We start from the raw sequence: 57,671 nt of genomic DNA, 5'->3' as shown, positions 1-57,671 counted from the left end.
TTGACAAGCCGCTCCCTGACGATCCGCTGAATTCCGGCATCCAACGGCTCGGCCCAGCGCGAATAATCCTCGTAGCGCACTTCATTCTCCCCCACGCGCACGACCATGCTCTTGGTATTCCTCAGGTACGCCGGCAGTTCAATCGATCGAATGGCCAGCGTCCCACCTGCCGCAATCGCAGGCAGGGTCGCGGCTTCGGGTCCATCCAGGACATAATAGCGGGTGGGATCCGCCGCCGCTTCGGGAATGATGGAGCAGCCCGCAACCGCAATCCCTCCAAGCACCAGAAGAATCAATCTTGCCTGGCGGGAAAAGGCGGCGCTTGCGGCGCGGACAAAATCCATGGCTGCCATTTGCGCAGGAGAGTTTCTCATTGGGGATGCTTCCTTCCGGTCAGGAGTGAATTTGGATTGCGCTCAAGAAAGTCCGTGAGCCTCTGGATCGAAGCCACGGCATCCGTGAACTGGGAGAGCGCCCGTCCGGCCTCTTCGCCAAGACCGCTTTGCGCATTGACAAACGTCTGAACCGTTGCAGCCGCGGAGGAGAACGATTCCAACGTGCCCCGGGCCTGAGCCAGGGTCTCCCCGAGCTGCTTCACGGTTGGCTCAATCGTGCCATCCAGCCGCGCAAGCGTCGCGCGGAACTCAACCAGCGCCGCGTTCAGGTTCTGAATGGCATCGGGCAGCTCCTTCGATGAGGCCAGCGCATCAAGCGACCGCCCCGCCTTGGTCCATTCCTGCGTGAGCACCGCAAGATCGAGGCCGTTGATCTGCCGCCGGGCATCGACCAGCAGTCCCTTGATCTCCTTCGCAAGTCCCGCGAAATCCACATGCCTCAGATCCACGAGTATCTCATCCAGATTCGCCTGAAACTCCTTGAGGGAGGAATCCATTGCCGGCATCACCACGTACCTGGCGTCACTGGAGGGAGTCGACGGCAGAGGATACTCCCTGGGATCGACAAAGTTCAGCTCCACGTACAACAGGCCGGTCGCAAGACCAAGAACCCCAAGCTGCGCACGCAGGCCATGGTCGATCAGCTTCTGCAACTCCTTCCGGCTCGATAGATCAATCAGGTCACCCTTTTCGTCCGTCAGCGAATTTCGGCTCAGCTCGCACACGACGGCGACAACCGAAAGGTTCTTCGGGGACGAATAGCGGATGTTGAGGTCCACCACCCTGCCGACACGCACGCCGCGGAGCTTCACCGGCGATCCGAGGTCGAGTCCTTGGATCGACTCATTGAAATAGACCATGAAGCGCTCGGGCTTGGCGAAAAGGTTGATGCCGCCAAATGAGAACAGCGCGATGAGCGCGAGCACGATGGCGCCCAGGACGAAGAAGCCAACGAGCGCGGGACTGACCTTGTTTTTCACTGGATTGGAATAGACAGGAGCTCTCGTCGAAATTCAACGCAGGGTTTGGGGTGATTTCATGTTGTTGCGCCGGGGCCCGCGCCAGAGTGAGCGGCGGCGGACTCCTGGCACCTGAGAAACCTTCTCACCCGGTCATCCGGACTGTTTGCGCACAATTCACCCGGAGCACCCGTGGCGATGATCCCCTTTGTCGCCTTGTCCAGCATGATGACCCGGTCGCCAATCCTGAAGATGCTGTCGAGTTCGTGCGACACGACAACACAGGTTGTTCCGCGCGTCGCCCTGATCTCCAGGATGAGATCGTCAATCTCCCGCGAGGTGACGGGATCCAGGCCCGCGGACGGTTCGTCAAAAAAGACAATCGCCGGGTCCAGTGCCAGCGCCCTGGCCAGGCCGGCCCTTTTCTTCATTCCTCCCGACAAGGCCACCGGATAAAAATCCTCATACCCGGTCAATCCAACCTGGGCGAGCTTCAGGCGGACAAGGTCATCAATCTCACGCGGCGAAAGCCGCGAGTATTCCTGGAGGGGAAGCGCGACATTTTCGCGCAAAGTGAGGGACGTCCACAGGGCCGCGCTCTGAAAGAGCACGCCAAAGGTTCTCAACAACTCGCGGCGCGCGGCGGCATCCGCGTCCAGAAACGGCTGCCCAAAGAACGAAACCTCTCCATGCATGGGCCGGACCAGTCCGATCATATTGCGCAGCAGCGTGCTCTTGCCGCAACCGGATCCTCCTATGATGAAAAAGATCTCGCCGCGCCCAACCGAGAACGTGATGTGCTCCAAAACCAAACGTCCACCGTATCCACAATCCAGATCCTTGACGTCGATCGCGGGTTGAGTGTCCACCATTGTGCTAGAGTCCAAGGATGTTAAAGACCACCGCGAACACGGCGTCAGCTACGATTACAAGAAGGATCGACGTGACCACCGCCGAGGTCGCCGCCCGCCCAACCCCCGCGGCGCTGCGGTCCGCCTCCAGGCCGCGCAGGCATCCGGAAAATCCAATTAGCAGGCCGAACACCACGGCCTTTATGATCCCGGTCGAGATGTCGGACAGGTCCACGATCGTCTGCATTTCCACCCAATAGGCGCTGGGCGGAATTTCCAGCACCGTCTTCGCCACGAACATGCCCCCCAGCACGCCCAGCAGGTTCGCATACATGGCCAGCAGCGGCATCATGATCCCGAGCGCGACAAGGCGGGGCATCACCAGAAAATCGATCGATACGATTCCAAGACTCTCCAGTGCGTCGATTTCCTCACCGGCCTTCATGTTGCCAAGGGTGGCGGCAAAGGCCGCGCCTGTGCGGCCCGCCATGATCACGGCCGCCATCATGGGTCCCATCTCCCTCACCACAGCCAGGCCGACAAGATCGGCGACATAGATGTCGGCGCCGAACTGGCGCAACTGCACCGCCGCCTGATACGCGAGGATCAGACCCACGAGCAGGCTGATGAGGCTCACGATCGGCAATGCCATCGCCCCGCACTGCTGCATCTCCGAAAGACAGTCCCTCCATCGAAAGCGCTGCGGCTGCCGAGCCAGCCGGAAGGCGCTCAGCACGCATTCGCCAACGAATGTGTACATGCTTCGCGAGCGCTTGGCGAGGTCATGGGTCGCCAGTCCAACTCGCGTCAGCACATCCTTCCGGGCCCTTCCACCCGCCCCTCCAGTCGAATCCGACGTCTGTTGCAGCTTGTCGACCATCGCCTGGATTTCGGCTGGAATGCGTGCCAGATCACAGCGCATCCCCCGATCATTCGCCCAAGTCCTGGCTTCATTCAAAAACAGGACGAGAGCGCTGTCCCACGACTGTACGGCGTCCATCTGAAGAACCACTTCCGCCGGCTTGTGGCCCCGGACCAGGTCCGCAAAATCCGGCCTTGCCTCCGCAATGCGCCACTGTCCGCCAAGCTCCACGATGAGGGAGTCATCGTGCGTGCTCACCTGGGCTCGCGCGGGATTTGTCGCGGGGGAAACCGGCATTGACGGAAAATCATCCAGTCCAGGCGACACGGCAAAGCCAAACTGCTTGCACCCGTGCTGAAGTTTTGGGGAGCTTTGACCCTCTCATGCCTCCGCGCACCGCATTCTTCGACCTCGATGGCACCCTGGTGGATCATTTTGCCGCCATCCATCGAAGCTATGTTCACACCCTGCCTCAGTTGGGCCTGCCCGCCCCCACGCTGGAACAGGTCCGCAGCGCTGTCGGCGGCGGCTTGGAGCGGGCGATGCTTCGATTTGTCACTCAGGCGCAGCTCGCCGACGCTCTGACAATCTACCGCGACTACTTCGATCGCACCATGCTCGATGATGTAATCCTGCTTCCGGGTGCCAAAGAATCCCTTGCGGCGTTCTCAGCACGGGGCTGCTCGTGCGCAGTCCTCACCAACAAACTGGGAACCGCATCCCGCCGCATCTGCGAACACCTGGGAATCACGCACTGGCTCAAGGGGGTTTTCGGAGCGCACGACACTCCCTGGCTCAAGCCGGACGTTCGTTTTCTCACCCATGCACTCGCCGAAATGAAGCTGCCCGCCGAGCGGCTGCTGATGATTGGTGACTCTCCGTTCGACGTGCAGACTGGCATCAATGCGCAGTGTCCCTGCTGGGCGGTCACGACCGGCACCCACGACACCGGCCAGCTTCTCGCCGCCGGTGCATCACGGGTGTTTCCCGATCTCACTTCGCTGACCGCCGCTCTTCTGGCAGAGCCTGCATCACGCTGATGACTCAAGGCGGTCCCGCATTCCACCCACCCGCAACGCCGCCGCCCGTGCTTCAAACGCAGCCCCGTCTTCGGCAATCCTGGACAATTGCCATTTCCCCTTTGAAGGATTCCAATACCGGCACGGTCTGAAATCGCCTTGGCTTCCCCGCCACACTCCTCCACCTCCGCCACAAGCATCACCGGTGTGCTCGAACGGATCCTCTTCCTTAACGAGGAAAACCACTACACCATCGCCGAATTCCGCCGGGATGAGTCCAGTGGCGCGAAGTCATCCGGCCAGGACAAAGTCACCATCGTGGGCACGCTGCCCGGCGTGCAATGCGGCGAAACGCTTTTTCTCGCCGGCGAATGGACGCGCCACAGCCAGCACGGCACGCAGTTCAAGATCGCCTCCTTTCGTTCGGAACTGCCCGCGGGCGTCTACGGGATCCGGAAGTTTCTCGGCAGCGGCCTGGTGCCCGGCATTGGAAAAACATACGCAGAGAAGATCGTCGACGCCTTCGGCACAGACACCCTGCGCGTGCTCAGTGAGGAGTCCGCGAAACTGCGTTCGGTGCCCGGCATCGGTCCAAAGCGCGCAAAGGCCATTCGCGCCGCGTGGGAGGAGCAGAAAACCTTCCGGGAGCTCTACATCTTTCTCCAGACCTACGGCGTCACCCCAAGTCAGTGCCTCAAGCTGGTGAAACAATTCGGCGGTGGCGCAAGAAACATCCTGATGACCGAGCCCTACCGCGTCGCCCGCGAGATCGACGGCATCGGGTTCAAGACCGCCGACCGCATCGCCATCAATCTCGGCTTTGCCAACGACGCGCCACCGCGGCTCGACGCCGGCCTGCTGTACGGACTTGAGTCCCTGCAGGACGAGGGCCACACCGCCATGCGCGAGGCCGACCTCAGGGACCATTGCGCCGCGCTGCTGGAGACGTCGGCCGCCCGCCTTGAGGAGCGTATTGAAAATCTGGTGACAACCTCCGCCATGGTCCGCCACCGCGCCGCGGGGGAGAATCCGCTCCCGGGTTCCGGCATCCTCCAACTGCCTCACAACGACCGGTGGGAGCAGCGCATCACCGACGTCATCGCCCGCCTGCGCAGCGCATCCAGCGCGCTGCCTCCGATCAAGATACCCGCCGCGCTGGAATGGGCGGGCCAAAAGGCCGGCTTCACCTTCGCGGACCAGCAGCGCATCGCCGTGCAGACCGCGCTCGCGCAGAAATTCTCGATCCTCACCGGCGGCCCCGGCACCGGAAAAACAACGATCATCCGCGCGCTGGTCGAGATCCTCAGGGCGAAGCGCGTGCGCGTCACCCTCGCCGCCCCGACTGGCCGCGCCGCCCAGAGGCTCTCGGAGACCACCGGCGGATTCGCTTCCACGATTCACCGCCTGCTCCGCTTCGATCCGGCGAAAGGCGGCTTCACCGTCAACGAATCGCATCCGCTGGCAACCGACTTCCTCATCGTCGACGAGGCGTCCATGCTCGACACCCGTCTCGCCGCCGCCCTCCTGCAAGCCGTTCCGGCGCGGGCGCACCTGCTGCTCGTGGGCGACACCGATCAACTGCCGAGCGTCGGCGCCGGCGTCGTCCTCAAGGACCTCATCGCCTCCGACCTCGCTCCCGTCACGCGACTCCAGGTCATCTACCGCCAGGAGGGGCGAAGCGACATCGTCTCTGTCGCACACGGCATCAACGCCGGCGACGCCTCAATTCCACCGGCAGTCAGGGATGTCGCCGGCATCCCCGCCTGGAGCGATCTCAGTTTCATTCTCGCCGACTCCCCCGAGGATGCGCTGGGCAAGGTCGTCCAGCTCTGCCGCGACTTCATTCCCGCCCACCATGACGGGCTGAACCCCGTGCAGGATGTCCAGGTTCTCGCGCCGATGCACAAGGGACTCGCCGGCGTGGGCAACCTGAACGCGCGGCTGCAGGCGGAGCTCAATCCCCATTCCCGCGGGATCAAGTGGGGCGGCGCTGAATACCGGCCCGGGGACAAGGTCATCCAGTTGAGAAACAACTACGACAAGGTTCTGTTCAACGGCGACATCGGAACGGTCAAGAGCGTCAACGCTGAGGAGGGAACACTCACGGCCAGTTTTGACGGCCAGACCCATGATTTCAGCCGCGGCGATCTCAGCGACCTCGCCCTGGCGTACGCGATCAGCATCCACAAGTCGCAGGGCAGCGAATTTCCGGTGGTCGTCATCCCCCTCCTCAAGGGCCACTTCATGATGCTGCAGCGGAACCTTCTCTACACCGCGATCACCCGTGGCAGGAAAAAGGTGTTCCTGGTCGGCGAACCCGCGGCCTATGGCATGGCGGTTCGCAACAATGAGGCCAGGCAGCGCATCACCCATCTCAGGGAAAAACTGGCCCGGATCGCACCGCCATCCGCAACCCGCCACTGATGCCGATCCGCGCTTGGCGCGGGAACTCGCATCGCTAGGGTGGTTCAAACTCTCCATGAAATTCAGATCCTGGCTGACCGCATCCCTGGCAGTATCGGCACTTGCGCTCCAAGCAGCTGTGCCCACGTCCGAACCTCCGGCGAAGGTTGCCGGCTTCAGCTACGTCCGCACCCTGGGCGGCATCCAGGAGTACTCCCTCGACAGAAACGGCCTGCAGGTGCTGCTCCTTCCAGACCACTCGACCCCCGTTCTCACCTTCATGGTGACGTATCGCGTCGGCTCCCGCAACGAGGTAACCGGCACGACCGGTGCGACCCACCTCCTGGAGCACCTCATGTTCAAGGGAACGCCCTCGCACAACCGTGAATCGGGCACGAGTCTCGACCAGTTCCTCGAAAGCGTCGGGGCCATTTCCAACGCCACCACCTGGCTGGACCGCACCAACTACTACGCCAATCTCGGCAGCGAGCATCTGGCGAAGATCGTCGAACTCGAGGCCGACCGCATGCGCAACCTGCGGTTGCGCGAGGAGGACCGCCGCCCCGAGATGACCGTCGTGCGCAATGAATTCGAGATCGGCGAAAACGATCCTCTCCGCGTGCTCGATCGGGAGATCACCGCGGCCGCGTACGTCGCGCACCCGTACCACCACTCCACCATTGGCTGGCGCAGCGACATCGAGAACGTGCCGATCGAGAAGCTGCGCGAATTCTACAACACCTTCTACTGGCCGGACAACGCTACCGTCACCGTCGTGGGCGACTTCGATCCTTCCTCTGCGCTCGCGCTCATCGAAGAATATTACGGCCCCTACCCGCGCGCACCAAAACCCATTCCCGTCGTTTACACGGTCGAACCCCCCCAGACCGGTCCGCGCCGCGTCGTCACCAAACTCGCCGGCCAGCTCGGCATCGTCGGCATCGCCTACAAGGTCCCCTCCGGGCGCGATCCCGACACCGCCGCCATCGCGGTGCTGAATGCCATACTCTCCTCCGGAAAGGGCAGCCGCTTCTACCGTGCGCTGACGGACAAGAACCTCACGACAAACGTGCAAAGCGACGCCGGCATGTTCCATGACCCCTCGCTGATCTCGATCTCCGCCTGGCTGGCACCCGGAGCCACTCACGATCAGGTGGAGAAGGTCATGATCTCAGAAATCGAGAGACTGAAAAAGGATGGCGTCACCGAGGGCGAGGTGAGCAGCGCGGTCAACCAGCTTCTCGCAGCGTCCGCCTTTGCCCGCGACGGCTCCTTCGCGATCGCCAGCGCGATCAACGAGTTCATCGCCACAGGCGACTGGACGCTGTTCGTCACGATCAACGATGCATTGAAAAAGGTGGCCGCCGGCGATGTCGCCCGCGTTGCGAACCGCTACCTGCTCGAGGACCAGAGCACGACCGGCTGGTTCGTTCCAACGAACGCCGAATCCACTGAGAAATGAGGCCATTGCTCCCAACTTCCATGAGTTTCATGTTCAATCCCTTCTCCTCTGCGGAAAACACCACTTCGCTGCCGCGCCAGGCGCGGCGATTCCTCGTTGCGGCCGCGGCCGGCTCACTCCTCGCGATAACCCTGCCCGTATCCGCCGGAGCTTCGTCGATGGCCGCTCATGCAATCCGTGCAAACGTCGCCGGGATCGATGTCATCGCCTACCCGACAGGCGTGAAGGAAGTCGTCACCCTCCGCGCATCGCTGCCGGCCGGTGACGTGCTCTCCCCCGGGTCAAATCCCGCCATCGCAACACTCGCCGGAGGCATGCTGGACAAGGGCACCCGGCGTCACGACAAGTTTGCCATAGCAGGCCTTCTGGAGGGAGTCGGCGCGTCGCTCGCGTTCAAGGTCGATGAAACCATGCTCACCATCAGCGGCAAATGCCTGCGCAGGGATCTGCCCTTGGTGGTGTCGCTGCTCGCGGAGCAACTGCGTTTTCCGGCGTTCTCGGAGGTGGAGTTCGAAAAGCTGAAGAAGCAGCTCGCCGGAAACCTTCAGCGCATGCTGGAGCGCACCGACTATCGCGCGAACGAGGTGTTCGTTCAGTCGGTCTATCCGGAAGGTCACCCCAACCACACGCCCGCCACCGCGGACTTCATTGCAGCCGTCAACGGGGCGACCCTGCAGCAGGTTCGCGACTTCCACGCCGCATTCTACGGTCCCGCCAGGTTCACGCTTGTTGTGGTTGGCGACGTCGATCCGTCCACGCTGCAAGCCGAGGTTGCGCATCATTTTGAAGGCTGGCGCGGGGGCCCCCCGCTGCCGGCCTTTGCCAGGGCCGGGGCATCGCGCAGCTTTCACCAAGAGACCGTCTTCATGGCCGACAAGACAAACGTGAGCGTGATTCTCGGCCAGGCGACACAACTTCAGTACACCGATCCCGACGCCCTCGCGATGCGCGTGGCGGGAGCCGTGCTTGGCCGCGGATTCACCGGCCGCCTGATGGCGACCGTGCGCGACAAGGAGGGCCTGACCTACAGCATCTGGGCTGCGGAGGGCAACGACACCTTTGCCGACGGCGATTTCCGGATCAGCGCGGAATTCAGTCCCGCACTGCTCGACAAGGGCATCGCCTCCACGGAGCGCGAGCTCCGCAAGTGGCATGACAACGGCATCACCGCCGCCGAACTCCAGCGCGTGAAGCAGGACCTGATCGGAACCTTCAAGGTCGGCATGGCGACAACCGACGGTCTCGCGGATTCCCTGCTCATCTCCATCCACCGCGGCTACGGAATCGACTGGCTGGACCGCTACCCGTCGATGATCGACGCTCTGACACTCGACCAGGTGAATGGCGCAATCCGAAGGCACGTGAACCCGGATCGGATGACCTTGATCAAGGCCGGCACCGTCGGAACCGCTCCCAAATCCTGACAGTCTTCACGCACGCCGCCTTGGGACATCCGTCACCACGGCGTGCGGGTGACTTTCGCCTCAAGGGCCGCGACGGACTGGGGATCAAGCTCACTCAGGAAATCAAGTCCGGTCATTTCCTCGATCCTGTCGATCGAAGTGCCATACGCCGCAAGCGACGCGCCGGCGGGGGCGTCCTGAGGCAGCACAAACGCCTGGCTGCGCAGCCGCCCCTCGACTTCGTCGAGGATGATCATGAAGAAGCGGTCCGGAATCGCCACGCGCCTCGACAGACGGCGCGGATTCTCGGGGAAGATGGGGCCACAAAACACCCACACCTCGCCGTAGCGCGCGGGATAGTTGCCGGCGATCCTTTGCTCGAGTTCCTTCCACAGACCGGCGTTGAGTTCGTGCGACTGCGGAACGATGTTGGACATCAGGAACGTCTCCCTTTGCGCGGCTTCGCCGAACCGTGTGGCGATCGCATGATTCGGCGCCAGGTGGCCGCGGTCGTAGTGGCTTTTTCGATACGCCTCCGGGGAAACCCTGGCCAGAGTCCGCATGTCGATCTCAAAGTGATCCGGACGGGGCGGCGCGGGCTCCAACCGGTCAAGATCCTGAATGCGATAGGCCGCCCACACCGGACCGCACAGTGTTTCGCTGTACCCGACGACGTAGGCCGAGTTCATCAGGACGCGGACCTTGCCGTGGTGAAAGGCGGTTGAATCCGGCAGCCCGCCGATCGCCAGACGCCGATCGGCGTTCAATCGAAGGGCGGCGGTGGAATCATCCCCGTAGTAGAGCTGCCAGATGTCCCAGACCACCTCGAAGGGCGAAACATGCTTTTCGGCGATGAAGGCATTGTGCACGAGCTGCGCCACCTCGCGCTGCCGGCCATCCGGTTGAAACAGATACCAGCCTCCAAACACACCCAGCGCGATGATGTTGAGCCACAGCAGGCGCCGTCCCAAGCGGAACAGTCTGGACACCCCCCGGATCGAAACCCCGCCCGCCCTCACGACCGCCCCGGCTTTCGAATGGCCTTTTCGAATTTCACCGGATCGCAGTCCAGCCGCTGCACCATCAGCGCCATCGAATCCGCTCTCGTGCTAAAAGCGAAACTTGACGTACCCCTCGAGCCGAAAGGGCAGTTCGGCAAACACGATCTGGCTGCCGGTGTAGGCATCGCCATTGTGAATCCAGTTTCTCTCATTTGTGACATTCAGCAGATCGAGATTGGCGGTCCATTTTCTTGTTTCAAACGACAGCGACAGATTGATCAGAAACTGATCGCGGATCATCCACTCCTTGTCGAGATTCCCCGGCTGCTCGCTCTGCCAGGCGATCGTGGCTCCCGCCCCAAACCCGTTCTCCCAGCGATAGCGGACGCTGCCGTTCAACAGTGTGTCTGAAAACCCCAGCAGCGGCCAGTCGCCTGGCGACACCTGGTTCGCGTATGGATCAAACTCAGCGCCGGCGGTTCCCTTTCCATAGGGCCCCCTGCCGGCGGCATAGGCGGCGTAGATCGACCTTCCGCCGAGCTGAAAGGGGCGGGATTGCAGGTAGCAGCCATTTTGAAAGGTCGCGTTCGCCGTCCATTGCAGCCGCGCATTCGGCTGGTACACCGCCTCAATTTCGATCCCGCTCACGCGGATGTCATTCCTGCGCCCACCGATTGAAACACGCGACCGTGTCTGCTCGAACGCCGTCGTCGCGGTGAAGAGCTGATTCTCCAGCCACGATGCCTTGGCGCCGATCTCCACCAGTTCTGAGAGATTGCGGAAGTCGTCCCGGTTGATCTGCCCATCCGGCACATTCAGGATCACGCCTCCTCCCGTGACATTCCCGAGCGCCGAGCGCATGCGGTTGTGGGTGGCATAGACGGAGATATTGGCCGCCGCGCGATAAACCAGGCTGTAGGCTTCGGAAAGGGCATCGACCGTTTCGGCGTCGCGAAAGGAAATTCCCGACGCATCCTCGAGGGGATCCCGCGCCCGAGCGAAAAACACGTCCTCGCGCCAGCCGATCGTGCCCGAAAGTTTCGGCGTGAACTGAATGTCCTGCTGCCAGAACAACGCGGGATTCCACGTCTCGCTGCGAACGGTTTCAGGACTGTCATAGCTGGCGGGAAAAAACTCGCGCCCGCCCGGTCCGATGAAGCCATGAAAATAGGAGGCGGGATACCGGTTCTTTTCGTCAAACACACGCGCGGGATTCGTGATGTCGAAGTTGTAGAAGTATTCGTTGAAATAGTTCGTGAAGCTCCGGCGTCCCTCGTAACGAACCGTCGCCCCCGCTATCACCCGCTGCGGCATGCCGGCGAGCGAAAAGCTCGCATGAGCCTCCGTTCGGTTCTCCGCCGTGTCCTGCGTCACGTATTCCGCGTACTCGAAGCTGTGCACCCGGCGCCGGTTCACATGCTCGACAAGGGTGCGGTTCACAAGCGTCAGGGCCGGTGAAATCATCCGGGTGAGCACGCCCTGACTGCGGAAGACATTGGCGTTTGAGAAATCCCCCTTCGAAAAGAGCGTCGCATCGCGGGGAAGAATGATGGAACCCGTCGCTGGAATCGGCCCGGGATAAGGGGACAGATCCGCCGAGTCCCCGGTGTAGTAGCGCGCGGAGTCGATCAGCTCCTGGCTGGGCCTGTTCACGCCGAGGATTTCCGGCGCCGCCTGCCAGAGGTACTGTGCCACAAACTCCACGCTGGTGCCTTCGGCGGGTTTCCAGGAAACGGCGGCGAAGGCGTCAATCCGATCATCCCGCACATGGTTCTTCCTGAAGTAGGTTTTCCCGCCCATGCCTTCCAGACTCAGGTGCCACGCCAGGCGGTCGCTGACGGGGGCGGTCGTGTCGATCTGCACGGAGCCGTTCAGAAAACTGGTGTCGCCCGGCGCCCAGGTTCCGACACGGGTGGTGATCACCGTTGACGGGTGCGAAAACTGCGGCCGCTTGGTCACATAGTTGACGTATCCCCCCTGGAAATAGCCGGCGCCGAAAACGGCCGAGCCCGGCCCGCGGACCATGTCGACGGCCTCGACGCCGTTGAACGACGGAAAGTACCCGTAGAGATTGTAGCTCAACCGCTGTCCATTGAGGTAGGTCTCCGCGGTGTCACCGCGCAGGTTGGGCACCGTCGTTTTTCCATAACTCGCCCCGGCGTAGCTGCCGGGTGAATACAGGAGGATCTCCCTGACGCCGTGAATCTGGCGCTCGTTGAACAGCGCGGTCGTCAGCGTGCTCACCGAGCGGGCCGTCTCGAGTGGATTTCGATCGTCCCCGAAGACGGATGAGATCGCACGCGTGAGCGGGTTGATCGATTTTTCCACCGGGAGGCCTGTCACCTGGAACTTTTCCAGGGCAACCACGTCATCGGCGGAGGTCTGCCCCGGGACGCTGGTTTCGGCCGCGAGACTGGCGAGGCCGATGAGAAGGATTCGTGTTGGGTGTCGCATGTTGAATGATGCCCGACCCAATTCGAACTCCCGGGAGACGGAAAAAGGACGCGTCCCGCGACGCGACCTCGCTTGTTTCCTTCGCCGGTATGATCCGTTTCAGGTTCAAAGGGTCGAGCGGCCGAGCGCACCGCAATCTCAGTCCTCCGCGGAGGACACCCCTACGAGCAGAAACGTGACAAACACCCATCCTCACCGTTTCGCAAGCCAAAAATTTCGACCGTCCGCCAATTTACCCTCCCTTCCGGCGTCGTTTCGCGATGCGCGTCCCCAGGTCACGACGGAGCGTGCCTCTCCACCCGATTTTCCCCTCGGCTGCTCGATCATGCGTCCCCCGCTCCGTTGGAGGTGACATGCAGTCATGCCCAGGTGATTGAGAACGACTGATCGGGCCCCATTGGACTGCCGCGTTCCAACGGCTGCGCCCACATGAAGCTCTTTAATCCTGAAGTTCATCCCCTGCTCACCCCATGCTGCTCCGTATCCGCGGGCCTTAACACTTTCTTAATGCTTTCGGCTCTGGTCTTAATTATGCGCCGACAATCCGGTGTGGCATGATGGGCGCATGATGAGCGACCTGATATTCAGCGGCACCACGGTGATCTTCTTCTGCCTCTGCCTGGCGTACGCACGCCTCTGCGAACGGCTTCGGTAGTGTCGCGGTCAACACAATCAACATCCGTCACATGCAGACCGCGCTGATCCTTCTCTTCGCCATGGCAACGCTGGCCTACCTGCTCGCCGCCGTGCTCTGGCCCGAAAAATTCTAGGCACTGCGATGAACAACACCAGCGACTGGCTTCAATTCGCCCTCTTCCTCGGGACACTCACGCTCCTGACAAAACCCCTCGGGCTGCACCTTGTCCGGGTTCTCGATGCGAACGGCAGAACCTGCCTCGATCGCGCCGTCAAGCCGATCGAGCGAATCACCTACCGGATCTGCGGCATTCGGCCGGAGGTTGAGCAGACCTGGATCAGTTACACGACCTCACTGCTCGCCTTCAGCCTCGTGGGCATGCTCTTCACCTATTTCATCCTTCGATACCAGCACCTGCTTCCCCTCAATCCACAGGGCCTGCCCGGCCTATCCGCACACCTTGCGTTCAACACCGCCGCCAGTTTCACGACAAACACCAACTGGCAAAGCTACAGCGGCGAGTCGACGCTGTCCTATTTTTCCCAAATGGTGGCGCTCACCATCCACAACTTCACCTCCGCGGCGGTCGGCATCGGCGTCGCCGCGGCGCTCACCCGCGGCATTGCCAGAAAGTCCGCCAGGAGCATCGGAAATTTCTGGACCGACATCGTGCGGGTCACCTGCTATGTGCTGCTCCCGATCTGCCTGGTCCTGGCCCTGGCGTTCGTTTCGCAGGGAATGATCCAGAATTTCAGGCCTTGCGTCTCCGCGAAGACCCTTGAGGCCATCACCCGGGAATCGCCGGCGGTGGACGCACAGGGCAAGGTCATCACCGGGACGGATGGAGCCCCGGTGATGACGTCGAAGACCGTCAATTCCCAGCTCATCCCCCAGGGCCCCGTGGCGTCGCAGATCGCCATCAAGCTCCTCGGCACGAATGGCGGCGGTTTCTTCGGGGCCAATGCGGCGCATCCCTACGAGAACCCCACTCCGCTTTCGAACTTTCTCCAGATGCTCGCCATCCTGGCCATCCCGAGCGCGCTCACCTACTACTTTGGCCGTGAGACACGGAACCAGAGGCATGGCTGGGCGCTCTGGACCGCGATGACGCTGCTGTTTGTCGCGGGTGCCTGCACGTCCTGGTGGGCCGAGGCTTCCGGCAATCCTGTTCATCAGGCGCTCGGTGTCGCGGCGGCGGACGGCAACATGGAGGGCAAGGAAACCCGCTTCGGCATTCCAGGCTCCACGCTCTTTGCGACCGTTACGACCGCTGCCTCCTGCGGCGCTGTCAACGCGATGCACGATTCGTTCACGCCTCTCGGCGGACTCGTCCCGTTGTTCAACATGCAGACCGGCGAGGTGATCTTCGGCGGCGTCGGCGCCGGGCTCTACGGAATCCTGATCTTTGCCCTGCTTTCCGTGTTCATCGCAGGCCTGATGGTCGGGCGCACGCCCGAATACCTGGGCAAGAAGATCGGGGCCTTCGACATGAAGATGTGCGTGCTGGTCCTGATGGCGCTGTCCACACCTCTGCTGGGATTCACGGCGTGGGCTTGCGCAAGCACCTGGGGACAGGCCGGGCTCAGCAACGCCGGACAGCATGGATTCACGGAAATCCTCTACGCCTACAGCTCCGCAATCGGCAACAACGGCAGCGCATTCGCCGGTCTCGTGGCCAATCCCGCCGATGGCGACCCCCGCTACAACGTGACACTTGGCATCGCCATGCTCATCGGGCGTTTCCTCATGATCGTGCCTGTCATGGCGATCGCCGGAAGCCTCGCCAACAAGCGTTGCGCGCCCGCAACCATGGGAACCCTCGACACCGGGGGCCCCACCTTCGTCCTGCTGCTGATAGGCACGATTCTTCTCGTGGGAGCCCTCTCCTACCTTCCGGCCCTCGCGATGGGACCCATCGTGGAGCATTTCCTGATGGCCGGTGGAGTCCTGTTCTGAGCCATCCGCACGTCTGTCTTCTCCAACCATGAGCACAAAATCAATCTCGCTCTTCGATCGCACGATTCTTCGTCAAGCGGCCGTCGATTCCATCCGAAGGCTCAATCCGTGGCTTCAGTTGAGGAACCCCGTGATGCTTGTGACCCTGACCGGATCCCTGCTCTGTTTCCTGCAGCTCTTCACCTCGAAGGAGCCGTTCACCTACGTCCTCCAAATCGCCCTGTGGCTTCTCTTCACCGTGCTCTTCGCCAACTTCGCCGAAGCCGTCGCCGAAGGGCGCGGCAAGGCGCAGGCGCGCGCGCTGCGGGCCACACGCCGGCAGATGAGCGCCCGACGGCGCAGCGCGGACGGATCATGGGAGACGATCGATGCCTCCACACTTGCCAGGGGCGATTTCGTCAAGGTCAATGCTGGCGAGCTGATACCGGGCGACGGCGAGGTCATCGAGGGAGCCGCATCCGTTGACGAATCCGCCATCACCGGAGAGTCCGCTCCCGTCATTCGCGAGGCGGGCGGAGATCGCAGCGCGGTCACTGGCGGAACCTCCCTGCTGTCGGACACGCTGCTGATCCGGATAACGGCGGGCTCGGGTGAGGGATTTCTCGACCACATGATCAGTCTCGTCGAGGGAGCCAGGCGCCAGAAGACCCCCAACGAAATCGCCCTCACGATTCTCCTGTCCGCGCTGACGTTCATCTTCCTGATCGTGGTGCTCACGTTGAAGCCCTTCGGGGAGCACGCAAACGCCACGTTCTCGATCGCGACCCTGATCGCGCTGCTGGTCTGTCTGATTCCGACGACGATCGGAGGCCTGCTCAGCGCCATTGGCATAGCGGGCATGGACCGGCTGCTGCGGCGCAATGTCCTCGCGGCCAGCGGGCGCGCGGTCGAGGCCGCAGGCGACATCGACATTCTCCTGCTCGACAAGACCGGAACCATCACCCTCGGCAACCGCCAGGCTGCTGAGTTCATCCCTGCCCCGGGAGTCGCGCGCGAGCGCCTGGCGGATGCGGCGCAGCTCGCCTCGCTCGCCGACGAAACACCCGAGGGCCGCAGCATCGTCATTCTCGCCAAGGAGCGGTTCAACCTGCGGGCACGCGACCTCGCGGCACCGCACGCAGTGTTCGTGCCCTTCACCGCGCAGACCCGCATGAGCGGCGTGGATCTGTCCGGCGAAGTCGGCCACGGTCCACGGCGGATCCGCAAGGGCGCGGCGGAAAACATCAGACAATGGGTTGAAGGCCAAGGCGGCGCCTATCCAGCGGCCATCACAAATTCGGTCGAGGATATCTCAAGGCAGGGCGGCACCCCGCTGGTTGTCGCGGATGGGCGCGAGGTTCTCGGTGTCATCGCCCTCAAGGACGTGGTCAAGGGAGGCATCAGGGAGCGCTTCGCCCAGCTTCGCGCCATGGGCATCCGCACGGTGATGATCACCGGCGACAACCCGCTGACGGCCGCGGCCATCGCCGCCGAGGCGGGAGTCGACGACTTTCTCGCGCAGGCCACACCGGAGATGAAGCTCGCAAGAATCCGCCGCGAACAGGAGGAGGGCCATCTGGTCGCCATGACGGGCGACGGCACCAACGATGCGCCCGCGCTCGCCCAGGCCGACGTCGGTGTCGCCATGAACACGGGAACCCAGGCCGCGCGGGAGGCCGGCAACATGGTCGACCTGGACTCGAATCCCACGAAGCTCCTGGAGATCGTTGAAATTGGAAAGCAGATGCTCATCACGCGCGGGGCGCTGACGACCTTCAGCATCGCCAATGACGTCGCCAAGTATTTCGCGATCATTCCCGCCATGCTCATCGTCGCGTTTCCCGCCATCGCGCCGCTCAATGTCATGCACCTGGGCTCCCCCCACAGCGCAATCCTGAGCGCGGTGATCTTCAACGCGCTAATCATCATCGCGCTCATCCCTCTCGCGCTCAGGGGAGTGTCATATCAACCCATCGGCGCCGCGGCTCTTCTTCGCCGCAATCTCCTTGTCTACGGCGTGGGCGGAATGCTGATCCCTTTCGCCGGCATCAAGCTGATCGATATCGCCATCAATGCATTGAATCTCGTCTAGACCTTTTCCCGCACCATGAAAACCTTCCTGTCCGCACTTGCCACTTCATCCCTGCTGACGCTCGTCATGGCCGTGCTGCTCTGCGCGCTCTATCCGCTTACCGTATGGGCCGGCGCTCAGGCGCTCTTTCCCCACAAGGCAAACGGCAGCCTGATCGTCGACGCCGATGGCACGATTCGAGGTTCCGAGTTGATCGCACAGCCCTTCCCGAGCGACCGCTATTTTCACCCCCGCCCCTCTGCGGCGGGCGCGGGCTATGACGCAACAGCCTCCTCCGGATCAAATCTCGGACCGACCAGCAGAAAACTCGCCGACCTCATCGCGGTCAATGTCAGCGCATATCGCTCGCGCAATGGACTGACGGCGATGACACCCGTGCCCGCCGACGCGGTCACAGCTTCCGGCAGCGGTCTGGATCCCGAGATCAGCGTCGTCAACGCGGACCTTCAGACAGCACGCGTCGCCATGGCCCGCGGTCTGCCTATTGACACGGTCCGCGCCCTGGTGATGGAGCACACAAAGGCTCGGGATCTCGGCGTCCTCGGCGCATCGCGTGTCAACGTTGTCCAGCTGAATCGCACGCTCGACGGATTGGCCAGGACGCACCCCGGAATCCATGGACACGAGACTCCCTGAACGTCCCTCACAGGCATGAGACAATATTCGACAAAGGAGTTGAAAAGGGCGGTTGTTCTGGCGGTGATCCTGACCGCGATTGCCACCATGGCCGTGCTCGATCCCTCCTGTCGCCAGACCATCACCGACAAGGGTCGATGGGCCCCTTTCCACACACCCGGACGGACCCCGTAAATCTGCGACTCCAAGTCGCCTTGCCGCGTGATTCCGTCCCCGTAGCATTCCGGCCGAGCCCATGACCGAGCGAAAACCCGACCCCGATGCACTGCTGGCCTCGTTGAAACGCGGAGAGGAGCGGGCTCGCCGCGGCATGCTCAAGGTTTTTTTCGGCATGTGCCCGGGAGTCGGAAAAACGTACGCCATGCTCCAGGCCGCCCACGACGAGCTGCGCGACCGCGTGGATGTCGTCGTGGGAATCGTCGAGACTCACCGCCGCGCGGAAACGGAGGCGCTGCTCGAGGGTCTGCCACAGGTGCCGAGGAAAAAGATCGCCTACAGGGACATTCATCTCGAGGAGATGGATCTTGAGGCCATTCTGGCCCGCAAGCCGCAGCTCGTGCTGGTGGACGAACTGGCGCACACAAACGCTCCGGGGTCGATTCACGCCAAACGCTACCAGGACGTTATTCAGCTTCTCGATGCAGGCATCGATGTCTTCACAACTCTCAACATCCAGCACGTGGAGTCCCGCGCGGACACAGTCCGTCAGATCACGGGCGTGACCGTCCACGAAACCGTTCCGGATTCACTCCTCGACCTGGCCGACCAGATCGAGCTGATCGATCTCACTCCCGAGGCTCTGCAGGAGCGCCTGTCCGCGGGGAAGGTCTACCTCGGTGAAAAGGCCGCGACGGCGGCGGAAAACTTTTTCAAGGACACCCATCTCACCGCATTGAGGGAGCTCGCCCTTCGATTCACCGCCGAACGCGTCGAGCGCCAGTTGCGCAGCCTGCGCTCGACCCAGGTGAAGAAGACCGTGTGGCGAAGCAGCGAACGCATGCTCGTCGCAGTAGGCTCAAGCCCGTTTTCAACGCAGCTCGTGCGCTGGACGAGGCGCCTGGCCGCCGCCCAGGGCGCACCCTGGATCGCCGCCCACATCGAATCGTCGCGCGCCCTTTCCCCCAATGAACAGGCCCTGCTCGACCGAAATCTTTCGCTCGCCCGTGAACTGGGCGCCGAAGTTGTCATCACCCACGACGAGGACGCTGCCGCAGCTTTGGTGCGCCTCGCCCTGCATCACAACGCGACGCAGATCGTAGTGGGAAAACCCAGGGGTTTCCGACCGCTCGATTGGATTCGGGGCAACCTGGTCGACCGGCTGTTTCGCCAGGGAGGAAACATCGACATCTATGTCGTGCCCGCCGAACCGCGCTCGCAGCGTCCCGTCTGGAGCGGCCTGGAGGCCATGGTTCGCCGCCCATCCGAGTATGGTTGGTCGGCTCTCGCCGTGGCCGCCGTCACGGCCCTCGGTCTGGCGCTTCCCGAGAAATACTACCTTGCCATCGGATTGATCTACCTGCTCGCAATCGTCTTCCTGCCGCTTCGCGTGGGCCGATGGCCGGTCCTCCTCGCGGCGATGCTCAGCGCCCTGACATGGAACTACCTGTTCATTCCTCCAAAATTCACCTTCCACATTGGCAACATCGAGAACGGCATCCTCTTCATCACGTATTTCATCGTCGCGCTCGTGGCGGGGCAGATGACATCGCGCATCCGCGCGCAGGCGCGCAACGAACGGAGGCGGGAGGAGCGGGCCGTCGCCCTCTTCACCCTCACGCGATCGCTCGCGGAGGCGGGAACGCTGGATGAGGCGGTGTTCGCCGCATTGCGTCAGCTTGACGGGCTTCTCGGCGCGCGGACCGCGCTGCTTCTCGCGCTCGACCGCGGCGCCGCGCCCGTGCTGCACTACGCCGGTTCCTACTCGCTCAACGAGAATGAAGCGGGCGTGGCAAACTGGGCTTTCCGCCACAGGCGGCCTGCGGGGCGGTTCACCGACACGCTTCCCGGCAGCTCCGGCTACTATGTTCCCATGACCCTGGAGAATCAGTCGCTCGGCGTGCTGGGTGTCATGGTTCCCTCGGGGGAGAAGCTCACGCTGGCCCAGCGCGACCTGCTCGACGCCTTTGCGCGGCAGCTCGCGCTGTCGGTCGAGCGCGAGCACCTCCGAGAGGCCGGCGAGCGCGAGAAGCTCCTCGCTGAGTCTGACAAGCTGCATCGCGTCCTCCTCGACAGCGTGTCGCACGAACTGAGAACCCCTCTCTCCGTCATCACCAGCGCATTTGACAGTCTGGCGGAGACTGGCGGTGCGGAATTGCGGGAAAGCCTGATGGCGGAGGGGCGGACCGCCTCCCGCCGCCTCAATCGTCTCGTCGGCAATCTGCTCGACCAGACGCGGCTCGAAAGCGGCGCGCTCAAACCCCGGCTCGACTGGTGCGACATGAACGACATGCTGAACGCGGCGCTGAATGAAGTGCGCGATGCCCTGGCAAATCATCCGGTCGACGTTTCGGTTCCGCCCGATCTGCCTCCCGTCCAGGCGGATTTTGCGCTCACGGAGCAGGCGCTTGCCAACCTGCTCCTCAATGCCGCCACGCACACGCCGCCGGGAACCACCGTGTTTCTGACCGCCGGCATGGACAGGGGGAAGGAGCGCGTCTTCTTCATGGTCGCCGACAGGGGTCCGGGACTGCCTGCCTCGATGAAGGACCGGGTGTTCCAGAAGTTTTCCCGAGGCGACGCCGCGCGCGCCGGCGGCCTGGGCCTCGGGCTCTCGATTGTGCGCGGATTCATCGTCGCACAGGGCGGCGAAATTGTCGCCGGAGAGAATCCCGGTGGCGGCGCCGCCTTCACGATCTACCTGCCCTTCAAGGCCCCCCAGCCCGCCTCCTCCGAATGAACCCGACCCCTGGTCAAAAGGTGCTGATCATCGACGACGAGCTCCAGATTCGCCGTCTGCTGCGGCTGACATTGACGAGCGCGGGCTATGGGGTCTGCGAAGCGGAAACCGGCCAGACCGGCCTGCAGGAGGCCGCCTTCAACCAGCCGGATGGCATCATTCTCGATCTGGGACTGCCCGACATGGACGGCGTGGAAGTGCTGCGCAGGCTCCGCGAGTGGTCGCGAGCCCCCGTTCTCATTCTTTCGGTCCGCTCCGGCGAGCGGGAGAAGATCGAGGCGCTGGATGCCGGGGCGGACGACTACCTTTCCAAGCCATTCAGTGCAGGTGAACTGCTGGCGCGCATGCGCGCGATCATGCGCCGCACGCAGCTGAACAGCGACACCTCGCTCGTGCGCTTCGGAGAAATCGAGATCGATCTTGCGGCGAGAATAGTCCGGCGCAGCGGCGCCGAGGTGCACCTCACGGCGAAGGAGTACGCGCTTTTTCGCCTGCTGGTCCAGCATCGCGGCAGGGTCGTTACGCACGACCACATTCTTCGGGAAGTCTGGGGCCCGGCGGGGGAGAACAACACGCACTACCTCCGCGTGCACATGACGCACCTGCGGCAGAAGCTTGAGGGGAACCCGCAGACCCCGCGCCACCTGCTTACGGACGCGGGCATTGGATACCGGCTTGTCGAGTGACCCCGCTGGCAGCCGTCAGGCCCGACAACCGTCGGCTCCGCAGCCTCCCTGCCGGTGACGAGCGCAAGCCTGCCCGAACGGCTGATCACCATTTCGCAAATGTGAAAAGCGTTCTTCAACGCGGTATCATGCGCAAGCGCGACGACAGTCGCGCCAATCGAATCACCGGATCGTGGCGGTGAAACGAAGGCTGGCCGCCGGCTTGATCCACTCGAGAGTCTCACCATCAGGGAGCATTCGCGCCTGTGGGTCATCCACCGCGGTGATCTTCCGGCCGTTTGGAAGACGGAGATGCGCCTGGAGCCTGCCCGGCTGCCTCCCTTCGGTAAGCAGGATCTCTCCGTTCACATGATCGGCATCGGCCATGGCGAAGGTGTAACTCACGGGACCGAAATGACTGCCAAGCCCGGACCCGCCGAGCGGACCGCGCGCCAGCCAGGACCGATCGGCCCCGCGTGCGAGGCACAGTGTGTCACCCTCCTCGAACACCAGCGAATCGCGCAGCAGGCGGGCAACGGACACCGGCGTCCAGATATGCTGCCGGTCGCCCATGGTTCTCAGGGTGCCGGGTTCGGGACCGCGTTCCTCGCACCACGAATAGAGGGGCGTGCCGTGATTCAAGGCGGCGTAAAGGTAGCGTGCCGAGGCATCGCCATCGCCGCGCAGGAGGTGAGTCTCTGCCAGGTTGTCGAGGGCGATTGCCACCCACAGTCCATCCTCCATCCAACCCAGGTGAATCGGAAGGCCTCCAGGACTGATCTTCGACTCCATCCTCCGGATCGTGCCGGTGATGAGCGGATCGTCGGCAGCGAGCAGGCGGGTGGGAAATGCGGCGTTCAACGCAGCCCACCGGCTGCCCTCGGTCTTGCCGGCAACGCCAGGGATCCACTGATAGTCGCCTTCGGTGATCGCACCGGCGCGGATTGAGTTGATCAGGTCGGTCCGCGCCATCCCGTAGTTCCCGCGCAACTCGGCCGCCTCGGCCTTGAGCCCGAGTGCTTCAGCCGCCTCGAGCGTGAGCCGGTCGGCAAAAACCGCCCAGATGTTGTGCGGGAGAAAAACCCCGTAGTGACCGCCCTCGTTCTTGAGTCCGCCATCGCCCATGCCGCGCGGAAGCAGACCGTAGTCGAGCGTCTTGTTTCCTCCCACCAGGACGCGGGTGCGCTGTCGCGCGCGTTCCTGCCAGCGGGCGCTCGCCAGCATGCGTGGAAAAACCTGCGCAAGGAAACCGCGGTCACGCGTGATGCGATAGTGTTCCATAACGAACCAGCACTTGAATCCAGACGCACCCCAGAAGGTGCGCATCCAGCCATGATCCTCGCTCCAGCAGCCGTCAAAGTTCTGCGTGTCCAGCGAAAGGCGGTAGCCGTCCGCCGCATCCACGGACAGGCCGGCCTGGTCCAGCACGATGCAGGCAAGGGCGCCCTCGACTGGATTGGCCCCGCGATAAAGTTCGGTGCCGGGCAGCACGGCGAGGTAGTCGCCGGGCACGGGTTCGCGCATGATGAAGATGTCGGCAAGCATCGCATAATAGGCGTTGCGCACTCCCTCGTCGGCCACTTGCAGGCGTGCCGCGCGCGACGCGAGCCGGTGCCAGCCTGCGCGCGCCTCTTCAAACTCTGCCGCCCAGTCGCGCACCCGCAGCTCCGGCAGCATCGACTCATAGACCCGGTAGGGCCGCACCACCCAGATCACCTTGCTTTCGCCCGGCTGGAGCCGGACCACAGGCGCAAGCGTGTTTGGCGACAGCGGATAGTCCTCGCCTCCGAGTGCGGCGACAAGCACACGGTCCGCCCGCGCCTTCCATCCCGCGACAAGCGCGTCGCTCGCATTGCCCGCCAGCCCGGGATCGACGAAGGCCGGCATGACGCCCCTCCAGTTGCCCGGAACGGCACATTCGACCGAGGCCTTGTGCGCGGCGGTCTTGTCCAGATTGGTGAACTCGACCCGCATGACCGCAGCCCGCGGGGTGCCGATGACCTCCATCTTGGCGCGCACCGCCGGATGCGGAAAATCGGCGGAGAGGGCGGGAAGCCAGCCGTCGAGACGGCGCCAGGTGGAAGTCTCGATTCTTTGATCGTCCACCCGCACTTGGAAGACCAGTTTCCACTGCGTCTCCGGTCCGAAGAAATTGCCCACGGGATAATCCATGAGCGTATTGTTGCTCCACGAAAGGGACACCTTTCCCGGTTCGCAATCCACGAGCGTTTTGTCGCCGCTGTCAGGCGGAGCCACCGTCACGCGATGCGGCGGGCCAAAGGCATGGCTGAAGTCGACGCGAGACTCAGCCTCGGCAGACGCGACGGCGATGATGACGAGAGAAAGCAAAACGTGGAGACAGCGCATGGATGGCATACTTGTCCGCCACAACACGGCGCGCCAGGGCGATCCACAAGATGAAAGATCGTGAAAATTCCCGGGGCATTTGGCATTCCATCACTCCATTTTCAACAAACACCGCGGCCGCGCACGCCGGAGTTTCAATTGGCGTGAGGCGGTTGCCTGGAGAAAGCATGGAGGTTCATGAACCTGCGAGCAGGTGGTCACCGGAGAACTGCAGCTGGTCCGGTTCCGGCAGCGGGTGGTAGCGCGCGGCCTGGATGTCACGGAACAGGCGCTCCAGGTTGAAGCTGCGATAGTATCCGGGGCCGCCGGCGATCGCCAGCGCCTGGGTCACAACCGCCATGCAGGCGTTTGCCGTGTTGGTCTTGCGGCTCACGACCTCGTGGCTGTTCGCCATGCCCGGCGTGAAAGCAAGATCGTTCGCCATCCGGACGAGATCGCGCCAGTTGAGCTCTGCGGTGATCAGTTCGTTGTGCATCGCCGCCAGCGCCGGGCCGACGTGCGGCTTGCGGCGAGCCTGCTGCCGTGCGTGCTCGGTCACGAGCGCAGCGGCCCGCTGGGCGATGCCGACATAGGCTGACATGATCAACGGCATCGCCACCGCCAGGATGACATGGAACACCGGATGAAACCCCTCCTGCGGTCGCACCAGTGTCACCGCCGAATCCGGCACGAACACGTCGGTCAGCCGCACGGTCTTCGAGCCGGTGCCCCGCATGCCAAGCGTATCCCAGTCGTCGAGCAGAACCACACCGTCGGCCCTCAGCGGCACGGTGAAATGCACCACTACAGCCCTGCGTTCGGGATCCTGGCTTTGGGCGCTGGTCACCAGCAGGTCGCCTCCAGCCGACTGGCTGGCGAATGCCTTCGTGCCGCTTACCCGGTAGCCACCGGGAACCTTCAGCGCCACACCGTTCGATTCCGTCCAGTCGCGGGCGCCCGTGCTCACCATGACCGGCTGCTGCTCGGCAACGCGCCGCAGCGTCGCCTCCGCCCCAGTTTGTCCCTGGCGGTGACGCCACAGGATCGCCGCAAGGAGGTGCTGGTGCATCGAGAGCGCCAGCGCGGTCGAGCCGCAGTGCTGGCCGACTACACGCAGCAGATCGCACATTTGCGAATGCGACACCCCTCCCCCGCCCAGCTCGACCGGAATGGCTGCAGCCAGAAAGCCCTCAGCCTTCAACTCGGCGTAGTTCTGAGCAACAAAGGTCGCGTCTTCGTCCGCGGATGCGGCCCGCGTTGCAAACCGGGCGCTCAGATTGCGTATCCGTGGTTCCCAAGCGGATGAAGAAACTGAGGATGAAAGAACAGGTGTGGAGAGAATCTGGGTTGATGACATGCCCCAGTTATACCCGATTTCCTCCTCCGGCGCCTGGGCGTGGAGTCCAATCACTGGTCTGTCCGGTCCAATCGGCGTATTCAGCGCCGATTCCGCATGGCCGATGGTGGTTGTCCGAACCGCAGGTGGAATGCCTTGGTAAAATGCGAGGCATCTTCAAAACCGCAGTCGAACGCGATCTCGGTCACCGGACGATCCGTCGCGCGGAGCAACTGCGCAGCGTGCGCGAGCCGTCGATCCCGAAGCCATTGTCCCGGCGGCACGCCAAACTGCGCGTGGAACTCCCGCTTGAACGACGAGAGGCTCCGATGCGACATCCGCGCATACGCTTCAAGCGGCAGATTGTGGCGGAAATTGGCCTCCATGAGCGACGCCAGCGGCGGGAGAACGTGACCCGCAAGCCACCCGAGGTACGCAGCGAGTTCGGGATTGTGCCGACCCGTCATCACCCCCACGAGCAGTTCCTTCAGCTTCAGCCGCAGCAGCGCCTCAGGCGGGCGCTCAGTTTGCGCAAAATAGGTCCGCATCGAGTGGAAAAAGCCCGTGAGCGTGACGTCATCGAGCACGCGGATCGCGGCCGACGGATCCTGCACAGCCTTCGACTCCCGCGCCGGACCTGGCCCCAGGTCATTCACCACTTCGCGCACAAGCGCATCGGGAATGAAGAACATCAGCACGCAGAATTCCTCCTCGCGGTGCTGCTCCACGATGCAGGCGCCCTTCTTGAAAAAGATCGCGTCGCCAGCCCGCGCAGTCCACGTGCCGGCGGCCGTGCGCCAGGTCTTCCTGCCGGTCAGGACGTGCACAAGGTAATCGCTTTCCGCCCACAAGCCCACCTCGTCATCGGTCAGCGGACACGTGTAACGCGCGATAAGCACATCGCCGATGCTCAGGCGATCAAAGGCGCGGTTCGACCGAATCACGTCCGGAAGGTTCAGCATGGAATGGAGTACAGGCCTCAAATCTGGACAAACCGCCTGCAAAGGCAACCCCGGGCACGACGGAGCGCGCCACCCAACAACATCCGCCAATCCGCCCTCAAATTCGAATGATGGCTTCGCCCTCCGACCGATCTCTCCGCGTGCTCCGCGGCTCCGCGTGAAAATCATCCGTCCGATTCCCTCTCCATCCTTCGCGTCTTCGCGACTTCGCGTTTGAACCTTCCGGCACCGTTGCGCATCGCACGTCCCCTGGTCACGACAAAGCGTGCCCCACCAACTGCATTGGCCGATCCTCGACTCCGCGTGAAATTTACCCGGCGGCCCTGCGCCACTTTTTCAGGGCTGCGCCGGTGAGCGATGCGGGCACGGTTTCGATCTCCGGGCGGGGGCCGGCAAACACCAGCCGGCCGCCGTCCTTTCCTCCACCCGGACCAAGGTCAACGATCCAGTCCGCAAGGTTTATCACGTCGAGGTTGTGCTCAATGACGATGATCGTGTTTCCCGCATCCCGCAGCTTGAACAGCAGGTCGAGCAGCCGCTGGATGTCGACCCAGTGCAGGCCCGTGGTCGGCTCGTCGAGGATGTAAAGCGTCTCCCCCTGCTGGCGCTTGGAGAGCTCGAGCGACAGCTTCAACCGCTGCGCCTCGCCCCCCGACAGCGTGGTCGCCGACTGGCCGAGCTTGAGATAACCCAGCCCAACCGCCTCGAGCGTCGCCAGCTTGTCGATCACCTTCGGTATGTTCCGAAACAGCCCGATCGCATCGCGCACAGTCATGTCCAGGACATCCGCGATCGACCTGCCGTGAAAGAGAATCTCCAGCGTCTCCCGGTTGTAGCGCCGTCCTCCGCAGCTCGGACAGGGGGCGTACGCGTCGGCCATGAACAGCATGTCCAGCTTGATCATGCCGTCCCCCTGGCAGCGCTCGCATCGCCCGCCCCGCACATTGAAGGAAAAGCGGCTGGCCTTGTAGCCGCGCACCTTCGCCAGGGGAACTCGCGAGAACAGGTCGCGCAGCAGGTCGAACAGGCCGACAAACGTCGCGGGGTTCGAACGCGGGCTCCGGCCAATGGGCTCCTGATCCACCTGCACCAGCCGCTCGAATGAATCGAGGTTCTCGATATGTCTGTGGCGTCCGGGAGTCGCGCGCGCTCCATTGAGTTTCCGCGCCGCCGCGACCGCCAGGATGTCATTCACCAGCGTGCTCTTGCCCGAGCCGGAAACGCCCGTCACGCACGTGAGCAGGCCGATGGGAAAACGCACGTCGATGCCCTGGAGATTGTTCTCCCGCGCCTCCCGCACGGTCAGCCAGGAGCCGTCAGGCGCCTTCGTCGCCGAATCCTTGGTCACTCCCATTTTCCGCGCAAGAAAGGGTCCCGTGCGCGAAAGTTTGAAGGGCAGCCGCGCGCAGTCCGCCGGCGAACCCTGGAAGAGCAGTCGCCCGCCCTCGCTGCCAGCCTCGGGTCCGAGCTCAATGAGTTCATCCGCCATGCGCATCGTCTCCTCATCATGCTCGACGACCAGCACGGTGTTTCCGCGGTCGCGCAGCGCGCGGAGCGTTTCCAGGAGCTTCTCGTTGTCGTGCGCATGCAGTCCGATGCTGGGCTCGTCCAGCACGTAGATCACCCCGATGAGCCCCATCCCCAGTTGCGTGGCCAGTCTGACCCGCTGAGCCTCGCCGCCGGAAAGCGTCGCGTAGTCGCGGTTCAGCGTCAGGTAGCTCAGCCCGGTTTCCGATAGAAAATGCAGTCGCTGCTGGATGCCGGTCACGACTTCACGGATCGCGTCGGTGACGCCCGGCTCCGCGATCCACGCGTTCGCCACCGACTCCGCATCGGCGATGTCACGGGACAGAAACTGCGGAAAGGTGATCGATCCACCCGACGTCTGCAGCCTGACCGCCGCGCTGCGGGCATTCAGGCGGGAGCCCGCGCACTCCGGGCACGGGCCGCTCACCATGAAGGTGCTGAGGCGCGCGCGAAATCCATCGCTGTCGGTCTCCCGATAACTCTCCTCCAGATCGGCGATCACCCCCGCGAACGGCATGACCCGGGCCTCCCGCATGCGACGGAGCTTGAAGGCGAACAGCCGGTCCTCCGCGCCGTGAAGTATGATCCTCCGCGTCTCCTCCGGCAGATCCTTCCAGGGTTTCTCCGGATCGAACGGAAGCTGCTCAGCCAGTTGTTTGAGCAGGGCGTTGTGGCGGATGATGAGATTTTTTCCGCCAATGCGCCAGGGCTTGATCGCCCCCTCGCGCACCGATTTCTCCGGGTCGGCGACAATCAGTTCCGGCACAAACCGCAGCTTGCGCCCAAGTCCTCCGCACGTGCCGCAGGCTCCATCCGCATGATTGGCGGAAAAATGACGCGGAGTCAGGCGGGGAAAAACATCACCGCAGCGCTCGCAGGCCAGCGACTGGCTGAGCGGCAGATCCCTCACAGGGTCGCCGGCCGTTCTCTGCACAAGCAGCAGCGCGCGATCGGAGCCTTCGCGAAAGGCCAGTTCGAGCGAGTCCGCCAGCCGGCTGCGCTGCTCGGCCGAAGCCACGAGCCGGTCGATAACGATGTCCACCGCCATTTCCTGCGTGCCCGTCGGCACGAGATTCGGTTCGTCCAGACTGCGGATCTCGCCGCCGATGCGGATGCGTTGAAACCCCCGCTGGCGAAGCCGCGGCAGCTCGTCGCGCAGCACGGAGGGCTTCGCCACGAGCGCCGGCGCGAGAATCTGGATGCGCTCACCGGCGCAGCGCTCGAGTACATGCTGCACATTGTCATCGAGCGAACGCTGCACCACGCGGCCTCCATCCTTCGGGCAGTGCTGTTCGCCGCGCAGCGCCCAGAGAAGCTGCGCGTAGTCGGAGATCTCCGTGACTGTCGCGATCGTGGTGCGCGGCGAGTTGTTTCCCGTTCTCTGCTCGATCGCCAGCACGGGGGAAAGCCCGTGGATGAAATCGACGTCCGGGCGCTTGAGCTGCTCAAGGAGCTGCCGCGCCTGAGTCGAGAGCGACTCCATGTACTTCCGGTAGCCCTCCGCATAGATCGTATCAAAGGTGAGGGAGGACTTGCCCGAGCCCGACGGCCCCGTCACCACGACAAGTTTCCCCCGGGGGATCCTGAGTTCGAGGTTCTTCAGATTGTGCTCCCGCGCGCCTTTGACGTGGAGATGGGTCGGGACCTGCATGGCGAAATCCGCAACTTATCGCTTCCCGCCCGTATGCAAACGCGAATATCGCAAAGATTTCCGCAGTGCCAATGAACTGCGCGGAGTGCGCTTCGCCGCGCCCGCTTGGCGATTGCGTCACGCGAGGCATGCACCGACAATGCCGCCTCTCCATGTCGTCCGCGCCGATTTCACGCCTCGCCTCCCTTCGCAATGCGTTCCTCACGGGACTCGTGCTCCTGGCCCCGCTGGCGGTGACCTGGGTCGTGTTTTCCTGGCTGGTCGAGGCGGTCGGCGGCCGGTTCCGCCCGTTGTTTTTCTTCTTCCTTCCGGACCACCTGCGCGAGCATCCGAGCCTGGAGATCCTGTGGAACGTGCTCGCGACCCTGCTCGTCGTCAGTGTCGTCACCCTGCTCGGTCATGTCTCGCGGTTCTTCCTCGGACGCTACTTCGGCCACCTCGCGGAACGCGCCGTTCAATCCATCCCCGGGGTCAACACGGTCTACAACACGGTCAAGCAGATCGTGGGCACGTTCAGCTCCCAGAATCGAAACATCTTCAGCAAGGTGGTCATGGTGGAGTTTCCGCGGGAGGGGGTCTGGACGATCGGCTTTCTCACCGATCGCGCCCGGGGTGAAACCCAGGCGAAGCTACCCGAGGAGACTTGGTCTGTTTTTGTTCCAACCACCCCAAACCCAACGAGCGGGTTTCTCATCATGGTCCCGAGAAACAGGATCGTGGACCTGGACATGAGTGTGGGCGATGGAATGAAGCTGATCATCTCGGGGGGCGCAGTCGTTCCTCCATGGACCCAGCCGTCGGAAAAATCAGCCTTCCAGGACAGCCTCAGCCCACGCTGACGCCCTGATCCACCACCTACCGTGTCAAGCCCGTCGTTGGCCACCGACGCCTGGGTTATTTTCAAGAAGCCCCCGGCGGAGAAATTCCAGACCTTCGTTGTCTTCTCCTCCGAGCACGGCCATCTCACAGTCTTGAATCGCCTGTCCCGCAAGGCGGGATCCACCCAGCCGGTCATCGACCTCTTCGACGAAGTTTCTCTCCAGGTCGAAAACCGCGGACAGGGGCCAACCTGGTTTGTCAGGGAGACACGTCTGCTCACGCGCCTCTCCGGAATAGGCAGGGATTTCGAATCACTACGGCATGCATCAGCCTTTGCCACGCTCGTCTGCCGAAACCCGGTCGCGGAGGACAGCCGGACGAAACTGTACGCGCTGCTTCGCACAAGCTTTTCGGCGTTTGCGAGCAATGCCTCGCCTGAAATCGTCTATTTCAAGAGCCTGTACTGCTTCGCCCGCGACGAGGGCTATCCGATCAAGCAGCAATGGCTGCCGTCCCTTCCACCATCGCTGCGCGAACCCGCGGAAAAGCTTCTCAAGAGTCCCCTGGCCGAACTGCCTGCGGACGCCGCCGGCATCCCCGAACTCCCGGAGCTCCAGCAGCGCATGGAGGAGTTTCTGCGCGGACACACGGACGTGCTGGTCGACTAGACGTCCCCCCCCGCTTCGATGGAATTTGACCTCGATCGCCGAACCGCCGCCCTGAGCGTGGGTGAGTTTTCGGAGTTTGTCGTCGGCCCGCGCGAGAGTTCCGGAGGTCAGCAGGGCCTCTGGCGCGCGCAGATCGGAACCCACTGGCACCAGCGTTTGCACAGACAGACCCTGGCCGGGCAACCGACAGCGCAGGCGGAGGCGCCCATCGCAGGCTCCGTCGCTCATCGCGGATGGCTCATCACCCTGAACGGACGCATCGACCAGATTCTTCCTCCCGCGGAGTCGTCGCCGCGCACGCTTCGCGAGATCAAGACCATCACAACTCCCCTGCCCGCCGACGACACCGCCCTTCGCGCCCTGTATCCGCACTACTTTGTCCAGGTGGCGGCCTACCTGGCGCTCTGGCGTATCGAGAATCCCGATACAAGCGTCACCGGCCAGTTGCTCTTCATCGAGATCGGTTCGGGGGCGGCTCAGATCGTCAGGATCACGCGGGAGGAGGAGTCGCTTTTCACTTCGCGACTCGAAAGCCTGGTCGCATTTCTCGACCTGCGCCGGCAGGCGCGCGAGCGCTTGAGGCGGCTTCGGTTCCGCCCCGCCTTCAGCGATCTGCGCCCGGGCCAGGAGTCCACGCGCATCGACCTCGATGCCGCCCTTGCGGCGCACCGGTTTGTCGCCTTTGAGGCTCCAACGGGGTTCGGCAAGACTGGCATGCTGCTTGAGTGCGCGCTCGGACAGCTTCGCGACGGGAGATTCTCCCGCGTGATCTATCTGACCGGCAAGTCGACCGGTCAGCTCCAGGTCGTCAAGACGCTGAAGACAATGACCGCAGCGGACGAAACGCCGGATCACCCGGGATCCGGGTCCTCCACGCAGTCGCTCGCCGTCTGGCAGGTGCGCGCGAAATCGGAACACTGCATCAACACCACCTTTCATTGCGCCCGCGAAAGCTGCGCCTACCTCGCGGGAGCGGCTGATCGCTGGCCGGCAAGCGGGCTCTCCCGCTTTTTTCTGCTGGATGACCATCGGCGCGACCTCGATGCACTGAGGGTCGCCGGACGTGACGCTTTCATCTGCCCCTACGAAATCACGAGGGCGGCCCTGGCCTTCAACGACGTCTGGATCGGCGATTACAACTACGTCTTCGCGCCACGCAACCGCGGCCTATTTCTTGAGCAGCCCGGATTCGATGCTTCACAAACCCTGCTCATCGTCGACGAAGCGCACAACCTGCCCAGCCGCGTCGCGGACGCCCTTTCCCATTCCATGAACGCCGCCGATGCCCAGGCGACCCTCGCCGATCTCGAACACTCGGATGCCGGCACCGCGCTGCGCCGGGCATGGACGGCGTGGACCGACCTGCTGGCGAGCCTGCCGGTATGCGACGAACTTGTCCCGAGAATCGAGGACGATCTGAAGGACACTCTGCAGCGTCTGGCGGAAAATATCGCGGGCGGCTTTGTGGACTATTCCACTCTCGGCCCCGTCTCGAGCGAGCGCCTGTGGCAGGTCGTCGAGTTGAACGCCTGGTTGACAGAGTCGTCGTTCCCCAGGCTGCTTTGGAGTCCGTCGTCCGGAGAACTCAGGTTCACCTGTCTCGACGCATCGACGTTCACCGGCAACACGCTGCGAAGCTTCGGAGCGGTGATATTTTCAAGCGCCACATTCGGACCGAGCGACGCCTTCAGGACGGCGGTGGGACTGGATGGCGATCCACACATCGCGGGTTCCCTCCGCGAACAGGTCTCCGTTTCGTGCGCATCAGACTTTTCCCAGGTCGTCGCACACACGCCCTGGCGCACAGGCGCTTATCGCATAGCCTACGATCTGAGGGTTGACACCTCCTACCGTAAACGCGCCGTGTCCGCCGCAACGACGGCCGCGACCGTGGAGTCGCTGCGCGCTGCAGCCGCGTCCGCCATCGTCGTCTTCTTTCCGAGTTTTCGCTATGCCGAATCCATCGCCGACGCCCTTGCCCGCTCCGGAAACCCGCTTCGTGTCGCAATGCAGCCGCGCGCCATGGACCTGGCGGCGCAGGCCGCCTGGGTCGAGGAGTCCCTGCTTCTGTCGGATGCGCTCTTTCTCGTGCTCGGATCGGGCTTCGCCGAGAGCGTCGATCTTCTCGGCGGCCGCGTCACCCACGCCATGGTCGTCGGCCCGGCGCTTCCGGAAGTCAACGCGGTCCAGCACGCCCGCATGAACGGCCTGCAATCGGAGGGGCGGGACGCCGCGTTCAGGAGAGTCTACCAGATTCCCGGCATGCAGAAGGTGAACCAGGCGATCGGCAGGCTCGTGCGCGGACCCGGTCAGCACGCGCACGTCCTTCTCCACTGCCGCCGCTTTGGCGAGACCGCCTACGCCTCGCTGCTCGCGTCGGACTACCAGTTTGGAAGCAACATTCTCAGCGACGAGGATCTTGCGGGGTGGCTTGGCTCACCCGGGTTTCCGGAGCCAATCCTCCCGCCGGCTTGACCCTACTCTTTGCGGACGTCCGTTTCCTCCGCCGCACGCGACTGCCGCCCTGACTTCAAGGAGGAAAGAAACGCGACGACATCGCGGATTTCCCGCGGCTCAAGTATGCCCAGCATCGGTGGCATGATGGAAACTGCCGCGCTCTGCTCCCTGATGTTCGAACGGGGAATGTGCTGATAGCGACCGTCAAACTGCCGCACCGAAACCGTCGTGCCGTCCTCCTTCGCCAGCGTGCCGCTGACCGTGCTTCCATCGCGCAGCGCAACCGTCACGAGTCCGAATCCCTGGGCGATCTTCGACGAAGGCGCCAGAAGCGACTCCAGCAATTCCGCGCTCGAACGCTGTGAACCGATTGTCCTGAGATTCGGACCCACCTCGCTTCCGCCATTGTTCGAAAGCGAATGGCACGCGAGGCAGTTCGCATTGAGGTGGGTGTTGACGATGGTTTCACCGGCGCGGGTATCACCGCCCTGCAGAAGTTGCGCATGCGCCTTTCCTTCCGCCGACGCATCATACGATTTCACGGGTGCCTCAAGCGCCGCGTTCTCCCGTGCCCGGCTCCGCAGCGCCTCGATCACATCGAGCTTCAGCGCCGGATCACAGCGCCCGGCGGCCAGATCGCGTCCAAGTTCCAGCAGGAGAGCATCAGCTTTCTCCGCTCCCGCGCGCGCCAGCAGTGCAATCGTGTGCTGCTTTTCCGTCACGCCGCGTTCAGCGAGGACCGTTCGCGCTTCGGCGCACAGTTTCGCCGCGTCGCTCGGAATCAGCAGTTCCATCGCAGCCATGTGCAGCGCATCAGGCGATCCTTTGTCCAACGCCGCCTGCATGGCGCTCGCTCCAGCGCCCGGCTCGCGGACTTTTTCGCCGAGCAGCTTGAGCGCAAGCGCCCGCTGATCGGCGGCAGCCGTGGGGTCCAGGACGATCGCGGCGATCTGCTCGGGACGCGCACGCAGGGAGTGGGCGATCATCACGCGGATCGCCAGCGACTTCAGTGTCGGATCGGCAACGGCCAGGAGTTCGCCAAGCCTGGGCGTGAGCTGCTCCGCTATCGGCGCCGGATGAAATGTCCGCGCGCAGCCATCCACCAGATCGAGCCTCGGAGGTTCGGGCCAGACGCAGAGAGCGTTGAGCGCGATGGCACGATATTCCGTCTCAGCGGACGCATTGAGTGAATACGCGAGAAGGCGCTTCGCCGCACCCTCCGTACCCAGGCGCAAGCAGGCATTGATGGCTCGCCTCGCGACGGCATCTTCGGAAGGGTTGTCGTCAAGCAGCGCGCCAAGCGCGGGAAGAGCGTCGGGAATACCACGATCGTCGTGGATGCCGCGCACCGCCTCCGCCACAATCCGCGGCTCCGGGTCCGCGAGAAACTCCGCTATGCGCGGCGACGCGAGCTTGCGCAAGGCAAGCACGGCAGCCATGCGCTGAGCGGCGGACGCGGCATTCTTCCTGCCCGCGAGTTCTTCCGGTCGCGCGCATCCCGCAAGCGCAAAGACGGCTGCGTGGCGGCCAACGGGATCGTTGCCCGCAGCATCCGCGTACCGCCAAAGCGCATTCGCCGCTTCGGCGACATGCTTCTTGCCCAGCGCGATCGCAGCTTGAACACGAACCCGCGCGGATTCATCGGCGAGGCACGCTATCATCGCAGAGGTCGACTCCGAGGTCAGCGGCGCGTCTCCCAGAATGCGGACGACCTGCCGGCGAACCTCGGGCTCGGTGTCCCGCGCAAGCGGCACCATGTCATCCACAGCGGCCGCCCGCCGTCTGAGCAGTTGTCCGAAACCCCAGATTGCATGTATGCGCCCCAGCAGCGCGCCTTTCGCATCCGACGCCATGGCCAGCAGCGTCACCGCGTCATTCCTCGCCGCGAGCGCGAATTGTGCACCCTGACGCACACGCTGGTCGCGATGCGCCATCAGGGTCTTCAGCTCATTTAGCGACCGCTGGTCGAATCCCGCGGACAAGATCGCCTGCGTCTGGCGCCGCTCCTCCACATCCACCCCCGAAGCGGCGTCCACCTTCCAGACCGCCCCCAGCCCGTCGAGCGGATAGCCGCCGATCCAGTCCACCATCATCAGCGATCCATCGGGATGCCAGGCCATGCCGATGCCCATCACCCCCTCATGAAGGATGCGCGCATCAACCATCCGGTAGGAATCCCCTGTCTCCTCCACACGGAAGCCCCGCATTTTTCCCGAGGGAAACTCATTCAGGAGGAACATGCCGCGCTGCGCTCCTGAAAGCGCGGTGCCCGGATCATGACGAAAACCCGCCGGACCGTCGGAGTAGTTTGAAAGCGGCGGCAGGTGATGGGCACTCTGTCCGTCAAACGCGGGTTTCCACAGGAGCTCCCGCATCCATGGGCTCTGCTCCATCATGTACTGGTAGTTGCACCGCCACCCGCTGTCGGAGCCTTCAAGAATGCAGACAAAACGCTCCCGCTCCCCGTTCATGTCCGCGTCGTTGTCCACGCCGAAGAGATCTCCAAAATCATCGAACGCCGGCTCCTGCACATTGCGAAGGCCGTGCGCATAAACCTCGAATCCGCTTCCATCGGGTTCGATGCGGAAGACGCTCCCTTCATTGGGATAAAAAAAGTGGCGCCCGTCCTTCGTGGTCACGTTCACACCCTTGTCGCCGTTGCTCCAATAAATCCGGCCGTCAGGTCCCACCATCAGCCCGTGCATGTCATGACCGGCGTAGCCGAAATGCAGGCCCATGCCGCTCACCACGAGTTCGCGGATGTCCGCGACGCCGTCGTCATCGGTGTCCCTGAGCCGCCAGAGTTCAGGCGCCACCGTGACATACACCCAGCCGTCGTGATAGAGCACGCCCGCGGCGATTCCATTGACCTCGCTGTTGAATCCCTCGGCAAACACAGTCAGGCGATCGGCCACGCCATCGCCATCGGTGTCGCGCATCTGGTACACGCGTTCCTTCAAGGCGGTCAGGTCATGCCAGTCGATGGAGCCGTCGCCATTGTGGTCCTTCAGCATCCCGCGCGGCACCCGCAGTTTTCCCGGTGCCAGCTCCCGCTTCAGGAAGGCGCGCTTTTCATCCACGCTCGTCAATGCGACATCGTCTGGAACCCACATCAGGTGCTCGCGGATGTCGAGATCCGCGGCCTTGCGGCGCGTTGTCGAGGTGACATAGACCCGCCCCTGCGGATCCACGCTGCAGGCCACGGGATCGGGTACATTGATTGCGCCCGACCACTTCACGAGCGCCAGCCCACCCTCCCCATTCGCCGCGGCACGGATTGAAAGGGTGCCCATTCCGGCAACAAACAAGGCGATACACGCAGCACCACGGAGGATCGGGGAACAAGAGGTCATTGAGCCCCCCAATCTGCCGGTTTCCGTCAAAGTCCGCAAATCGGATTTGCCCGGCGGACGCAGAACGCTGGCATACGTTAACTCCGAACAGCCAACACGCAGCTGATCAGCAAGGCGCGCTGCCGTGCACCGCGACTCCTGCGAAGCCAGTCCATCGCAGGTCCCGCGGCACCCGTGCCAATATCACGTTTGAGATCAATGAGGAACGACGCATCAAGCATCGGGGCTGACGCCCCGCCTTACGCCAGTTTGTTCTTTAAAAACTCGATCGTGCGCCTCCACGACAATTCGGCCGCCGCCTTATTGTAGCGGGGCGTGGTGTCGTTGTGAAACCCATGGTGCACGCCAGGGTAGATGAACGCCTGATAGTCGATGCCCGCCGCCTTCAGGGCTTTTTCGTAGTCGGGCCATCCCGCGTTGACCCGGGTGTCGAGCTCCGCGTAGTGCAGCAGGAGCGAGCCCTTGATTTTCGCGGCGTTCTCCGCGGACGGCTGGCCTCCGTAGTAGGGAACCGCGGCCCTGACGATTTCGGGCAGACGCCAGGCCAGCGTGTTGGCCATGCCGCCTCCGAAACAGAATCCGGTGACGCCGATCGATCCGTTGCATTCCGAGTGGGTCTGCAGAAACCTCGTGGCCGCGACAAAGTCCTCGGTGACTTTTTGCCATCGAGTTTCTGCTGCATCTTGCGCCCTTCGTCGTCGTTGCCGGGATAGCCGCCGAGCGGGTAAAGGGCGTCGGGGGCGAAGGCGACGAAGCCGGCGAGCGCCACCCGACGGGCCACGTCCTCAATGTAGGGATTGAGGCCGCGATTTTCATGGACGACCACGACTCCCGCGGTTGGTCCGGTCGCCCCGGCGGGTTTGGCGAACAAGCCGCGCATCCCGCCGCTGCCATCCGGCGACTCATAGTTCACGTAGGAAGACATGACGCGGCCGTCGTCCTTCGGCACCTGGCTGGCAAACGCGTATTGCAGGCTGAGCATGTCCAGCAAGGCCGCCGCCGTGATGCCGCCGACGGCAAATTTCGCCGCGCGGTCCAAGAAAGTCCGGCGGTCAATCTGGCCGTGTGCGTAGTAGTCGTAGAGATCCAGGAGTTCCTGGTCGAATTCCCGGGCAGTGGGACCTTTCATGGTGTTCTGGGGTTGAGGTGGGACTGACCGATGACCGGATGAATCGTGCCGGCGCTATTCCCGGAAGCAAACTCCGATGTCCGGCCAGCGGGCTTCAACGATGACTCGCTGCCGTCATTCCCAGTGCGTCCGATCCGCTCACCTGGCTTGGCCGATTCTAGCAAACGGCAAAGCACAACGGACGTGCAGACACACAGAGGGGACCAGGGAAAAACCAAGAGACTTCGTCAAAGCGTGCCGGACTCCAGCTCCTTGAGGTAGATGAAGTCCGGCGCCCTGACACCCGCATCCTTGCGGATCTGCACCAGACGAGGGCTCTCGAAGAAAGCCCGCGCCGCCGCAGCCGACGTCCACGCCGAAAAATGGACGATCCTCCTTGGTTCATTTTCGTAGCGAAGAACCTGATACGAGCGTTCGCCGGCCGCCTTTCGAATCCCTGCAGCGTCATCAAACACCCTTTTCCAGGCGTCATAGTCAGCGACCTCGTGGATGATCAGAACGTGCTCCATAAGAAACCGGCAGCCGCGTAGCCGCCGGCGAAGAAAGATTCAGCCATGCGCCGCGCGCGGGCGAGCGGAAAGCAGTCCACCTTGAGGTGAAAGCAACAGGGATCCGACCGCGACCCGGTACATCGCCGGTCCGGGTCAATGCCCTGAGCGGCCTATGCGGGCCGCCAATTCAGCCAAGATGTCCTGGCAATTGGTCTCGACCGCATTTCAAGAAATGCAACACGGGGTGAATCGGCGGCACCCTCAGGGGCGCATGGAGATGAGACGAACTGCGTTCGATTTCATGCACACGACTTCACGACTCTCCACTCCAAGCATCATTTCCGCTCTTGGACCAGAATATCGAATATCCCAACGCGACGGGGAAGCTTTCACCCAATATCGCATTCGAGTTGTCCGCAAAAACCGGCGTCGGCATTCCGGCGCCTTTTGTCCGCGCTCTCCGGCAATATGGAACGCGCATCCGCAAGTTTTCCGCCGCACCAACCCATGAATCCCGCTGCCTGCACCTCCAGCTTGATCGTCGCCGTACTCGGCTTCGCCCGATTTCTTCCCAGTGGCCAGTGCTAGTCTCTCCATCATTTAACTTAGTGCCATTCAAGGCTGACCCTCTTTTGATCGCTCATACCAAAGAACGCGCCACGGCACGCCCAAATCCGGCAGGTTCGCGTCAGGGCCGCTTTTCCCGGCGCAGGAAAATCACCGCGTCCGTCATGTCGGCCTTGGCGAGATCGCGCGCGAGTTCCGCAAGGGCGCGCACTAACCCGCCGATGTCGGACGGCGCGATGGTCTTGTCATCGACGAAGATCACACCGCCGTGCGCACGGCCTTCCTCCGCCCAGGCCTTGAGCAGGGGCGGGATGGTCTTGCAGTCGTAGGTCACGAGCGTGAGGTTTTGCTCCGCGGCGGCGGCGAGAGTCAGCTCGTCGGACACGCCGAGGAACCGGCCGTCCTCCCATTCGGCGAGGCCGATGGCCGCCGGCGCCTTGGGCCGGCGGCGCAGGCCGTCCGCCACGTCCGGCGATACGTGCTCGTCGAGCAGGAGCCTCAGCACGGGATCAATCTCCGGTGGGACCGCGACCGACAAACTCCCGCGCCTGCGGCAGCATCCGCGACAGGGTGTCGAAGCCCGTCTCGTCGTGCTCGGCGAGTGCGGCGTCGATCTCGTCCGGGTAGGCGCGGGCATAGTTGAAGGCCGCCTGCACCTTGGCCTCGGGCCAGCGCAGGTGCTTCGCGACCACGGCGGCCTTGGTGCCGTGCGCGCGGGCGAGCAGCATGATTTCCCACACGGCCAGCGAGCTGCCCTGCACGCAGGCTTGCCGGCCGGCCTTGGTGTCGCGGAAGTCGATGAAGGCAAAATCGGCGCGGCGCAGCCCTTCCTCGACCAGGCGGGCGCTGGCGTCGCTCGGCGTCCAGCCGTGGGTGGCCGCCATGCGCTTGAGGCGCTTCCCGCTGTGGAGCGGCAGACGCATGCTGATGACCATCGATCCGGTTGTTTTCATGGTTTTCCTCCTATGGTAACTCTTGTAACTAGTGTAGCACCGTCAGGGCAGGGCTGTCAAATCCAGTTGCAGCCCTTTGACTCGCCACGGGATTTCCGGGTGGGGTGGCAGGAGGAGGAGGCCACGCGGACCATTCCGACCACCGAGACACAGCGGAATTCTGACGATTTGAGGGCGGAGGTCCGCGGGGTCATCGACGTGAAGCCATGTCCGCATTGTTCGCCCATTTCTCGGCGAGGGCCGCGAAGATTCCGCCCCGGTGCTACGAGGGGAAATTCCACACGACCAAGTTCCGGCCGAGGTTCGTCGCACGTGGAAACCGCGGTTGGTATGATCCGGAGTGATAGGTGACAGATTGTCCATGGTGATGGGTTACATTCTTGCCATCAAGAATGCATGTTTTCGGACATGCTCTAGACGGACAGCATGGCGAGACTGACAATCGGAGGCTTTCAAAAAGGGCGTATCGGGTTTTCATGGGTAAAACGTCCACAGCCGACCTTTCTTCGCATCGTCTCCGATGCTGGCCTGGCTAGTGGTGTTGCGCTGCTACACAAAGGTCAATTTTAGGCATCATAAAGTAACCTATGTCCCCGGACAAAGTGTAACCACATGTCCGAATCAAACCGTTTCCACGGCTTCTCAAGCCAAAGGGGTCAAACCTCACTTTTCGTACTTGTGTCAGTCCGGAGACCGCGGGGCACACATCATCATTCGCATCAATAAGTCTCGGCACACAATGACCAGCGGGAAGGCGCTATTCCGCTTGATGCCATGGCGGAATCGGCAACACATGATTCAAATGGGAATGGAACCGCCTGCCGCGGCCGCGCCGTCGACGGCCTGCCTCGAACCTTGTCATGCCCGTGTGGAGATGGTCCGGCGACAAACTTCACGCCCATCCTCGGGTGCAACGGCGCGCCCTCCTCCATACGCCCTATGGAGAGATCCCGCAAGCATGCGCCCGGCCGATGCAAATTTCCCCGGGAGCGCTACTTCACATACACGCTTTCGAAAGCGGACTTGAAGAGGAACGGCGGTTGACGATGGAACGACGCAAAGGCCCACATGCGGCTTCATTCATCGGGATGGTTGCGGGCTGACCAGCTGTGTCCAAATGCCGCCATCGGGGGTGATGACGCGGAATGTTGATCCAGCGCGAACGAGGTTTGACGAATCGCGGTGCTGCGACGTCCGCGTCGACCTCCTGCGACGTGCCGCCGCCTTCGGCCTTGCGGAAGCGGAATTCGATGCCGCCTCCAGCCAAGATTCCAAGATACGCATGCGATGATCCACTCGAAAGATTCGCCCGGATCATCACCCCGCCCTTCGCATCAGGGTGGGAGTTTTCAACGGCGGATATTTCGGCGACAATGGTCGTGTCTCCCCTTGCTTCCAGATAGTGAAATTGAAACGCATCCGCGTATCCGCCGATGTCGGCTCCGGAACTGTTCAATGTGATCACGTCGGTTCCACGGTCATGAACCGTATTGCCCGTTGATCCGATGTACCCGATGTCGGCGGAGAACCAATCGGGCGGCTTCGTCACACTGACAGATTCGAAGGTTGAGGCATTCAACTGTGCGTTGTCATGCGAGGTGACGGCCAGCCCCACCTCTGCACTGTCCGCCATCGCAAACAAGGTTGAGCCCGACTGGAACCAGAGAAGCCCATCGGGCGACTGCCATGCTGTGAACCTGTCCCCCACGCGCTCCAATCTCAGCCAATAGGGGGCCGAAACCCCGGATACATGCGCGTCCTCCATCGTCTCCCCTCCAGTCTGTTCGCGATGCGAAAGCTGCGTGCCACCCGAGGCGCTGAGCGCGATATTGACGTTGACTGCGTTTGCGGCGGTGCCTCCGCGAAACATGAGACCGGCCTTTGCCGACGGGTGTGTATTCTGAACGGATGTCACCCGCGCAACAATCCGGCCATCCCCCTCCCACGACTGATGCACGAAATGGAATTGATCCGACATTCCAGTGATATCTGCCCCGCCACCGGAAATCGTGTAGCCACCCGTTGATGAATTGTAGCTGACGGAGCCCGCGCGGACAGGAGAGCCGACATCCTGACTGGACGCAAAGACCCCATTGACGCCTGGATCAATCGCCATGCCCAGAGTCTGGGTGTCCTCGTCACTGGCACCAGTGCTTCCATCAACATCGGAAACCCGAACCGTGAAAACAATCGGACCGCCATAGACTGTTGGAGTGCCGCTGATGATGCCTTCGCCCGAAAGGCTCAGTCCAGCCGGAAGACTGCCTGATGCCAGGCTCCACACGAGCGCGCCGTCCCCGCCACTCGCCGCGAGCCTGCTGCTGTAGGCCTGCCCGAGAACACCATTCGGCAGCGCGGTTGTTGTTATCAAAGGCGCGCTGTTGGATCCGCTCGCAGGTTTTATGGCAAGACTGAGAAGGCTCCGGGATCCCGACACGGCGAGGGTGACGCGCGTGTTTTCGCAGGCTCCTGCTTCGGCAAGAATTCCCGTGGCAATGCCAAGGGATCCCCCGTTGCCAGCATCGGAAGATTCATCCGAGCGTTCCTTCAATGCGACAAGATCTTCATTTGACCATGCCGAGAAATTGGCCGTGCCGTTTGCATTCGGTAGGCTGCCTGTCGCTGCAAGTACCAGCAGGGTGTTCGCTGCGCGCGTGGTTGCTCCCGGAATGTTCGCGCTTGTCCCCGCCGTCGCTTCGACACCTGAAGCGGCGGAGTCGAAAGGATCGCCGGATGCGACCGCCCCGCGAAACGACAGGATGCGGGCCATCTGATGATCTCCGGAGTCGGAAAGCATCGGAGCTCCCTGCGTGCCATTGTAGCGCGACCAGAAAGCGGTAAGGCGAGTGGCGTCCGGAGCGCCCGGTGACCCGGTTCCCTGCGGAGTGCCGGCAACTGGGGTCCACGATCCACCGTTGGCATCGGCGATGTGGATCACTTCATTGGCGGTCTCGGCGATCAGCAGTAGAATGTCCCCGGCCTCGATCCCGGTCGGAAGCGCGGGCTGGATGGCTTCCGTTCCGGCTGCGAGCCGACCCACGGCGGAGAGGACTGGCGCCTTCGGCACATCTGCGAAATACTCCTTCATCTGCCTGGTCAGGGCATCGCGATCGGGCAGATCGGGGTAAACGTCCGGGGACCTGTGAATGTGTTCACCCATCGAGCTGAAACCCATAACCTCTCCCGTCATCGGATGAACCACGCCCGTCCACAGCGTCCTCGGTGCGTCACCGGAAATGTTCGTCCAAGTCACTCCATTGTCGACCGTCCTCCACCAGTTCGGCATGCCATGCAGACCAGCGATGGCGTAGAAGACGCCGGGCTGGTTGGGATCTGCGATGAGCTGCGTGATCGCCGTGGCCACGGGCGGCACCGTGACCGCGGAGCCGATCTCAGTCGTGAGAATGTCGAGCATCCCGCCCGCCATGGTGCGCAGGTTGACCGGCTGTCCGCTGGAATTTCGCAGAGGCGAATCAACCAGGTCAGCACCCACGCGCCTGATTTCGCGGATCACGTTGCGGTCATCATTCCGCACATAGAGCACGCGCTCCGGATTGAAACAATCCGCGCAGATGGCGCGTTCGACAAATGAGGATGTCGGCAGAATGTACCAGGGAATAGTCTGATTGTTCGCACCGGTGTCGTGTGTCGACCGGTAGATCTCCGTTCCACTTCGAGTTCCCCCTGATCTGACGTTCGCCCAGTAGGAGACGAGGGTGCCGCCATCCATGAGGCAGTCGAAAATCTCGTGGCTGTTGTGGTCAGTGAAGACGATGTCAGCAGGATTCGGTGCGCCAAGATTGCTGATCGCCCAGCGGCCGACAAAGGCCACGTCGGGATTTTTGGGGCTTCTTCGACTGTGCGTGGCGCGCGATTTAAGCTGCGAACTTTCGAGCGTGTAGGAGGCAACGGTGCCATCGGGATTGAGATCGAGGATCACCATTACATTCGATTGCCCCCCGGAGTTCCGGTTGGCTCCCGCAATGACGCGGTTGTTCGGGCAAATGACACCGCCGGCGCCGGAGACGTAACCCGTGGTCCCAGCACCCGCCGCGCCAAGAGCATCCTTGAAGGCCGGCGAACCGGTTCCAAGTCCGGCCGATGCAACCCAATGCATTCCGCCGTACGAAGAGTTGACGAATGAATCCTGGCAGACCCGCAGCATCTTCCTCCAGTCGCCGCCCCAGGCATCGAATCCGTTGCCTTTCGTGTGCATGCCGTCGAATCCCGAGACCAGGTCTCCATCCGAGCGCTCCGCTCCGTCGAGGGAGCGGGCCATGGTCTGAAACGTCGGAATAAGGCACTTGAATTCATCCGTGGGACAGAAATGAAAGCCGGCGTGCCCGCGCCGGACATTGTACCGCCAGGCTTCGTCTCCGCTTCCCGTTATCTCCTCAATGACGGTGAAATTTCTGCCGCCGTCGGAGCTGAGAAAGGGCGGCAGCCCCGGCTGCAGGTCGGTGCAGACCGCCAGCCTGTCCGGGTTCGCCGGCGAACCGCCCAAATGCCAGACCCGATAGTTTGCGGGCAGGCCGTTGTTTCCATTGGGTTTGGCAAAAGCGACAGAACGAATGTCCGATGTCTCCCAGACGCCGCCGTCGGCGTTCGCTGCGTACACTCCGATGCGCATGCCCGAAGGCGCGGCCGCTCCGCCGCCGAAAAAGTACCCCGCGGAGATTTCTACGCTGCCGCTGGAAGGGAATTTCCTTGTGAAGGTGGCTCCCATGTCCCGCGACACCCACAGCCCCCGTTTTCCGAGGATGGCGACATCACCGTTCGGAGCGGCGAGGATGTGGTAGATGCCATCGTTGCCGGAGGCATACTGCGAGACAGGAAGCTCCTGAACAAACTGGAAAGAAGCCCCGGCGTCCGTGCTCTTGTACAGAGCGATGTAACTGATGCTGCCGTCGGTCAGGATCTGCTCAAGCGCCCAGATCGGCCGATCCGCATCCGACAACCCGCCCGTCTGCGGCCGGCGCGCCACAAAATTGCTGCTGCGGATGACGCTGTTGCCCGCGTACGAGACTTCGGTGAACGCGCGCTTGCCGCCTGGAGCGTCCGGCCCGGGTCCGCTCGGGCGCGTGATTTCAACGCGTTTCGCGCGAGTGAGGCTGCTGTCACCCACATAAATGCCGTCGACTGAAATCGTGACAAAATCCTGCGAGCTGAACTGCCCTCCCAGGGCGACAAACAGATCATCGTCGGAATTCAGATACAGCCCGGCAATCTTTGAGCAGAACAACCCGGACAGGCGCGGATGCGTCCATGTGGCGCCATAATCGCGGGAAACCCGCACGCCGTTTTCGTCCTGGCCGGTGACGATCCATCCGCGCTTGCCGGCATCGGCCCTGCCCTCATTCCAGGTGATGACGCGTTGAAACTGAATGCCGTAGTTGCCGATGAGTTTGTTGTCGTAAACGCCCCTGTAGCGATTCGCCGCCGGCAGCCAGTCCTGAGCCTGCGCTTGCGCAGTGAAGACAAATGCGCTCATGGCAATGAGCAGCGCCGTCATCCATGCGTACTGCGTGAAAGGTTTGTTGCGCCGGATTTTCGGATTCATGGTTGCGTCTTGAGGTGAAAAGGTCGGGTCCGGGCTGCTCAACGGAATTGCATGAGCGGCGTCCGGAAGGTGTGCCTGGAGACCGATCCTGACAGGGCAGCGGTCAATCCACATTTTCGCAACCCAGTGATCACTTTATCTGTCAAGGGATACACTGCGCGCCGCCGATGACGATCCAGACGGGATGAAAGTCTCCGGAGTCATGATCACGGATAGAAACGAATACGAACCGGATTTCGGCGGGCCGAGTTCAGAAACTGACCGCAGAAAATTGACCACTGATCTTTCACCATTTGGAGGGGCACGCTCTGTTGTGCCCGGGAGACGTGCGTTGCGAAACGGCGCTGGCAAGTTCTCCACGGCGGCCCATGATCGCGAGGCGCGCAGCCTCCTCCGGCCAGTGCTATAACGAGTGAGCCGGCAGGACACCCTAAACAAATTTTCAAGAAAAGTGTTTTTCCGGACACAGTGGCTGGTCCGCTTGCGTTTCTCCCGCAACGGGTGTCGGCTGCCCGCTTTTCCCAGCGTGAACCCGCCTCAGCCCGCGTTCGGCCAGATCGACGCCACCGACCATGCGCGGTGGTTCGCGGAGCAGGTGCAGCCCCACGAGCCCGCCCTGCGCGCGTTCCTGCGCGGACGATTTCCCGGACTCGCCGACGTGGACGACCTGGTCCAGGAAACCTACGCCCGGGTGCTCCGCGCCCGTTCGGCGGGACAGCTCCGCGAAGTCCGGCCCTACCTCTTCGCCACGGCCCGCAACGCCGCCATTGACATCCTGAGGCATCAGAAGGCGTCGATGACCGACGCCATAGGGAATATCGAGCGCCTGCCCGTGGTGGAGGAAAGACCCGATGCGGCCGAAAAATTCTCCCATGAGCAGGAACTCGCCATTCTCCACGAGGCCATCGCCGCCCTGCCGCCGCGCTGCCGCGAAATTCTCACGCTTCGCCGCTTTCACGACCTCTCGCACCGCGAGATCGGCGCACGTCTCGGCATTTCGGCGAACACCGTGGACGCCCAGTTGTGCCTCGCTGTTTTCCGCTGCCGCCAGTTCCTGCTCGTCCGTGGAGTCACCCGCGAACGCCTCGCCCGGGCCTCGCCATCGATGAATCACTGACCGCAATGTCCTCGCCGTTTTCCTCATCGCCGACACCCATGCCCGCGCCAAACGCCCGGGAGCAGGCCGCGCTCGACTGGTTCAGCCGCTGCGATCGCGGACTGAGCCCGGAGCAGGAAGCCGAGTTCGAAGCCTGGCTAACCGCGGACCCCCGCCACGCGGAGATCTTCAACGAACTCGCCGGCACCTGGAATCTTCTCGGACGCGGAGCCGCCGCCACTGTGCTTGCGCCGCCCGCGGTGCCAGCTGCTCCAACCCACCGGTTGCTGCGCGCGTGGGCACTGTCGTGCGCCGCCGCAGCAGCAATCGCGCTTGCCTACGTCGGTTACTGGCACCCCGCGCACTACTCCGGGGAAATCACGACCCAGGTCGGAGGTCTGCGCACCCTGAATTTGCCCGACGGCACCTTGGTTGCGCTGAATACGGACAGCGTTCTCGCGGCTGACTTCAGCCCAGCCGAAAGGCTCGTGCGACTCGAACGTGGCGAAGCACACTTCACCGTGGCGAGGAATCCCGCCCGTCCCTTCATCGTCGAGGCCGGTGGCGTTTCCGTCCGGGCCGTCGGCACCGCGTTCAACGTGCGGCTGGATGATCACGCCATCGAGGTGTTGGTAACGGAAGGACGCGTCCGCGTGGATGATGCCGTTTCCGGCCACAGTCTGCTTGCGCACGCTCCCGACGTGGACAGCGCCACGATGGACGCCTTTGGTGCGCCGGTCCTCACCGCCAACCAGAAAGTCGTGGTGGCGCGGCCCGCACCCGCCGCCCGGGTCGAGGCGGTGCTGCCAGCCAGCGCCGGCGCGGCGGTATCTTCGGAGGAAGTCCGGCGCGAACTGGCGTGGCGGGAGGGACGCCTCGAGTTTGAACTGGCTCCACTCCGCGGAATCGTCGCCGAATTCAACCGCTACAACCGGCATCAACTGGCCATTGCCGATCCGGATCTCGCCGCAAAATGCTTCGGCGGATCATTCCGGTCAGATGACCCGGCTGGCTTCGTACGCATGCTGCACGACAACTACGGGGTGCGCGTGGAGGAAACCGAGTCCGCCTCCATTCTGCGTGCCGCGCGGTAGTGGCCTCTCTCGTCCAAGCGGAGATTCGCCCGAGTGTTGCTCAGGTCTGGCAGGCCAACCGTGAAAATCTTCGCCACCCTTGCGTAGGGTGTTTGCCGTGATGGCGCGTGGTTCCGTCAACCCGCGTGCTTTCGCGGTTCATCTCATGATCACCCGCACACCTCGATTCCTGCGCGCAGCACCGGCTGCGCTTGTCTGTGTCATTGGCCTGTCCATCACCTCCTTCGCGGCCGCGGTGAAAAGGACATTCGACATCCCGGCGGGCGAGGCCTTGCCGGCGCTCAAGCAGTTCGCCAAGCAGTCCAGCGAGCAGTTGCTCTATTCCGCAGAAGCCGTGACCGGCGTCGCCACCAAGGCTGTGAATGGTTACCTCACCCCGCGAGAGGCACTCGACCGGATGGTGGAGGGGACCGAATTGAAGGTGGTGTCTGATCGCACCAATGGTGCGTTGAGCCTGGTGAGGGTCCCCGACCCAAACGCCCCACGCCGGCCCCAAAGCGATGAGGTGCCGGCGAGGGTTGAAGACGGAAAGGTGATACTCAACAAGTTCGAGGTCTTCGGTTTGAAATCGATCAACGCCGACCTCCCGCGCACGCGCGATGACGTGCAGCCATATGTGGTCTTCGGTCGCGACCAGATCGAGCAGTCCAATGCCACCAACCTGGACGAGTTCTTCCGCACCCGCCTGCCAATGAATAATAGCGGGGCCGGCACGCCCCTTAGAAATCAGGGCTCCTACAGCTACAGCTCCGTCAATCTGCGGGGACTCGGCGTGAACCAGACCCTCATCCTTGTAGACGGCCGGCGCATCCCTTCCCTAAACGTTGGCCCTGCAGGCAACGGCACCGCGCAGGGTGATGTCAATGGCATCCCTTTGAGCATGATTGAGCGCATTGAGATTCTGCCATCGACGGCCTCGGGTATCTACGGCGGCGGCGCCACCGGCGGTGTCATCAACATCATCACCAAGAAGGACTACACCGGCATCGAGACCACCCTGTCCTACGGCAACACCTTCGACACCGATACATCCACGCGCCGGATCGACCTGAACGGCAGCCTCTCGCTGCAAGGCGGCAGAACATTCCTGACCTTCAGTTCCAGTTTTTCGGATGGCACCTCGCTGCTGGTGCAGGACCGTGACTTTGCGCAGCGCTCGCGCGCGTTGCTTTTGGCGAACAATCCGGCGGCGATTTATGGGCCGAGTGTCACTCCGCCGCAGGGCTATACGCCCAACATTCGCAGCCAGAACGGCTCAAACCTGATGCTGAAGAGCGGCACGGCGCTCAATTCTCCCTATACCCATGTGCCGACCGGCTACACGGGTGTAGCCTCCGACGGTGGCGCAGCCTTGGTGGCAGGGGCGGGGTCCTACAACCTCGCCCTGCCCGACTCGCAGTTGGTGGGCGGACTGACTGGCGCGCTGTCAACACCCAGCATCAGGAGCTGGTCGGTCGGCGGCCGGCGGCGGTTCGGCACCAAAGTCGAGGCCTATGTCGACGTTTCATCGCTGGAGAACATCGGCAGTTTTCCCATGGTCTTTGCTTCGCCCACTTCCGTGACCCTTCCGGTCTCCGCGCCCGACAACCCATTCACCACCCCGATTGTGGTGGCCTATCCAATCACCAACCTCTCCTACCTCAGCAGGCAGGAAAACGACAGCGACCGCATCGCGGCGGGTGTGGTGGCGCGGCTGCCGCGAGACTGGAACATCGGCGTCGATCTCACCTGGACCCGGGCGCGCTATCTCATTCTCACGCCCTCCAACATGGTGGGCGATCCCGACGGAGCCGGCCCGTTGCCCTCCTATTCCACGGCTCTGGTCGCCGGCACCTTGGATGTCGTGCGCGACTTGAATGTGCATCCTCTGAATTACACGCCCTACCTGATGCCGGAGCAGGTGCAGCGTTACGACTACGGCACGATCGGTAAGGAAGGCACCTTGCGTGCCGCCGGCCCTCTCTGGCAACTGCCGTCCGGCCCTCTCACGATGGCACTCAGTGTCGATTGGCGCAGGGAGGGTCAGCCGTCCGTGATCCTTAAGTCGGTCTCGAGTGTGCCGAGCACGTTTTCTTGGTATCCACGGACGGCGGTCGATCAGGGTGCAGCCTATCTGGAAACACATGTGCCGGTCTTTTCCGAGAAGAACACTTCGTTCCTGCGCGCACTGGAATTCCAAGGCTCGGTGCGCTACGACACCTATCGCTCGATGTGTCGGCCCGACACAAGCACGATCACGGTTTCGGGGCCGAACGACCCAGGCCCCGGCTCCTTCACCTATCTGATTCGGAAACTGCATGACTATAGCAGCATGGCCGGGTTCAAATACTCGCCGGTCAGGGACATCTCTTTCCGGGTGAGTTGGGGCACGGGCTTTCTGCCGCCTTCGCTCAATCAGTTGGGCAGCTTTCTGTCCTTTGCCTCTACGGGCGTTAATCTCATGGATCCCAAGCGCGGAGGGGGTCTGGCGAGCACCGGTCCAATCACCCTCAACCAAGGCGGAAACCCGTCCTTGGATCCCGAACTTTCTCGGAGCCTGTCGGCGGGCATCCTCTATGCGCCACGTTTCATGTCCGGGCTCCGGTTGTCGGTGGACGTGACTCAAATCGACAAACGGAATGAGATTACAACCCTGAGCCCTCAGCAGGATCTGGACTACGAGGGCCAGATTCCATGGCGCGTGTTGCGGGCACCGCTCACGGCGGCTGATCAGGCCCTGGGCTACACCGGGGGACGGATCCTGGCGCTTTCCACTCAATTCATAAACTTGGCCAAGCGGAGGCTCCTGGCGTATGATTTCCAGTTGGACTACGAGCGCAAGATTGGCGCACTGGGGAGCTTTCATCCCTATGTTGTCGCGACCTACCAGCCCCAGTTTTCCCTTCAAATCCTGCCCAACACACCCTTGGTCAACCAAGTTGGCTTCACCGGGCCTCTGCGCTGGCGCGGCAATGCGGGCCTCGATTGGAAACGTGGCCGATGGTCCGCGGGCTGGAACCTGCAATATTACGATTCCTACCTCGGCTATTCCGCCACCGGATCGGCGGCGGCCATCGCCAGCCTTATCCTGAACAATGGGACGGCAAAGGTCCCTAGCCAGGTTTACCATGATGTGTATGGCGGCTATGAATTCGGGTATGCCACCGGACGTTGGCAACGGTTTCTCAACTACACCCGGGTGACCGTTGGGGTGCAGGACATCTTCAACACCGAGCCGCCGATCCTCGCGTCCGCGTCCACGACCACATCGTACAGTGCCTACGGCGACCCGCGGCTGGCCCGCTACACGATCACACTTCGCAAAAGGTTCTGAGCGGCGCAGGCCGGCCCCTAATGCGAGCAACCTTCGTTCCCCCATGAAAAGCCCCCTGCGGCTCCTCTGTCATCTCATCTTGCTTCTCATTGCTGCGTTCGCCCCTCCGGCCCATGCAACCGAAGCACCAGTCGTGGCACCCTATCAAATGGACCTCACTGAGTTGAACTCACGCATCCTGCGGAAGGTGCGGGCCGAGCACGCCAGTGCGCGGGAACTGGCCCCGGAGATAGCCGAGTTCGACGTTCTGCTCGCCAAGTACAAGGGCCAACTTGAGGCGGAGCTTGGCATCCGCCTCAATCGGGCGATGTTCACGCTGGCAGTCCTAAAGGACGAAGCCTCCGCCAAGGGCCAATACGAGGCGGTGCAGAAAAATTATCCCGGCACCAATGGGGCCAACACGGCCGACAGGATGCTGGCTTCCCTGACCCCCGAGGCGAAAGCCAAGCGGACGGCGGCCATGGCCGCGCATCAGGCCAAGCTCGATGCCGTGCGCAATAATCCTGCGCCGCAAATCGACTTCGCGTGGTCGACCCGCGACGGCCTCAAGCAGCTCTCCGACTTGCGCGGCAGCGTGGTCGTGCTGGATTTTTGGGCGACTTGGTGCGGGCCGTGCATCGCGTCCTTCCCCAAGGTACGCGCGGAGGTCGCGTATTTCGCCAACTCGCCTGTGGTGTTCCTCGGCGTGACCAGCCTGCAGGGCAAAGTCATGAATCTGGGGCCGAAGCCCATCGACGTGAAGGATCAGCCGGAGAAGGAGTATGCGCTCACCGCCAACTTTAAAAAGAAGCACGAGATGACGTGGGACATCGCGTTTTCCAGCCAGAAAGTCTTCAACGACGATTACGCGGTCACCGGCATCCCCAGCATGGTCATCATCGATCCCGCCGGCAAGGTGCGCCACCTCGGGCTCAACCCGCACGACTCGACCGCCGACATCCAAGGCAGGATCGCATCCATCCTGAAGGAATTTAACCTGCCGGTGCCGCCAGCGTAACAGCCCGCTGCCATGGTCGCCCAGTAGGATAACCGCCTTGGGCCCGTCAGTTGTCTCAGTGGCACCATATGAACCCGTCTGCGCCCTCCTGTCGGCAGCTCAAACAGCTCCACCGGAACGAACTTCGCAACCAACGCACACATGTGCTCTATCTCAGAGAAGGTGAACGGCCGGCAAAAGGAGTCATGGGAGAAATCGGTGAGCGTGAAGATCCACTCCTGATGCTTGCCCGGCTGATCACGAGATAACACGAACGCGAAGTCTACGTGCTGGCCCGGAGTGAAGCACGTGTGGACAAGGAACGCAGCATGCGCCGCCGCGCGTTGAAGAAATACTGGAAGCGCCTGGGCGAACTCGCGCAGTTGAAGCACGCTCCCACCCGCGACGAATTGCTGCTCAAAATCGGCCGGGCCGAAGCGCAGGCCGGTGCGGCTGCCAGGCTGGTCCGCGTCACGGTGTCCGCTGACAGCGTCCTCACGTATCAACCTGATCGTGACAAGCTGCGCCACGTGCGTTTGCGCGAAGGCCGCTATCTCTTGCGGACCAATCTCGACGCCAGCGATCCGGAGCTGATCTGGCGCTGCTACATGCAACTGGTGCTCGTGGAGGAGTCGTTCCGAACCTTGAAAGGCGATCTCGGATTGCGCCCGATCTACCACCAGAATCCGGACCGCATCGAGGCTCATCTGTTCATCGCCTTCATGGCGTACTGCCTGATGATCACGCTGCGCCAGCAACTGCGAGCAGCCGCCGCGGGTCTGATGCCTCGGGTCGTGTTGGAGAAACTCGCCACTCTGCAAATGCTCGATGTCAATGTGCCGACCACTGACGGCCGCGAACTGCTGCTCGTGCGACACACAGAACCAAGCCGCGACGTCGCCCTGCTGCTGGACTTGCTTGGTTTGCAATTGCCTCCCCAGGCACCGCCCAAAATCCGCGTGCTGAAATAGAGCACCTTGTAGTGGCGACCTTTGCCATTCCCAAACGATAAATCAACGTCTTACAAAAGCCCATTGCCCCAGTAGCGGAAGTCGGGGTAGTCTTGGATGCAGCCGGTGGGGGCGTCCCCCAGCGTGGACGGGGCGAAGGCGGAGTTGGTCGAGGCGAACGCGAGCAGTTTGCCGCGCCGCACCTGGTGGTTCACGCCGAGATGACCGCTCCACTGGCTGGTGCGGTCCTCCGTGTGCGGAAGCGAAGCGCCGGGCCGGCGGGACACCCCGCCTGCGCCGTCATACGATCAGCCTGAGAAGAAAGTTCTGATGGGAGGGCGACACCTGAGCATTACTCCGAAGAACCAATTCCAACCGTGACAACCTCCAGAAGGTGCCCGATTTCTCGGCGACCTGGTGCGGGCCGTGCATCAAGGAGCTGCCGAACGTGAAGGCGGTCTACGACAAGTATCACGATCGCGGTTTCGAGGTTGTCGGCATCTCACTGGACAAGGCCGGTGACCGACAGAAGCTGCTCGATTTCATCGCCAAGGAAAACATGCCCTGGCCGCAGCACTACGACGGCAAGTTCTGGAAGAATGAATACGTCGTGCAGTACGGCATCCAGGCGATCCCCGCGATGTTCCTGCTCGGCCCGGACGGCAAAGTCGCAACGACTGACGCCCGCGGTGAGAAACTCGAGGCCGAGGTCAAGCGGCTGTTGAATCTGTAGGCAACGCGGTTGAAGACACCACCCGCGCCCTCACTTCCGGATCCCCGTCGTGGCGCAGGGCGTCGATCCAGCTCGAGGTGTCAACCAGCTTCACGTCAGTGGGAGGCCCTCAGCCTGTGCAGATCGGCTTTGGTCATCATGTCCTTGAACCGACCCATGCTGCCCGCGAGTTTGGCGAGCCGCTGCCGGCGATTGAAGTCGGCCACGGCGAGGCTGACGGCCTCGGTCTTCGTCCGGGCCCTGGTGTGCCGCATGGCATCCTCCAGTTCATTTTCGGGAATATCCACGGTCGTTTTCATGCTTCCAAAATGAACAAAACTGGAGGCATAAACAAAGTGATTTACCCGCCGGGGCGCGCCAATGGTGCTGGGTGCGGGCCCGGGCGGCTCTTGACCACGGATGATCCGACTGCGGGACCATCAATCGGGCCGGGAACGCCAGTATTCACTGATTCACACTGATCCCAATTTTCCCGAACTGGTCAGACGGCAATGCAGCCGAGCGCAGAGACCGGCGTCGGGGTTCAAGCCTGTCAGCGGTTCAAGATCTCAGGCGCTTCACGAATTCCGCCTCAAACACCTCGTACACGAGGCTGCGCTCTTCGATGAAGACGGCATCGATCGATCCATCTTCCGCATGGGAGAAGATCAGGCGGAATTTTCCCACCCGGAGCCGGTAGTATCCGGCCAGACCGCCCTCCAGTGCGCGCAGATCGCCGCGCTCATGACACAAGTCCTGCAATGCCCGCTTGACCATGCGACGCTGCTCCGGGGACAGCCGTTTCGCAAAATCGATGATCTGCGTGGCAACGCGAAGGTTGCGGGTCATTCGGGAATGTCGCTGAGCCGTCCGAACTTGATCCTGCCAGCTCGGTGCCTGGCGATCGCCTGCATGGCGGACGCACTGCCCATGATCTCGAGCGTTTCGGCCACCGCCGCCATCCGGTCGTAGCCAACGACGCACGCCACCGGCATTTCGTGCCGCGTGACCGTGACGACCCGCCCCTTCTCCGCAGCCTTGATGAGGGAGGGAAAGCTGTCCTGGCCCTGGGAGACGCTAACGGTAGATTTCACAGAATAAACGGTAATTTTGCGGCGACTGGCGTCAAGCTCCTCCGTTGGGAGGCGTGAAGCAGGGGAATATGAACCGGTGGTTTAAGGTGACCCGCGAACTCCGGGCATGACGCTGCATGCCCCTCCAGCCGAGGGGAGTTTTCTACAACACTGGATGGGCGCGCTCCGTCGTGACCAGGGGACGAGCGTTGCGAATCAGCGCCGGCGAGAAATCACGCGAAATCGCTGCGCAATCGCGGTGGGTGGAATGACCAGTCTCCCTGACACACATCAAACTCACGAACGCGCAACCGCATGCGGCTTGGGAACCTGCTGGACATGTCCTGTCCCGCAAAACCAGAGTGCGGGGAATGAATCGACGCAGAACGATGATGATCTCCCGTTGTTTGACCGCTGGACTGACTTTCGTGGCATCGCTGGCTTGGGCGGAGAAAACTGGAGGAGCGTCTCAGCGCTCCCGGGAGCCGGCTTCATCCGGCTCAGGCGGCACCCCGTTCGTTCGCATCGAGCCGCTGAAGTATGAGGACGGCAGACCGGCTGCGGAATGGCGGTTGGAGGCGCGCGACGCCGGCCGGGTGTACCGGCACGGCGATGGGCCCAATGCGTGTGATCACCTCGGCGCGCGCGATTTGTGGCTCTACGAGCACAGTGGAACCTATTACCTTACTTACGACGGTGCCGGGCCCAAGGGGTGGCTTGCCTGCCTTGCGACGAGCACGAACCTCGTTGACTGGACGCCGCATGGGCCGGTGCTGGATTTCGGTCCGCCGGGTTCGGAGGATTCGGCGTCAGCCTCGTACGGCACGACCTTTTTCGACGGACAGACCTGGCACATGTTCTATCTCGGCACGCCCAACGTGACTCCCGCGCCGAACTTCATCCCGAAGTTCCCCTACCTCACGATGAAGGCCACCGGGAACTCACCCGCCGGGCCATGGCGGAAGCAGCGCGACGTGATTCCGTTCCGACCGGTGGCCGGGTCCTATTATTCGGCCACCGCCAGTCCGGGACACATCGTCCGGCAGGGCGGCGAATTTCTGATGTTCTTCAGCGCCTCCACGGACAAACCCATCCTGCGGACGATAAGCGTTGCACGGACAAAGGACTTGAACGGCCCTTGGGCGGTTGATCCCGAGCCCATCGTGCCGCTGGAGGAACAGATCGAGAACAGCTCGCTCTATTTTGAGCGCGCGAACCAGACGTGGTTTCTGTTCACAAATCACATCGGCATCGAGAAAGGCGGCGAGTTCACGGACGCGGTCTGGGTCTATTGGACCCGGGATCTGGATCACTGGGACGCGCGCAAGAAAGCGGTGGTGCTCGACGGCAGCAACTGCTCCTGGAGTCACAAGTGCATCGGACTGCCCGGCGTGGTGCAGGTTGGACGGCGGCTGGCGGTGCTGTACGATGCACCGGGAGGGAACAGCGCCAGCCACATGAAACGCGATCTCGGGCTGGCCTGGCTGGATTTGCCGCTCACGCCGCCGGAATAGGATCCGCCTCCAGACGGCGCTCAATTCGGAGCCCTCCGCCCAGCGACGTCGGAAAGATTTCACGCCGCGTCGCGGGGCACGCGAAAGGTGAGAAGTGTGGCTCGGGCTTCCAGCCCGCAGTCATCTTGAGGATCAATTGGAGGGTGGAATGCAGAGGTCGGAAATCGGGATGGCTTCACGCGGAGAAGAGGGAAGGAGACCTGACAGGGACATACAGCACCCTGGGTGACCCTCGCCTGCGCCGCTATACGATCAGCCTGCGCAGAAAGTTCTAATTGCAACGCGACACTTCACCATACTTCCGTTTACATCACGTCCACTATGAAAACCTCCCGAAGGTTCCTCCTGTCTGTCCTCATGCTGACCGGCTTTGCCGCTGCATCGTCGGTGGCCGGCACCCAGGCTGATTCCGACTTTGCGGCGCTCACGGCAATGGCTGAGCAGCTGCCGCCCTGGGCTTCCCGAGGGCCGGACGGCAGGATCAAGAGCGATCGCGCGCCAAAGCGCTCCGAGTGGATGCACTGGATCGACCGCCAGAGCCAGGCCCGGGCGGATGCGGCGCTGAAGTTCATGACCGACCATCCTGCGGACGCGCGCCGCTGGGACGCGGCCGCGATTGCGCTGAATTCGCCGCGCTTTTTCGTGGCCGCCATCAAGCCCGGCTACGACGAGGCGGCTGCCGCCCGTGACCAGGCCAGGATGGAGTCACTCATTGAATATGACAATGCGGCGAAAGCGGCCTGGACGGAGCGCATGCACGCATTGGAGACCGCGTTGCTCGCCGCCCCCGATGCATCGGCGGACGCCGTGGGCGAGGCGCTCTTTTACGGAAGCACATCCGTCTACCAGGACACGACGCTCACTACGATGGAAAAGCTGAAAAGGTTCCGCGCGTTTTATGCGACCTTTGCGCAGCGCGCCCCGCAGTCGCGCTACTTTCCCACATTGAGCAGGGAGTTGCTCCGGCAGGCAAAGGAAGCGGATCCCACGGCCTACTCCGGCCTGCTGCAGGAGATGAAGCAGAGCCCCAATGCGGACATCGCCGCCTTTGCCGCCGGACGGATCCAGGCGGAGGCCGCGCTGGAGAAAGGTTTCGATCTGAAGTTCACCGCCGTGGACGGGCGCGCCGTCGATATCGCCAAGCTGCGTGGAAAGGTCGTGCTGATCGATTTCTGGGCGACCTGGTGCGGCCCGTGCATCAGGGAGCTGCCGAATCTGAAGGCAGTCTATGACAAGTATCACGACCGCGGCTTCGAGGTTGTCGGCATCTCCCTCGACAGGGAGGGCGACCGTCAGAAGCTCATCGATTTCTGCAAGGAGCACGGGATGCCCTGGCCGCAGCATTTCGACGGCAAGTATTGGAAGAATGAATACGCCGTGCAGTACGGCATCCAGGCGATCCCCGCGATGTTCCTGCTCGGCCCGGACGGAAAACTCGCAACGACTGAAGCCCG

The 57,671-nt window shown here is 62.7% G+C and carries 41 protein-coding genes, 1 pseudogene and 1 riboswitch (2 of these 43 cut by a window edge); of the genes and pseudogenes, 22 read left to right on the top strand and 20 right to left on the bottom strand.

The window, feature by feature from the left end; genetic code table 11:
* The 4 genes in view from HS122_17030 to HS122_17015 are tightly spaced (at most 56 nt apart) and all read right to left on the bottom strand, a layout consistent with a single transcriptional unit that may run on beyond the window.
* Positions 1–374, bottom strand: partial view of a membrane integrity-associated transporter subunit PqiC gene (locus HS122_17030; GenBank protein MBE7540100.1) — the 5' portion only. It extends 304 nt beyond the left edge of the window; 374 of the gene's 678 nt are visible here — the first part of the coding sequence; it begins with the start codon at positions 372–374; the stop codon falls past the left edge of the window.
* A complete protein-coding gene (locus tag HS122_17025; GenBank protein MBE7540099.1) occupies positions 371–1,375 on the bottom strand; it encodes an MCE family protein in 1,005 nt (334 codons plus the stop codon). The genes HS122_17030 and HS122_17025 overlap by 4 nt, the downstream gene beginning before the upstream one ends.
* Before the next feature lie 56 nt (positions 1,376–1,431).
* Entirely contained in the window at positions 1,432–2,226 is a 795-nt protein-coding gene (locus HS122_17020; GenBank protein MBE7540098.1) for an ATP-binding cassette domain-containing protein, read from the bottom strand.
* A gap of 4 nt (positions 2,227–2,230) precedes the next feature.
* Positions 2,231–3,364 (bottom strand): ABC transporter permease, encoded by a 1,134-nt coding sequence (locus HS122_17015; protein MBE7540097.1) that lies wholly within the window; start codon positions 3,362–3,364, stop codon positions 2,231–2,233.
* An 86-nt stretch (positions 3,365–3,450) separates the two neighbouring features.
* Here HS122_17015 and HS122_17010 point away from each other — a divergent pair, with 86 nt between their 5' ends.
* The 4 genes from HS122_17010 to HS122_16995 all read left to right on the top strand — a co-directional run bounded on the left by HS122_17010 (position 3,451) and on the right by HS122_16995 (position 9,375).
* Positions 3,451–4,107 (top strand): HAD family hydrolase, encoded by a 657-nt coding sequence (locus HS122_17010; protein MBE7540096.1) that lies wholly within the window; start codon positions 3,451–3,453, stop codon positions 4,105–4,107.
* 132 nt (positions 4,108–4,239) lie between these two features.
* On the top strand, positions 4,240–6,510 hold the full coding sequence (locus HS122_17005) for an ATP-dependent RecD-like DNA helicase (GenBank protein ID MBE7540095.1): 2,271 nt from the start codon (positions 4,240–4,242) through the stop codon (positions 6,508–6,510).
* 55 nt (positions 6,511–6,565) lie between these two features.
* The gene (locus HS122_17000) at positions 6,566–7,951 is read left to right on the top strand and encodes an insulinase family protein (protein ID MBE7540094.1); all 1,386 of its coding nucleotides are present in this window, start codon (positions 6,566–6,568) and stop codon (positions 7,949–7,951) included.
* Between the two features lie 20 nt (positions 7,952–7,971).
* Positions 7,972–9,375, top strand: a complete 1,404-nt coding sequence (locus tag HS122_16995; protein MBE7540093.1) for an insulinase family protein — start codon at positions 7,972–7,974, stop codon at positions 9,373–9,375.
* A 32-nt stretch (positions 9,376–9,407) separates the two neighbouring features.
* On the opposite strand, the gene HS122_16990 is transcribed toward HS122_16995, so the two are convergent.
* Positions 9,408–10,343 carry a DNA/RNA non-specific endonuclease gene (locus tag HS122_16990; GenBank protein ID MBE7540092.1) on the bottom strand — a complete coding sequence of 312 codons (936 nt, stop codon included), beginning with the start codon at positions 10,341–10,343 and terminating at the stop codon, positions 9,408–9,410.
* A gap of 120 nt (positions 10,344–10,463) precedes the next feature.
* Entirely contained in the window at positions 10,464–12,809 is a 2,346-nt protein-coding gene (locus HS122_16985; protein MBE7540091.1) for a TonB-dependent receptor plug domain-containing protein, read from the bottom strand.
* 59 nt (positions 12,810–12,868) lie between these two features.
* A riboswitch (TPP riboswitch) is annotated at positions 12,869–12,982 on the bottom strand.
* A gap of 513 nt (positions 12,983–13,495) precedes the next feature.
* Between HS122_16985 and HS122_16980 the strand changes: the two genes are divergently transcribed.
* The 7 genes from HS122_16980 (at position 13,496) to HS122_16950 (ending at position 21,691) form a co-directional block, all read left to right on the top strand.
* Positions 13,496–13,579, top strand: a complete 84-nt coding sequence (locus HS122_16980; protein ID MBE7540090.1) for a potassium-transporting ATPase subunit F — start codon at positions 13,496–13,498, stop codon at positions 13,577–13,579.
* Positions 13,580–13,587: 8 nt separating this feature from the next.
* Entirely contained in the window at positions 13,588–15,402 is a 1,815-nt protein-coding gene (gene kdpA / locus HS122_16975) for a potassium-transporting ATPase subunit KdpA (protein ID MBE7540089.1), read from the top strand.
* A gap of 28 nt (positions 15,403–15,430) precedes the next feature.
* Positions 15,431–17,473, top strand: a complete 2,043-nt coding sequence (gene kdpB, locus HS122_16970) for a potassium-transporting ATPase subunit KdpB (protein MBE7540088.1) — start codon at positions 15,431–15,433, stop codon at positions 17,471–17,473.
* A 15-nt stretch (positions 17,474–17,488) separates the two neighbouring features.
* Complete coding sequence (gene kdpC, locus HS122_16965) at positions 17,489–18,109, top strand: K(+)-transporting ATPase subunit C (GenBank protein MBE7540087.1); 621 nt, start codon at positions 17,489–17,491, stop codon at positions 18,107–18,109.
* A 15-nt stretch (positions 18,110–18,124) separates the two neighbouring features.
* Positions 18,125–18,283: a hypothetical protein gene (locus HS122_16960; GenBank protein MBE7540086.1), complete on the top strand. Its 159-nt coding sequence runs from the start codon at positions 18,125–18,127 to the stop codon at positions 18,281–18,283.
* A 61-nt stretch (positions 18,284–18,344) separates the two neighbouring features.
* On the top strand, positions 18,345–21,005 hold the full coding sequence (locus HS122_16955) for a sensor histidine kinase KdpD (protein MBE7540085.1): 2,661 nt from the start codon (positions 18,345–18,347) through the stop codon (positions 21,003–21,005).
* A complete protein-coding gene (locus HS122_16950; GenBank protein ID MBE7540084.1) occupies positions 21,002–21,691 on the top strand; it encodes a response regulator in 690 nt (229 codons plus the stop codon). The genes HS122_16955 and HS122_16950 overlap by 4 nt, the downstream gene beginning before the upstream one ends.
* A gap of 162 nt (positions 21,692–21,853) precedes the next feature.
* Here HS122_16950 and HS122_16945 read toward each other — a convergent pair whose 3' ends face one another.
* From HS122_16945 to uvrA, 4 genes are all read right to left on the bottom strand, one after another.
* Complete coding sequence (locus HS122_16945) at positions 21,854–24,037, bottom strand: hypothetical protein (protein MBE7540083.1); 2,184 nt, start codon at positions 24,035–24,037, stop codon at positions 21,854–21,856.
* A 175-nt stretch (positions 24,038–24,212) separates the two neighbouring features.
* Complete coding sequence (locus HS122_16940) at positions 24,213–25,373, bottom strand: acyl-CoA/acyl-ACP dehydrogenase (protein ID MBE7540082.1); 1,161 nt, start codon at positions 25,371–25,373, stop codon at positions 24,213–24,215.
* Between the two features lie 80 nt (positions 25,374–25,453).
* The gene (locus tag HS122_16935) at positions 25,454–26,314 is read right to left on the bottom strand and encodes a helix-turn-helix transcriptional regulator (GenBank protein ID MBE7540081.1); all 861 of its coding nucleotides are present in this window, start codon (positions 26,312–26,314) and stop codon (positions 25,454–25,456) included.
* 310 nt (positions 26,315–26,624) lie between these two features.
* Positions 26,625–29,492, bottom strand: coding sequence for an excinuclease ABC subunit UvrA (gene uvrA, locus HS122_16930; protein MBE7540080.1), 2,868 nt, complete (start codon positions 29,490–29,492; stop codon positions 26,625–26,627).
* A gap of 152 nt (positions 29,493–29,644) precedes the next feature.
* Between uvrA and HS122_16925 the strand changes: the two genes are divergently transcribed.
* From HS122_16925 to HS122_16915, 3 genes are read left to right on the top strand one after another with little or no spacing between them, the layout of a single operon-like run.
* The gene (locus tag HS122_16925; GenBank protein MBE7540079.1) at positions 29,645–30,331 is read left to right on the top strand and encodes a DUF502 domain-containing protein; all 687 of its coding nucleotides are present in this window, start codon (positions 29,645–29,647) and stop codon (positions 30,329–30,331) included.
* A 21-nt stretch (positions 30,332–30,352) separates the two neighbouring features.
* Positions 30,353–30,979: a hypothetical protein gene (locus HS122_16920; GenBank protein ID MBE7540078.1), complete on the top strand. Its 627-nt coding sequence runs from the start codon at positions 30,353–30,355 to the stop codon at positions 30,977–30,979.
* Positions 30,980–30,997: 18 nt separating this feature from the next.
* The gene (locus HS122_16915) at positions 30,998–33,454 is read left to right on the top strand and encodes a helicase (GenBank protein ID MBE7540077.1); all 2,457 of its coding nucleotides are present in this window, start codon (positions 30,998–31,000) and stop codon (positions 33,452–33,454) included.
* Positions 33,455–33,456: 2 nt separating this feature from the next.
* On the opposite strand, the gene HS122_16910 is transcribed toward HS122_16915, so the two are convergent.
* From HS122_16910 to HS122_16885, 6 genes and pseudogenes are all read right to left on the bottom strand, one after another.
* Complete coding sequence (locus HS122_16910; GenBank protein MBE7540076.1) at positions 33,457–36,729, bottom strand: HEAT repeat domain-containing protein; 3,273 nt, start codon at positions 36,727–36,729, stop codon at positions 33,457–33,459.
* 299 nt (positions 36,730–37,028) lie between these two features.
* A pseudogene (locus tag HS122_16905) lies at positions 37,029–37,918 on the bottom strand (dienelactone hydrolase family protein).
* A gap of 227 nt (positions 37,919–38,145) precedes the next feature.
* Complete coding sequence (locus HS122_16900) at positions 38,146–38,427, bottom strand: antibiotic biosynthesis monooxygenase (GenBank protein MBE7540075.1); 282 nt, start codon at positions 38,425–38,427, stop codon at positions 38,146–38,148.
* Positions 38,428–39,097: 670 nt separating this feature from the next.
* Positions 39,098–39,481 carry a hypothetical protein gene (locus HS122_16895; GenBank protein MBE7540074.1) on the bottom strand — a complete coding sequence of 128 codons (384 nt, stop codon included), beginning with the start codon at positions 39,479–39,481 and terminating at the stop codon, positions 39,098–39,100.
* A 4-nt stretch (positions 39,482–39,485) separates the two neighbouring features.
* A complete protein-coding gene (locus HS122_16890; protein ID MBE7540073.1) occupies positions 39,486–39,929 on the bottom strand; it encodes a transcriptional regulator in 444 nt (147 codons plus the stop codon).
* Positions 39,930–40,926: 997 nt separating this feature from the next.
* On the bottom strand, positions 40,927–45,489 hold the full coding sequence (locus HS122_16885) for a putative Ig domain-containing protein (protein MBE7540072.1): 4,563 nt from the start codon (positions 45,487–45,489) through the stop codon (positions 40,927–40,929).
* A gap of 526 nt (positions 45,490–46,015) precedes the next feature.
* Here HS122_16885 and HS122_16880 point away from each other — a divergent pair.
* The 5 genes from HS122_16880 to HS122_16860 all read left to right on the top strand — a co-directional run bounded on the left by HS122_16880 (position 46,016) and on the right by HS122_16860 (position 52,939).
* Entirely contained in the window at positions 46,016–46,606 is a 591-nt protein-coding gene (locus tag HS122_16880) for a sigma-70 family RNA polymerase sigma factor (protein ID MBE7540071.1), read from the top strand.
* A gap of 38 nt (positions 46,607–46,644) precedes the next feature.
* On the top strand, positions 46,645–47,679 hold the full coding sequence (locus HS122_16875) for a FecR domain-containing protein (protein ID MBE7540070.1): 1,035 nt from the start codon (positions 46,645–46,647) through the stop codon (positions 47,677–47,679).
* 145 nt (positions 47,680–47,824) lie between these two features.
* On the top strand, positions 47,825–50,992 hold the full coding sequence (locus HS122_16870) for a TonB-dependent receptor (protein ID MBE7540069.1): 3,168 nt from the start codon (positions 47,825–47,827) through the stop codon (positions 50,990–50,992).
* A 43-nt stretch (positions 50,993–51,035) separates the two neighbouring features.
* Positions 51,036–51,989 carry a redoxin domain-containing protein gene (locus tag HS122_16865; protein ID MBE7540068.1) on the top strand — a complete coding sequence of 318 codons (954 nt, stop codon included), beginning with the start codon at positions 51,036–51,038 and terminating at the stop codon, positions 51,987–51,989.
* A 290-nt stretch (positions 51,990–52,279) separates the two neighbouring features.
* Positions 52,280–52,939 (top strand): transposase, encoded by a 660-nt coding sequence (locus tag HS122_16860; GenBank protein MBE7540067.1) that lies wholly within the window; start codon positions 52,280–52,282, stop codon positions 52,937–52,939.
* A gap of 50 nt (positions 52,940–52,989) precedes the next feature.
* Here the strand turns inward: HS122_16860 and HS122_16855 are convergent, their stop codons facing one another.
* Positions 52,990–53,205: a hypothetical protein gene (locus tag HS122_16855; protein MBE7540066.1), complete on the bottom strand. Its 216-nt coding sequence runs from the start codon at positions 53,203–53,205 to the stop codon at positions 52,990–52,992.
* 107 nt (positions 53,206–53,312) lie between these two features.
* Between HS122_16855 and HS122_16850 the strand changes: the two genes are divergently transcribed.
* On the top strand, positions 53,313–53,651 hold the full coding sequence (locus tag HS122_16850) for a TlpA family protein disulfide reductase (protein ID MBE7540065.1): 339 nt from the start codon (positions 53,313–53,315) through the stop codon (positions 53,649–53,651).
* A gap of 95 nt (positions 53,652–53,746) precedes the next feature.
* On the opposite strand, the gene HS122_16845 is transcribed toward HS122_16850, so the two are convergent.
* The 3 genes from HS122_16845 to HS122_16835 all read right to left on the bottom strand — a co-directional run bounded on the left by HS122_16845 (position 53,747) and on the right by HS122_16835 (position 54,724).
* Positions 53,747–53,950 (bottom strand): type II toxin-antitoxin system VapB family antitoxin, encoded by a 204-nt coding sequence (locus HS122_16845; GenBank protein MBE7540064.1) that lies wholly within the window; start codon positions 53,948–53,950, stop codon positions 53,747–53,749.
* 241 nt (positions 53,951–54,191) lie between these two features.
* Entirely contained in the window at positions 54,192–54,479 is a 288-nt protein-coding gene (locus tag HS122_16840; protein ID MBE7540063.1) for a hypothetical protein, read from the bottom strand.
* Positions 54,476–54,724, bottom strand: coding sequence for a type II toxin-antitoxin system prevent-host-death family antitoxin (locus tag HS122_16835; protein MBE7540062.1), 249 nt, complete (start codon positions 54,722–54,724; stop codon positions 54,476–54,478). Before HS122_16835 ends, HS122_16840 begins: the two co-directional genes overlap by 4 nt.
* 407 nt (positions 54,725–55,131) lie before the next feature.
* Here HS122_16835 and HS122_16830 point away from each other — a divergent pair, with 407 nt between their 5' ends.
* The gene (locus HS122_16830) at positions 55,132–56,217 is read left to right on the top strand and encodes a hypothetical protein (protein ID MBE7540061.1); all 1,086 of its coding nucleotides are present in this window, start codon (positions 55,132–55,134) and stop codon (positions 56,215–56,217) included.
* A 321-nt stretch (positions 56,218–56,538) separates the two neighbouring features.
* On the top strand, positions 56,539–57,671 hold the 5' portion of the coding sequence (locus HS122_16825; protein ID MBE7540060.1) for a TlpA family protein disulfide reductase. It continues 46 nt past the right edge of the window; the window shows 1,133 of its 1,179 coding nt (coding positions 1–1,133); the start codon lies at positions 56,539–56,541; its stop codon lies beyond the right edge, outside the window.

This window comes from Opitutaceae bacterium, assembly GCA_015075305.1.
Classification (GTDB): domain Bacteria; phylum Verrucomicrobiota; class Verrucomicrobiia; order Opitutales; family Opitutaceae; genus UBA6669.
This window is presented reverse-complemented; position numbering and strand designations above follow the sequence as displayed.

Coding starts and splice junctions, on each gene's coding strand:
- HS122_16955 (MBE7540085.1), top strand. CDS start 18,345: ATGACCGAGCGAAAACCCGACCCCGATGCACTGCTGGCCTCGTTGAAA.
- HS122_16915 (MBE7540077.1), top strand. CDS start 30,998: ATGGAATTTGACCTCGATCGCCGAACCGCCGCCCTGAGCGTGGGTGAG.
- HS122_17010 (MBE7540096.1), top strand. CDS start 3,451: ATGCCTCCGCGCACCGCATTCTTCGACCTCGATGGCACCCTGGTGGAT.
- kdpB (MBE7540088.1), top strand. CDS start 15,431: ATGAGCACAAAATCAATCTCGCTCTTCGATCGCACGATTCTTCGTCAA.
- HS122_16945 (MBE7540083.1), bottom strand. CDS start 24,037: ATGCGCTGTCTCCACGTTTTGCTTTCTCTCGTCATCATCGCCGTCGCG.
- HS122_16865 (MBE7540068.1), top strand. CDS start 51,036: ATGAAAAGCCCCCTGCGGCTCCTCTGTCATCTCATCTTGCTTCTCATT.
- HS122_17015 (MBE7540097.1), bottom strand. CDS start 3,364: ATGCCGGTTTCCCCCGCGACAAATCCCGCGCGAGCCCAGGTGAGCACG.
- HS122_16885 (MBE7540072.1), bottom strand. CDS start 45,489: ATGAATCCGAAAATCCGGCGCAACAAACCTTTCACGCAGTACGCATGG.
- uvrA (MBE7540080.1), bottom strand. CDS start 29,492: ATGCAGGTCCCGACCCATCTCCACGTCAAAGGCGCGCGGGAGCACAAT.
- HS122_16890 (MBE7540073.1), bottom strand. CDS start 39,929: ATGAAAACAACCGGATCGATGGTCATCAGCATGCGTCTGCCGCTCCAC.
- HS122_16840 (MBE7540063.1), bottom strand. CDS start 54,479: ATGACCCGCAACCTTCGCGTTGCCACGCAGATCATCGATTTTGCGAAA.
- kdpA (MBE7540089.1), top strand. CDS start 13,588: ATGAACAACACCAGCGACTGGCTTCAATTCGCCCTCTTCCTCGGGACA.
- HS122_16950 (MBE7540084.1), top strand. CDS start 21,002: ATGAACCCGACCCCTGGTCAAAAGGTGCTGATCATCGACGACGAGCTC.
- kdpC (MBE7540087.1), top strand. CDS start 17,489: ATGAAAACCTTCCTGTCCGCACTTGCCACTTCATCCCTGCTGACGCTC.
- HS122_16995 (MBE7540093.1), top strand. CDS start 7,972: ATGAGTTTCATGTTCAATCCCTTCTCCTCTGCGGAAAACACCACTTCG.
- HS122_17020 (MBE7540098.1), bottom strand. CDS start 2,226: ATGGTGGACACTCAACCCGCGATCGACGTCAAGGATCTGGATTGTGGA.
- HS122_16845 (MBE7540064.1), bottom strand. CDS start 53,950: ATGAAAACGACCGTGGATATTCCCGAAAATGAACTGGAGGATGCCATG.
- HS122_16985 (MBE7540091.1), bottom strand. CDS start 12,809: ATGCGACACCCAACACGAATCCTTCTCATCGGCCTCGCCAGTCTCGCG.
- HS122_16935 (MBE7540081.1), bottom strand. CDS start 26,314: ATGCTGAACCTTCCGGACGTGATTCGGTCGAACCGCGCCTTTGATCGC.
- HS122_16960 (MBE7540086.1), top strand. CDS start 18,125: ATGAGACAATATTCGACAAAGGAGTTGAAAAGGGCGGTTGTTCTGGCG.
- HS122_17000 (MBE7540094.1), top strand. CDS start 6,566: ATGAAATTCAGATCCTGGCTGACCGCATCCCTGGCAGTATCGGCACTT.
- HS122_16925 (MBE7540079.1), top strand. CDS start 29,645: ATGTCGTCCGCGCCGATTTCACGCCTCGCCTCCCTTCGCAATGCGTTC.
- HS122_16940 (MBE7540082.1), bottom strand. CDS start 25,373: ATGTCATCAACCCAGATTCTCTCCACACCTGTTCTTTCATCCTCAGTT.
- HS122_16910 (MBE7540076.1), bottom strand. CDS start 36,729: ATGGGCACCCTTTCAATCCGTGCCGCGGCGAATGGGGAGGGTGGGCTG.
- HS122_16875 (MBE7540070.1), top strand. CDS start 46,645: ATGCCCGCGCCAAACGCCCGGGAGCAGGCCGCGCTCGACTGGTTCAGC.
- HS122_16980 (MBE7540090.1), top strand. CDS start 13,496: ATGCAGACCGCGCTGATCCTTCTCTTCGCCATGGCAACGCTGGCCTAC.
- HS122_16900 (MBE7540075.1), bottom strand. CDS start 38,427: ATGGAGCACGTTCTGATCATCCACGAGGTCGCTGACTATGACGCCTGG.
- HS122_16870 (MBE7540069.1), top strand. CDS start 47,825: ATGATCACCCGCACACCTCGATTCCTGCGCGCAGCACCGGCTGCGCTT.